Origin of the sequence: Bacillus sp. Leaf49, from assembly GCF_001426125.1 — a bacterium.
GTDB classification, from domain to species: Bacteria; Bacillota; Bacilli; order Bacillales; family Bacillaceae; genus Bacillus; species Bacillus altitudinis.
The window spans coordinates 1-55,592 of sequence record NZ_LMRK01000006.1; the positions used below are offsets into that span (position 1 = coordinate 1).

The 55,592-nt window shown below is 41.9% G+C and carries 71 protein-coding genes and 2 other annotated features (1 of these 73 running past the window's edge); of the genes, 68 read left to right on the forward strand and 3 right to left on the reverse strand.

Annotated elements, in window-relative coordinates:
* Nucleotides 1–241 precede the first annotated feature (241 nt).
* The 68 genes from ASG46_RS05040 to rpsI all read left to right on the forward strand — a co-directional run bounded on the left by ASG46_RS05040 (nucleotide 242) and on the right by rpsI (nucleotide 53,574).
* Complete coding sequence (locus ASG46_RS05040) at nucleotides 242–706, forward strand: CtsR family transcriptional regulator (RefSeq protein ID WP_003217184.1); 465 nt, start codon at nucleotides 242–244, stop codon at nucleotides 704–706.
* 14 nt (nucleotides 707–720) lie between these two features.
* Complete coding sequence (locus tag ASG46_RS05045) at nucleotides 721–1,278, forward strand: UvrB/UvrC motif-containing protein (protein ID WP_007496258.1); 558 nt, start codon at nucleotides 721–723, stop codon at nucleotides 1,276–1,278.
* Nucleotides 1,279–1,282: 4 nt separating this feature from the next.
* Nucleotides 1,283–2,374 carry a protein arginine kinase gene (locus tag ASG46_RS05050; protein ID WP_056703479.1) on the forward strand — a complete coding sequence of 364 codons (1,092 nt, stop codon included), beginning with the start codon at nucleotides 1,283–1,285 and terminating at the stop codon, nucleotides 2,372–2,374.
* Entirely contained in the window at nucleotides 2,371–4,806 is a 2,436-nt protein-coding gene (clpC, locus tag ASG46_RS05055) for an ATP-dependent protease ATP-binding subunit ClpC (RefSeq protein WP_007496263.1), read from the forward strand. Before ASG46_RS05050 ends, clpC begins: the two co-directional genes overlap by 4 nt.
* Before the next feature lie 93 nt (nucleotides 4,807–4,899).
* Nucleotides 4,900–6,279, forward strand: coding sequence for a DNA repair protein RadA (radA, locus tag ASG46_RS05060; protein ID WP_017359160.1), 1,380 nt, complete (start codon nucleotides 4,900–4,902; stop codon nucleotides 6,277–6,279).
* 2 nt (nucleotides 6,280–6,281) lie between these two features.
* Entirely contained in the window at nucleotides 6,282–7,361 is a 1,080-nt protein-coding gene (gene disA, locus ASG46_RS05065; RefSeq protein ID WP_007496267.1) for a DNA integrity scanning diadenylate cyclase DisA, read from the forward strand.
* 153 nt (nucleotides 7,362–7,514) lie between these two features.
* Entirely contained in the window at nucleotides 7,515–8,615 is a 1,101-nt protein-coding gene (locus ASG46_RS05070; RefSeq protein ID WP_003217214.1) for a PIN/TRAM domain-containing protein, read from the forward strand.
* A gap of 13 nt (nucleotides 8,616–8,628) precedes the next feature.
* Nucleotides 8,629–9,318, forward strand: coding sequence for a 2-C-methyl-D-erythritol 4-phosphate cytidylyltransferase (ispD, locus tag ASG46_RS05075; protein ID WP_025206612.1), 690 nt, complete (start codon nucleotides 8,629–8,631; stop codon nucleotides 9,316–9,318).
* A 3-nt stretch (nucleotides 9,319–9,321) separates the two neighbouring features.
* Nucleotides 9,322–9,798: a 2-C-methyl-D-erythritol 2,4-cyclodiphosphate synthase gene (gene ispF, locus ASG46_RS05080; RefSeq protein ID WP_007496273.1), complete on the forward strand. Its 477-nt coding sequence runs from the start codon at nucleotides 9,322–9,324 to the stop codon at nucleotides 9,796–9,798.
* A 94-nt stretch (nucleotides 9,799–9,892) separates the two neighbouring features.
* The gene (gltX, locus tag ASG46_RS05085; protein ID WP_056703482.1) at nucleotides 9,893–11,344 is read left to right on the forward strand and encodes a glutamate--tRNA ligase; all 1,452 of its coding nucleotides are present in this window, start codon (nucleotides 9,893–9,895) and stop codon (nucleotides 11,342–11,344) included.
* Nucleotides 11,345–11,574 (forward strand) — a binding site (T-box leader).
* An 81-nt stretch (nucleotides 11,575–11,655) separates the two neighbouring features.
* Entirely contained in the window at nucleotides 11,656–12,309 is a 654-nt protein-coding gene (cysE, locus tag ASG46_RS05090) for a serine O-acetyltransferase (protein ID WP_017366453.1), read from the forward strand.
* The gene (gene cysS / locus ASG46_RS05095) at nucleotides 12,306–13,706 is read left to right on the forward strand and encodes a cysteine--tRNA ligase (protein ID WP_056703484.1); all 1,401 of its coding nucleotides are present in this window, start codon (nucleotides 12,306–12,308) and stop codon (nucleotides 13,704–13,706) included. Before cysE ends, cysS begins: the two co-directional genes overlap by 4 nt.
* Before the next feature lie 3 nt (nucleotides 13,707–13,709).
* Nucleotides 13,710–14,141, forward strand: coding sequence for a Mini-ribonuclease 3 (locus tag ASG46_RS05100; protein ID WP_046342446.1), 432 nt, complete (start codon nucleotides 13,710–13,712; stop codon nucleotides 14,139–14,141).
* A complete protein-coding gene (rlmB, locus tag ASG46_RS05105) occupies nucleotides 14,125–14,874 on the forward strand; it encodes a 23S rRNA (guanosine(2251)-2'-O)-methyltransferase RlmB (protein WP_017359163.1) in 750 nt (249 codons plus the stop codon). Before ASG46_RS05100 ends, rlmB begins: the two co-directional genes overlap by 17 nt.
* Nucleotides 14,875–14,876: 2 nt before the next feature.
* The gene (rae1, locus tag ASG46_RS05110; protein WP_007496285.1) at nucleotides 14,877–15,389 is read left to right on the forward strand and encodes a ribosome-dependent mRNA decay endonuclease Rae1/YacP; all 513 of its coding nucleotides are present in this window, start codon (nucleotides 14,877–14,879) and stop codon (nucleotides 15,387–15,389) included.
* Between the two features lie 63 nt (nucleotides 15,390–15,452).
* Complete coding sequence (gene sigH / locus ASG46_RS05115; protein ID WP_008345424.1) at nucleotides 15,453–16,109, forward strand: RNA polymerase sporulation sigma factor SigH; 657 nt, start codon at nucleotides 15,453–15,455, stop codon at nucleotides 16,107–16,109.
* 76 nt (nucleotides 16,110–16,185) lie between these two features.
* Nucleotides 16,186–16,335, forward strand: coding sequence for a 50S ribosomal protein L33 (gene rpmG / locus ASG46_RS20425; protein ID WP_008356502.1), 150 nt, complete (start codon nucleotides 16,186–16,188; stop codon nucleotides 16,333–16,335).
* A gap of 34 nt (nucleotides 16,336–16,369) precedes the next feature.
* On the forward strand, nucleotides 16,370–16,546 hold the full coding sequence (gene secE, locus ASG46_RS05120) for a preprotein translocase subunit SecE (protein ID WP_008345422.1): 177 nt from the start codon (nucleotides 16,370–16,372) through the stop codon (nucleotides 16,544–16,546).
* Between the two features lie 171 nt (nucleotides 16,547–16,717).
* Nucleotides 16,718–17,251 (forward strand): transcription termination/antitermination protein NusG, encoded by a 534-nt coding sequence (gene nusG, locus ASG46_RS05125; protein ID WP_003217197.1) that lies wholly within the window; start codon nucleotides 16,718–16,720, stop codon nucleotides 17,249–17,251.
* A gap of 171 nt (nucleotides 17,252–17,422) precedes the next feature.
* The gene (gene rplK, locus ASG46_RS05130; protein ID WP_003216956.1) at nucleotides 17,423–17,848 is read left to right on the forward strand and encodes a 50S ribosomal protein L11; all 426 of its coding nucleotides are present in this window, start codon (nucleotides 17,423–17,425) and stop codon (nucleotides 17,846–17,848) included.
* A 99-nt stretch (nucleotides 17,849–17,947) separates the two neighbouring features.
* Complete coding sequence (gene rplA, locus ASG46_RS05135; protein ID WP_017359164.1) at nucleotides 17,948–18,646, forward strand: 50S ribosomal protein L1; 699 nt, start codon at nucleotides 17,948–17,950, stop codon at nucleotides 18,644–18,646.
* Between the two features lie 46 nt (nucleotides 18,647–18,692).
* Nucleotides 18,693–18,833: a sequence feature (ribosomal protein L10 leader region), on the forward strand.
* 69 nt (nucleotides 18,834–18,902) lie between these two features.
* Nucleotides 18,903–19,403: a 50S ribosomal protein L10 gene (rplJ, locus tag ASG46_RS05140; RefSeq protein WP_003217048.1), complete on the forward strand. Its 501-nt coding sequence runs from the start codon at nucleotides 18,903–18,905 to the stop codon at nucleotides 19,401–19,403.
* 42 nt (nucleotides 19,404–19,445) lie between these two features.
* Entirely contained in the window at nucleotides 19,446–19,811 is a 366-nt protein-coding gene (gene rplL / locus ASG46_RS05145) for a 50S ribosomal protein L7/L12 (RefSeq protein ID WP_008345418.1), read from the forward strand.
* A gap of 96 nt (nucleotides 19,812–19,907) precedes the next feature.
* Entirely contained in the window at nucleotides 19,908–20,513 is a 606-nt protein-coding gene (locus tag ASG46_RS05150; RefSeq protein ID WP_007496296.1) for a class I SAM-dependent methyltransferase, read from the forward strand.
* 255 nt (nucleotides 20,514–20,768) lie between these two features.
* Entirely contained in the window at nucleotides 20,769–24,350 is a 3,582-nt protein-coding gene (rpoB, locus tag ASG46_RS05155; protein WP_007496297.1) for a DNA-directed RNA polymerase subunit beta, read from the forward strand.
* A 61-nt stretch (nucleotides 24,351–24,411) separates the two neighbouring features.
* Nucleotides 24,412–28,011, forward strand: coding sequence for a DNA-directed RNA polymerase subunit beta' (gene rpoC, locus ASG46_RS05160; RefSeq protein WP_007496298.1), 3,600 nt, complete (start codon nucleotides 24,412–24,414; stop codon nucleotides 28,009–28,011).
* 146 nt (nucleotides 28,012–28,157) lie between these two features.
* On the forward strand, nucleotides 28,158–28,406 hold the full coding sequence (locus tag ASG46_RS05165; RefSeq protein WP_008345416.1) for a 50S ribosomal protein L7ae-like protein: 249 nt from the start codon (nucleotides 28,158–28,160) through the stop codon (nucleotides 28,404–28,406).
* A 113-nt stretch (nucleotides 28,407–28,519) separates the two neighbouring features.
* Nucleotides 28,520–28,939: a 30S ribosomal protein S12 gene (gene rpsL, locus ASG46_RS05170; RefSeq protein WP_003216962.1), complete on the forward strand. Its 420-nt coding sequence runs from the start codon at nucleotides 28,520–28,522 to the stop codon at nucleotides 28,937–28,939.
* Between the two features lie 121 nt (nucleotides 28,940–29,060).
* On the forward strand, nucleotides 29,061–29,531 hold the full coding sequence (rpsG, locus tag ASG46_RS05175) for a 30S ribosomal protein S7 (RefSeq protein WP_003216884.1): 471 nt from the start codon (nucleotides 29,061–29,063) through the stop codon (nucleotides 29,529–29,531).
* A gap of 54 nt (nucleotides 29,532–29,585) precedes the next feature.
* Nucleotides 29,586–31,664: an elongation factor G gene (gene fusA / locus ASG46_RS05180; RefSeq protein ID WP_007496301.1), complete on the forward strand. Its 2,079-nt coding sequence runs from the start codon at nucleotides 29,586–29,588 to the stop codon at nucleotides 31,662–31,664.
* Nucleotides 31,665–31,781: 117 nt separating this feature from the next.
* Nucleotides 31,782–32,972 (forward strand): elongation factor Tu, encoded by a 1,191-nt coding sequence (gene tuf / locus ASG46_RS05185; protein WP_007496302.1) that lies wholly within the window; start codon nucleotides 31,782–31,784, stop codon nucleotides 32,970–32,972.
* 108 nt (nucleotides 32,973–33,080) lie between these two features.
* The gene (locus ASG46_RS05190; RefSeq protein ID WP_056703487.1) at nucleotides 33,081–34,040 is read left to right on the forward strand and encodes an alpha/beta fold hydrolase; all 960 of its coding nucleotides are present in this window, start codon (nucleotides 33,081–33,083) and stop codon (nucleotides 34,038–34,040) included.
* Nucleotides 34,041–34,258: 218 nt separating this feature from the next.
* A complete protein-coding gene (rpsJ, locus tag ASG46_RS05195; protein WP_003156464.1) occupies nucleotides 34,259–34,567 on the forward strand; it encodes a 30S ribosomal protein S10 in 309 nt (102 codons plus the stop codon).
* Nucleotides 34,568–34,604: 37 nt separating this feature from the next.
* Entirely contained in the window at nucleotides 34,605–35,234 is a 630-nt protein-coding gene (rplC, locus tag ASG46_RS05200) for a 50S ribosomal protein L3 (RefSeq protein WP_007496311.1), read from the forward strand.
* A 27-nt stretch (nucleotides 35,235–35,261) separates the two neighbouring features.
* Complete coding sequence (gene rplD / locus ASG46_RS05205) at nucleotides 35,262–35,885, forward strand: 50S ribosomal protein L4 (protein ID WP_007496312.1); 624 nt, start codon at nucleotides 35,262–35,264, stop codon at nucleotides 35,883–35,885.
* Nucleotides 35,885–36,172 carry a 50S ribosomal protein L23 gene (gene rplW, locus ASG46_RS05210; protein ID WP_003217016.1) on the forward strand — a complete coding sequence of 96 codons (288 nt, stop codon included), beginning with the start codon at nucleotides 35,885–35,887 and terminating at the stop codon, nucleotides 36,170–36,172. Before rplD ends, rplW begins: the two co-directional genes overlap by 1 nt.
* Before the next feature lie 28 nt (nucleotides 36,173–36,200).
* Entirely contained in the window at nucleotides 36,201–37,034 is an 834-nt protein-coding gene (rplB, locus tag ASG46_RS05215; RefSeq protein WP_007496314.1) for a 50S ribosomal protein L2, read from the forward strand.
* Nucleotides 37,035–37,091: 57 nt separating this feature from the next.
* Nucleotides 37,092–37,370 carry a 30S ribosomal protein S19 gene (gene rpsS / locus ASG46_RS05220; RefSeq protein ID WP_003216920.1) on the forward strand — a complete coding sequence of 93 codons (279 nt, stop codon included), beginning with the start codon at nucleotides 37,092–37,094 and terminating at the stop codon, nucleotides 37,368–37,370.
* Nucleotides 37,371–37,387: 17 nt separating this feature from the next.
* Entirely contained in the window at nucleotides 37,388–37,729 is a 342-nt protein-coding gene (rplV, locus tag ASG46_RS05225) for a 50S ribosomal protein L22 (RefSeq protein ID WP_007496316.1), read from the forward strand.
* 3 nt (nucleotides 37,730–37,732) lie between these two features.
* On the forward strand, nucleotides 37,733–38,389 hold the full coding sequence (rpsC, locus tag ASG46_RS05230) for a 30S ribosomal protein S3 (RefSeq protein ID WP_003217241.1): 657 nt from the start codon (nucleotides 37,733–37,735) through the stop codon (nucleotides 38,387–38,389).
* Nucleotide 38,390: 1 nt separating this feature from the next.
* Nucleotides 38,391–38,825, forward strand: a complete 435-nt coding sequence (rplP, locus tag ASG46_RS05235) for a 50S ribosomal protein L16 (protein ID WP_003225801.1) — start codon at nucleotides 38,391–38,393, stop codon at nucleotides 38,823–38,825.
* Nucleotides 38,815–39,015 carry a 50S ribosomal protein L29 gene (gene rpmC / locus ASG46_RS05240; RefSeq protein WP_003217155.1) on the forward strand — a complete coding sequence of 67 codons (201 nt, stop codon included), beginning with the start codon at nucleotides 38,815–38,817 and terminating at the stop codon, nucleotides 39,013–39,015. Before rplP ends, rpmC begins: the two co-directional genes overlap by 11 nt.
* A gap of 25 nt (nucleotides 39,016–39,040) precedes the next feature.
* A complete protein-coding gene (gene rpsQ, locus ASG46_RS05245) occupies nucleotides 39,041–39,304 on the forward strand; it encodes a 30S ribosomal protein S17 (protein WP_003216906.1) in 264 nt (87 codons plus the stop codon).
* A 39-nt stretch (nucleotides 39,305–39,343) separates the two neighbouring features.
* The gene (gene rplN / locus ASG46_RS05250; protein ID WP_003216882.1) at nucleotides 39,344–39,712 is read left to right on the forward strand and encodes a 50S ribosomal protein L14; all 369 of its coding nucleotides are present in this window, start codon (nucleotides 39,344–39,346) and stop codon (nucleotides 39,710–39,712) included.
* A 35-nt stretch (nucleotides 39,713–39,747) separates the two neighbouring features.
* On the forward strand, nucleotides 39,748–40,059 hold the full coding sequence (gene rplX, locus ASG46_RS05255) for a 50S ribosomal protein L24 (protein ID WP_007496325.1): 312 nt from the start codon (nucleotides 39,748–39,750) through the stop codon (nucleotides 40,057–40,059).
* Between the two features lie 25 nt (nucleotides 40,060–40,084).
* Entirely contained in the window at nucleotides 40,085–40,624 is a 540-nt protein-coding gene (gene rplE / locus ASG46_RS05260) for a 50S ribosomal protein L5 (RefSeq protein ID WP_003217159.1), read from the forward strand.
* Between the two features lie 22 nt (nucleotides 40,625–40,646).
* Nucleotides 40,647–40,832, forward strand: coding sequence for a 30S ribosomal protein S14 (gene rpsN, locus ASG46_RS05265; protein WP_008356542.1), 186 nt, complete (start codon nucleotides 40,647–40,649; stop codon nucleotides 40,830–40,832).
* A 31-nt stretch (nucleotides 40,833–40,863) separates the two neighbouring features.
* Complete coding sequence (gene rpsH / locus ASG46_RS05270) at nucleotides 40,864–41,262, forward strand: 30S ribosomal protein S8 (protein ID WP_007496327.1); 399 nt, start codon at nucleotides 40,864–40,866, stop codon at nucleotides 41,260–41,262.
* A gap of 31 nt (nucleotides 41,263–41,293) precedes the next feature.
* On the forward strand, nucleotides 41,294–41,830 hold the full coding sequence (gene rplF / locus ASG46_RS05275; RefSeq protein WP_008345395.1) for a 50S ribosomal protein L6: 537 nt from the start codon (nucleotides 41,294–41,296) through the stop codon (nucleotides 41,828–41,830).
* A gap of 32 nt (nucleotides 41,831–41,862) precedes the next feature.
* A complete protein-coding gene (rplR, locus tag ASG46_RS05280; protein WP_003216951.1) occupies nucleotides 41,863–42,225 on the forward strand; it encodes a 50S ribosomal protein L18 in 363 nt (120 codons plus the stop codon).
* 24 nt (nucleotides 42,226–42,249) lie between these two features.
* Nucleotides 42,250–42,750: a 30S ribosomal protein S5 gene (gene rpsE, locus ASG46_RS05285; protein ID WP_007496332.1), complete on the forward strand. Its 501-nt coding sequence runs from the start codon at nucleotides 42,250–42,252 to the stop codon at nucleotides 42,748–42,750.
* A 13-nt stretch (nucleotides 42,751–42,763) separates the two neighbouring features.
* The gene (gene rpmD, locus ASG46_RS05290) at nucleotides 42,764–42,946 is read left to right on the forward strand and encodes a 50S ribosomal protein L30 (RefSeq protein ID WP_003217067.1); all 183 of its coding nucleotides are present in this window, start codon (nucleotides 42,764–42,766) and stop codon (nucleotides 42,944–42,946) included.
* Nucleotides 42,947–42,976: 30 nt separating this feature from the next.
* A complete protein-coding gene (gene rplO / locus ASG46_RS05295) occupies nucleotides 42,977–43,417 on the forward strand; it encodes a 50S ribosomal protein L15 (protein ID WP_003216888.1) in 441 nt (146 codons plus the stop codon).
* Between the two features lies 1 nt (nucleotide 43,418).
* On the forward strand, nucleotides 43,419–44,711 hold the full coding sequence (gene secY / locus ASG46_RS05300) for a preprotein translocase subunit SecY (protein WP_007496334.1): 1,293 nt from the start codon (nucleotides 43,419–43,421) through the stop codon (nucleotides 44,709–44,711).
* A 55-nt stretch (nucleotides 44,712–44,766) separates the two neighbouring features.
* Entirely contained in the window at nucleotides 44,767–45,420 is a 654-nt protein-coding gene (locus ASG46_RS05305) for an adenylate kinase (protein ID WP_056703490.1), read from the forward strand.
* Nucleotides 45,417–46,163, forward strand: a complete 747-nt coding sequence (map, locus tag ASG46_RS05310; RefSeq protein ID WP_007496338.1) for a type I methionyl aminopeptidase — start codon at nucleotides 45,417–45,419, stop codon at nucleotides 46,161–46,163. The genes ASG46_RS05305 and map overlap by 4 nt, the downstream gene beginning before the upstream one ends.
* Before the next feature lie 310 nt (nucleotides 46,164–46,473).
* The gene (gene infA, locus ASG46_RS05315) at nucleotides 46,474–46,692 is read left to right on the forward strand and encodes a translation initiation factor IF-1 (RefSeq protein WP_003217190.1); all 219 of its coding nucleotides are present in this window, start codon (nucleotides 46,474–46,476) and stop codon (nucleotides 46,690–46,692) included.
* 31 nt (nucleotides 46,693–46,723) lie between these two features.
* A complete protein-coding gene (gene rpmJ / locus ASG46_RS05320; protein WP_003156543.1) occupies nucleotides 46,724–46,837 on the forward strand; it encodes a 50S ribosomal protein L36 in 114 nt (37 codons plus the stop codon).
* A 21-nt stretch (nucleotides 46,838–46,858) separates the two neighbouring features.
* Nucleotides 46,859–47,224 carry a 30S ribosomal protein S13 gene (gene rpsM, locus ASG46_RS05325; RefSeq protein ID WP_003217023.1) on the forward strand — a complete coding sequence of 122 codons (366 nt, stop codon included), beginning with the start codon at nucleotides 46,859–46,861 and terminating at the stop codon, nucleotides 47,222–47,224.
* A gap of 20 nt (nucleotides 47,225–47,244) precedes the next feature.
* Nucleotides 47,245–47,640 (forward strand): 30S ribosomal protein S11, encoded by a 396-nt coding sequence (gene rpsK / locus ASG46_RS05330; RefSeq protein WP_003217231.1) that lies wholly within the window; start codon nucleotides 47,245–47,247, stop codon nucleotides 47,638–47,640.
* A gap of 175 nt (nucleotides 47,641–47,815) precedes the next feature.
* Entirely contained in the window at nucleotides 47,816–48,760 is a 945-nt protein-coding gene (locus tag ASG46_RS05335) for a DNA-directed RNA polymerase subunit alpha (RefSeq protein WP_003217009.1), read from the forward strand.
* Nucleotides 48,761–48,835: 75 nt separating this feature from the next.
* Nucleotides 48,836–49,198 carry a 50S ribosomal protein L17 gene (rplQ, locus tag ASG46_RS05340; RefSeq protein WP_003216944.1) on the forward strand — a complete coding sequence of 121 codons (363 nt, stop codon included), beginning with the start codon at nucleotides 48,836–48,838 and terminating at the stop codon, nucleotides 49,196–49,198.
* A gap of 124 nt (nucleotides 49,199–49,322) precedes the next feature.
* Nucleotides 49,323–50,165 carry an energy-coupling factor ABC transporter ATP-binding protein gene (locus ASG46_RS05345; protein ID WP_008345218.1) on the forward strand — a complete coding sequence of 281 codons (843 nt, stop codon included), beginning with the start codon at nucleotides 49,323–49,325 and terminating at the stop codon, nucleotides 50,163–50,165.
* Complete coding sequence (locus ASG46_RS05350) at nucleotides 50,141–51,010, forward strand: energy-coupling factor ABC transporter ATP-binding protein (RefSeq protein WP_024718300.1); 870 nt, start codon at nucleotides 50,141–50,143, stop codon at nucleotides 51,008–51,010. Before ASG46_RS05345 ends, ASG46_RS05350 begins: the two co-directional genes overlap by 25 nt.
* A complete protein-coding gene (locus ASG46_RS05355; RefSeq protein ID WP_008345215.1) occupies nucleotides 51,007–51,804 on the forward strand; it encodes an energy-coupling factor transporter transmembrane component T family protein in 798 nt (265 codons plus the stop codon). The genes ASG46_RS05350 and ASG46_RS05355 overlap by 4 nt, the downstream gene beginning before the upstream one ends.
* Before the next feature lie 11 nt (nucleotides 51,805–51,815).
* The gene (gene truA, locus ASG46_RS05360) at nucleotides 51,816–52,559 is read left to right on the forward strand and encodes a tRNA pseudouridine(38-40) synthase TruA (RefSeq protein ID WP_056703493.1); all 744 of its coding nucleotides are present in this window, start codon (nucleotides 51,816–51,818) and stop codon (nucleotides 52,557–52,559) included.
* Nucleotides 52,560–52,723: 164 nt separating this feature from the next.
* On the forward strand, nucleotides 52,724–53,161 hold the full coding sequence (gene rplM / locus ASG46_RS05365) for a 50S ribosomal protein L13 (protein WP_003217042.1): 438 nt from the start codon (nucleotides 52,724–52,726) through the stop codon (nucleotides 53,159–53,161).
* A 20-nt stretch (nucleotides 53,162–53,181) separates the two neighbouring features.
* Nucleotides 53,182–53,574, forward strand: a complete 393-nt coding sequence (gene rpsI, locus ASG46_RS05370; protein WP_007496354.1) for a 30S ribosomal protein S9 — start codon at nucleotides 53,182–53,184, stop codon at nucleotides 53,572–53,574.
* Between the two features lie 69 nt (nucleotides 53,575–53,643).
* On the opposite strand, the gene ASG46_RS05375 is transcribed toward rpsI, so the two are convergent.
* The 3 genes from ASG46_RS05375 to ASG46_RS05385 all read right to left on the reverse strand — a co-directional run.
* Nucleotides 53,644–54,684 carry a tyrosine-type recombinase/integrase gene (locus ASG46_RS05375; protein ID WP_056703498.1) on the reverse strand — a complete coding sequence of 347 codons (1,041 nt, stop codon included), beginning with the start codon at nucleotides 54,682–54,684 and terminating at the stop codon, nucleotides 53,644–53,646.
* A gap of 94 nt (nucleotides 54,685–54,778) precedes the next feature.
* Nucleotides 54,779–54,976, reverse strand: coding sequence for a helix-turn-helix domain-containing protein (locus tag ASG46_RS05380; RefSeq protein ID WP_056703523.1), 198 nt, complete (start codon nucleotides 54,974–54,976; stop codon nucleotides 54,779–54,781).
* 26 nt (nucleotides 54,977–55,002) lie between these two features.
* A protein-coding gene (locus tag ASG46_RS05385; protein WP_235562212.1) for a replication initiation factor domain-containing protein crosses the window boundary here: on the reverse strand, nucleotides 55,003–55,592 show its 3' portion. Its footprint extends 517 nt past the window's final position; only the last 590 of its 1,107 coding nucleotides appear in the window; its start codon lies beyond the right edge, outside the window — the gene reads right to left on this strand; its stop codon occupies nucleotides 55,003–55,005.

Consider the following 55,592-nt stretch of genomic DNA (forward strand, 5'->3'; position numbering starts at 1 on the left):
TTAAGCTCTTCAGCGCCGATGGTAGTTGGGGGTTTCCCCCTGTGAGAGTAGGACGCCGCCAAGCTTTTCAAAGGATCAGTTCCAGTCGGAACTGGTCTTTTTTGTGTTTTTGGGACGTTTGGCACCAGATAAATGTGGAAATAATATTGTTAGTTGAGCGATTATCTTGAAAAATCGATCGAAAAAATTTATAGTAAGATTAAAGTCAAATATAGTCAAAGTCAATGGAGGAGGAGGCGGAGTGGCACAAAATATTTCTGATATCATCGAGCAGTATTTGAAGGAAGTCTTGGATCAGAATGGTCGAGAAATATTAGAAATTAAACGCAATGAAATTGCAGATAAGTTTCAATGCGTACCTTCACAAATTAACTATGTTATCAATACACGCTTTACGAGCGAAAGAGGTTATATCGTCGAAAGTAAGCGTGGCGGCGGTGGCTATATCCGTATCATTAAAGTCAAAATGAATGATGAAGTCGATTTATTGAACAACATTATTTCCCAAATATATCATCGTTTATCACAGGCTGCATCTGATCATATCATCATGCGCCTTGTTGAGAACAACATTTTATCTGAAAGAGAAGCAAAGATGATGATTAGTGTCATGGACCGTTCTGTTTTACACATTGATTTACCTGAACGAGATGAACTGCGGGCTCGGATGATGAAAGCGATGTTAAATGCTTTGAAATTAAAGTAAAGCGGGTGAAAAGATTGATTTGTCAAGAATGCAATGAGAGACCAGCCACTTTTCACTTTACGAAAGTAATAAATGGAGAAAAACAAGAAATGCACATATGTGAACAATGTGCAAAAGAAAACAGTGATTCATATGCTATGAGTGGAAACCAAGGTTTCTCGATTCACAACTTATTATCAGGCTTATTGAATATTGATCCTAGCTTTACCACAAGTGCGAATAAAGGATCATCTATTTTTCAAGAGGCAAGAGAAGTGGATCAATGTCCTAAGTGTGGCTTAACTTTTCAGCAATTCAGGAAAACAGGCCGTTTTGGCTGTGCAGAATGTTATCGAACCTTTGATCAGTATTTAAATCCTGTTTTAAGGAAAGTCCATAGTGGAAATACAGTCCATAATGGAAAAGTCCCTAAACGGATTGCCGGCAGTCTGCATGTTCGCCGGAAACTTGAGTTAATGCAGCAAGAACTGAAGCAGCTGATTGAACAGGAAGAGTTTGAAAAAGCAGCGGAAGTTCGAGATCAAATTCGTGCATTAGAGCATGAGCAATCTCAGCAGAGGGAGGGAGATTAACGACATGTCGCTCCAGCATTTTATTCAAGACGCATTAAGTCAATGGATGAAACAGAAAGGACCAGAAAGTGACATTGTTCTAAGCAGTCGTATTCGGCTGGCACGCAATCTAGAGCATGTTCGTTTCCCAACTCAGTTTTCTCAAGAGGAGGCTGAAGCTGTTCTTCAGCAATTCGAGCAAAAGTTTGCGAGCCAGGAATTGAAGGACATTGGAAACTTTGTTCTGATTCGAATGAATGAAACGCAGTCTTTGGCTAAAAGGGTACTTGTTGAAAAGCATTTGATTAGCCCCAATTTAGCAGAATCAAGATTTGGAGGCTGTTTGCTTTCAGAAAATGAAGAAATCAGTGTCATGCTGAATGAGGAAGACCATATTCGTATTCAATGCTTGTTCCCAGGATTTCAGCTGGCCAATGCACTAAAAGCAGCTAACCAAATAGATGACTGGATTGAAGAGCAAGTGGATTATGCGTTTTCTGAAAAGCGAGGATACTTAACGAGCTGTCCGACCAATGTAGGTACAGGTATTAGGGCTTCAGTCATGATGCACTTACCAGCATTAGCCCTGACAAGACAAATGAATCGCATTATTCCTGCAATTAATCAATTAGGTCTTGTGGTCAGAGGAATTTATGGTGAGGGTAGCGAAGCAATAGGGAACATCTTTCAAATTTCAAATCAAATGACACTGGGTCAATCAGAAGAAGATATTGTAGATGATTTGAATAGTGTGACGGCACAGCTCATTGAACAAGAGCGATCTGCACGTAAGGCATTATATCAGACGTCTAAAATTGAACTTGAAGACAGAGTGTACCGTTCCTTGGGGATTTTGGCTAATTGCCGCATGATTGAATCTAAGGAAACGGCTAAGTGTTTGTCAGATGTGCGACTTGGAATTGATTTAGGTATCATTAAGGGGCTTTCAAGTAATATACTGAATGAACTCATGATTTTGACACAGCCTGGCTTCCTTCAGCAATATTCAGGAGGAGCCTTGGAACCAAATGAAAGAGATATAAAACGAGCAGCAATTATCAGAGAAAGGCTGCGCTTAGAAATGCATAGGAATGGACAGGAGGATGAAACGATATGATGTTTGGAAGATTCACTGAAAGAGCTCAAAAGGTATTAGCACTTGCACAAGAAGAAGCCATTCGCCTAGGCCATAAGAACATCGGAACAGAGCATATTTTACTTGGTCTTGTACGTGAAGGTGAGGGCATCGCCGCAAAAGCATTAGAAGCACTGGGCCTTGTTTCAGATAAAATCCAAAAAGAAGTCGAGAGCTTGATTGGAAGAGGGCAAGAGGTGTCTCAAGCTATTCCTCATTACACACCTAGAGCGAAGAAGGTTACGGAGCTTTCTATGGATGAAGCGAGAAAGCTGGGTCATTCCTATGTAGGAACAGAACATATTCTTTTAGGTCTTATTCGTGAGGGAGAGGGTGTAGCTGCCCGTGTTTTAAATAACCTCGGAGTGAGCTTAAATAAAGCACGCCAGCAAGTATTGCAGCTTCTAGGCAGCAATGAAACGGGTGCATCTGCGGCAGGATCTAATAGCAATGCCAATACACCAACTTTAGATAGCCTGGCAAGAGACTTAACGGCTATTGCGAAAGAGGACAGCTTGGACCCTGTGATTGGCCGTAGCAAAGAAATCCAGCGTGTCATTGAGGTATTAAGTAGAAGAACAAAGAATAACCCTGTGCTGATTGGAGAGCCTGGTGTTGGTAAAACAGCGATCGCAGAAGGCCTCGCACAGCAAATTATTCACAACGAAGTGCCTGAAATTCTGCGTGATAAACGAGTCATGACACTTGATATGGGAACCGTTGTAGCGGGAACGAAATATCGTGGTGAATTCGAGGATCGTTTGAAAAAAGTCATGGACGAAATCCGTCAGGCTGGAAATATCATTCTCTTCATTGATGAGCTTCATACACTGATTGGTGCAGGAGGAGCAGAGGGTGCGATTGATGCCTCTAATATTCTAAAACCATCTTTAGCACGTGGTGAGCTTCAATGTATCGGGGCAACAACGTTAGATGAGTACCGTAAATATATTGAAAAAGATGCTGCACTTGAACGTCGATTCCAGCCAATTCAAGTGGACCAGCCATCTGTTGATGAAAGTATTCAAATTTTAAGAGGGCTTAGAGACCGTTATGAAGCACATCACCGTGTGTCTATTACAGATGAAGCCATTGAGGCGGCGGTAAAGCTTTCTGATCGTTATATCTCTGATCGTTTCCTTCCAGATAAGGCGATTGACTTAATTGATGAGGCGGGTTCAAAAGTTCGCTTACGTTCTTTCACAACACCGCCTAATCTAAAGGAACTTGAGCAAAAGCTGGATGAAGTACGCAAGGAAAAGGATGCAGCTGTTCAAAGTCAGGAATTTGAAAAAGCCGCTTCTCTTCGTGATACGGAGCAACGTTTGCGTGAAAAGGTAGAAGTGACGAAGAAATCTTGGAAAGAAAAGCAGGGGCAAGAGAATTCAGAGGTTTCTGTTGATGATATCGCAATGGTTGTTTCTAGCTGGACGGGAGTACCTGTTTCAAAAATTGCTCAAACAGAAACAGATAAGCTTCTAAACATGGAACAATTGCTCCACTCTCGCGTCATTGGACAGGATGAAGCAGTTGTTGCTGTTGCAAAAGCTGTAAGACGTGCCCGTGCTGGACTAAAAGATCCGAAACGTCCGATAGGCTCCTTTATTTTCTTAGGGCCAACAGGTGTTGGTAAGACTGAGCTTGCAAGAGCACTCGCTGAGTCTATCTTCGGTGATGAAGAAGCGATGATTCGTATTGATATGTCTGAGTACATGGAAAAACACTCGACTTCAAGACTTGTTGGATCACCTCCAGGCTATGTGGGCTATGATGAGGGCGGTCAGCTGACTGAAAAAGTGAGAAGAAAGCCGTATTCTGTCGTGCTTCTAGATGAGATTGAAAAGGCGCACCCTGATGTGTTTAACATCTTACTTCAAGTGTTAGAAGATGGTCGTCTCACTGATTCTAAAGGTCGTACTGTTGACTTTAGAAATACGATTTTGATTATGACTTCAAACGTTGGAGCTAGTGAGCTGAAGCGCAATAAATATGTTGGCTTTAACGTGCAGGATGAAAGTCAAAATTACAAAGATATGAAAGGCAAAGTAATGGGTGAGCTGAAACGTGCGTTTAGACCGGAGTTCATCAACCGTATTGATGAAATCATTGTCTTCCACTCACTCGAAAAGAAACATCTAAAAGAGATTGTGTCTCTCATGTCTGATCAATTGACAAAACGACTAAAAGAGCAGGACCTTTCAATTGAATTGACGGAAGCAGCAAAAGCCAAGATTGCCGACGAAGGCGTAGATCTTGAGTATGGTGCTCGTCCGTTAAGAAGAGCGATTCAAAAGCACGTCGAGGATCGACTTTCTGAGGAATTGCTGAAAGGCAATATTGAAAAGGGCCAACATATCGTATTAGATGTAGAAGATGGAGAAATTGTCGTAAAAGCAACGGCTGCTACGAACTAATATAGTAAGAAAAAAGTGTGAGGCATACCAGTAAGTTGGATGCCTCCCTTTACTTATTTTCTGACCAGTATAAGGAGTTGTATTCTTCAATCTATGGCTAAGTCAAAATCAAAATTTATATGCCAATCGTGCGGTTATGAGTCAGCCAAATGGATGGGGAAATGTCCCGGCTGCGGCACTTGGAACAGTATGACAGAAGAGGTCGTTCGTAAAGAGCCGGCAAATCGTCGAAGTGCGTTTAATCATTCTGTTCAAACCATTCAAAAACCTTCACCTATATCTGCAATTGAAACATCCGAAGAACCCCGAATTAAAACGAATTTAGAAGAATTTAACCGAGTATTAGGAAGTGGAATTGTCAAAGGTTCACTCGTTCTTATTGGCGGTGATCCTGGGATTGGGAAGTCCACACTATTATTACAAGTTTCAGCACAGCTATCAGATCAGAATCAGAATGTGTTATACATATCTGGTGAGGAATCAATCAAACAAACGAAGCTTAGGGCGGACCGTCTCGGTATTGAAAGTGCCTCTTTACATGTTTTGGCTGAAACCGATATGGAGTATATAACGTCTGCTATACAAGAGATGAAACCCGCTTTTGTTGTGGTCGATTCAATTCAAACCGTTTATCAAAGCGATATCACGTCAGCTCCTGGATCTGTTTCTCAGGTGAGGGAATGTACTGCTCAGCTGATGAAAATTGCCAAGACGAATGGTATTCCTATTTTTATCGTTGGTCACGTGACGAAGGAAGGCTCGATTGCTGGGCCGCGCCTTTTAGAGCATATGGTAGATACAGTTCTTTATTTTGAAGGGGAGCGCCATCATACGTTTCGTATTTTACGGGCAGTGAAAAACCGTTTTGGTTCAACGAATGAATTAGGAATTTTTGAAATGAGAGAGGAAGGGCTCACAGAGGTATTAAACCCATCAGAAATCTTCTTAGAAGAGCGGTCAGCAGGTGTATCTGGATCGTGTGTTGTTGCCTCAATGGAAGGAACAAGACCTGTTCTAGTGGAGATACAAGCACTTATTTCACCGACGAGCTTTGGGAATCCACGGAGAATGGCTACTGGCCTTGATCATAACCGAGTGTCATTGCTTATGGCCGTTTTAGAAAAACGGGTAGGGCTGCTGCTGCAAAACCAAGATGCCTATTTAAAGGTCGCAGGTGGTGTGAAACTTGATGAACCAGCGATTGACTTGGCTATTGCCGTTAGTATTGCATCAAGCTTTAAAGATGCAGCGCCGCATCAAGCAGATTGCTTTATAGGAGAAGTGGGTCTAACGGGAGAAGTCAGAAGAGTATCAAGAATTGAACAGCGTGTGCAGGAAGCTGCTAAACTAGGATTTAAGAGAATGTTTATTCCTCAGGCGAATATAGATGGATGGAAAAAACCGAGAGGGATTGAGTTAGTCGGTGTAGAAAATGTAGCAGAGGCACTTCGTATTTCACTAGGGGGATCATAGAAATGGAAAAAGAGAAAAAAGGAGCGAGAGAAGTCGATCTCTTAGATATTGTCCAGTTTGTGGCACCGGGGACACCCCTGCGGGCAGGGATTGAAAACGTCCTAAGAGCCAATACTGGAGGGCTCATTGTTGTTGGTTATAACGATAAAGTGAAAAGTGTGGTAGATGGAGGATTTCATATTAATTCTGCATTCTCCCCAGCACATTTATATGAATTGGCGAAGATGGATGGGGCGATTATTTTAAGTGACTCTGGTCAAAAAATCTTGTATGCGAATACACAGCTCATGCCGGATGCAACCATTCATTCATCAGAAACAGGCATGAGACACCGAACGGCTGAACGTGTAGCAAAGCAGACAGGCTGCTTAATCATTGCCATTTCTGAACGTCGGAACGTGATTACCTTATACCAAGGGAATCGACGATATACGTTGAAAGATATTGGTTTTATTTTGACGAAGGCCAACCAAGCGATACAAACACTGGAGAAATATAAAACCATTTTAGATCATGCCATTTCTGCGTTAAGCGCCTTAGAATTTGAAGAGCTTGTGACCTTTGGTGATGTATTATCCGTGCTACATCGTTATGAAATGGTACTTAGAATCAAAAATGAAATCAATATGTATATCAAAGAGCTTGGGACAGAAGGACACTTGATCCGTCTGCAAGTCAATGAGCTGATTACAGATATGGAGCAGGAAGCGGCTTTATTTATTAAAGATTACGTGAAAGAAAAGATCAAAGATCCATATGTGCTGCTGAAACAGCTCCAAGATATGTCGAGCTTTGAACTTTTAGATGACTCTATTTTGTACAAGTTACTCGGCTATCCAGCATCTACAAATATTGACGAATATGTGTACACAAGAGGGTACAGATTACTTCATAAAATCCCTAGATTGCCTATGCCGATCGTTGAAAACGTGGTCGAAGCATTTGGTGTGCTAGATCGAATTATGGAAGCGGATGTACAAGATTTGGATGAAGTAGAAGGAATTGGAGAAGTAAGAGCGAAAAAGATAAAAAAAGGATTAAAAAGACTGCAAGAAAAACATTATATCGACCGTCAGCTATAAAAAGAGAAATTTTTCTTAAATACGGTTAAAAATGGATGAATATGGGTATATTAATGATGGTTTTGTTTTCTGTTCATGATGATAGGAAACTTAAGCATATATCAATGTCAGATGAAGGTGGATTGACAGATGAAAAATAAAGGAGGTGAAGGTATGTTAAAAAGAATCGTTCAGGCGTTTTTTATCATTTTCGGTGCAGTTGTAGGGATTTTTATCATTCCAGAGTTATTTCTGCTGTTAAATGTGAAGGACATACCTTTCATAACAAATGCTTACTCTTCAGCACTAATAGGAGCCGCTGTGTTCTTTATCATTGGTAAATGGTGCACAGGCTATGTGGTTAATTGGGTGAAATGGATCGAGGATTCTCTATTGAAGGCGCCTCTTCCTGATCTTATATCTGGAAGTTTCGGTTTAGTATTTGGACTTATTCTAGCATATCTTATTGTAAACGTGATCCCGCTAAACAATATCCCATATCATATTTTTGGTACCATTATTCCGATTTTCCTGGCTTTCTTTTTAGGATACCTTGGATTTCAGGTAGGGTTTAAGAAGAAGGATGAAATGATGGGGCTGTTCTCCCGATCTGCAAAGGTCACAAAGAAAAAAGGAGCAGCTGATGATGAACCTGAAATAGAAGATAAAAAGCTGAAAATTTTAGACACAAGTGTTATCATTGATGGAAGAATCGCAGATATTTGTCAAACTGGATTCCTAGAAGGTGTGATGGTCATTCCTCAATTTGTACTCGAGGAATTACAACATATTGCAGACTCTTCTGATGTATTAAAGAGAAATAGAGGCCGAAGAGGTCTTGATATTTTAAATCGTATTCAAAAAGAACTGGATATTAAAGTTGAAATTTACGAAGGTGACTTTGAGGATATTCAAGAGGTTGACAGCAAGCTTGTGAAACTCGCTAAGTTAACTTCAGGTGTTGTTGTGACAAATGATTTTAATTTAAATAAAGTATGCGAACTTCAAAAAGTAGCAGTGTTAAACATCAATGATCTAGCCAATGCAGTCAAACCGGTTGTACTGCCTGGGGAAGAAATGAAGGTACAGGTCATCAAAGATGGGAAAGAGCATAACCAAGGTGTTGCTTACTTAGATGACGGTACGATGATTGTGGTCGAAGAAGGACGCAATTATATTGGAAAAGACATTGATGTGCTCGTCACGAGTGTGCTGCAAACTGCTGCTGGAAGAATGATTTTTGCGAAGCCAAAACTTCTGGAGAAGGCGCTCTAAAGGGAGAACGAACATGTATTATGAAGTAGTTATTCCGGCTGCGGGGCAGGGGAAGCGAATGAAGGCCGGCCGCAATAAACTTTTTATTGAATTGAAAAGAATGCCGGTCATCATCCACACACTGAAGGTGTTTGACGCTCATTCACAATGTAGACACATGATCTTAGCGATCAATGAGGAAGAGCGTCGTGACTTTGAAAGGCTACTGAAGGTACACGCTTTTCAAACGCCTGTTTCACTTGTCACTGGCGGTGAAGAACGGCAGCAAAGTGTATACGAAGGATTGAAGGCTGTGCAAGATGCGGACATCGTGCTTGTTCATGATGGCGCAAGGCCTTTTATTAAGCATACACAGATTGACTTGCTCGTTAAAGCAGCGATTGAAAAAGGCTCCGCAGTCGTAGCGGTACCAGTGAAAGACACAATCAAACGCGTTCAAGAAGGCAAAGTGGAACAAACCATTGAACGTCAGAGCTTGTGGGCAGTCCAGACCCCACAAGCTTTTCGTCATTCTATTTTAAAAGAAGCGCATGAACATGCGGAGCGGACAGGCTTTCTTGGAACAGATGACGCCAGTCTTGTGGAACAATTACACGGTGAGAGTGTGTATATTGTCCAAGGAGACTATACCAATATTAAACTGACAACACCAGATGATTTATTGGTTGCCAAGGCAATTATGGATGCGGAAAGAGGGTACTAGAACATGTTTAGAATAGGACAAGGTTTTGATGTACATCAATTAACAGAGGGAAGACCTCTTATTATTGGCGGTGTGACGATCCCTTATGAAAAGGGTCTACTTGGGCATTCAGATGCGGATGTACTGCTTCATACTGTGGCGGATGCCTGCCTAGGTGCGATTGCAGAAGGAGATATCGGCAGACATTTCCCAGACACGGATCCGGAGTTTAAAGATGCAGACTCTTTTAAATTACTTCAGCACGTGTGGGCGCTTGTAAAAGAAAAAGGCTATACACTGGTGAATATCGATTGCACGATCATGGCGCAAAAACCAAAGATGGCACCATACATTCAGCCAATGTGTGAGAAAATCGCAGAAGCCCTTGAGGCAGATGTCACACAGGTGAATGTCAAAGCAACAACGACAGAGAAACTTGGATTTACAGGAAGAGGCGAAGGAATTGCCTCTCAGGCGACAGTGCTTCTTCAGAAAAAGTAAAATCCGTTTTGATGAGAATGGGTTTTGATGATAAAATACGTTTATAAAAAATTGGTGTCAGACAACATGATGCAGATGAAAGGAAGTTAAACTCATGGGAAATGAAGTGCGTGTTCGTTATGCACCGAGTCCAACTGGTCATTTACATATTGGGAATGCTAGAACGGCTCTTTTCAACTATTTGTTCGCACGCAGCCAAGGCGGCAAATTTATTATTCGAATCGAGGATACGGATCAAAAGCGTAATGTAGAAGGTGGAGAAGAAAGCCAGCTTCGTCATTTGCAGTGGCTCGGGATTGATTGGGACGAGAGCATTGATAAAGATGGCGGCTACGGTCCTTACAGACAATCAGAGCGTAATGATATTTACAAAAAATATTATGACGAGCTGCTAGAGAAAGACTTGGCGTATAAGTGCTATTGTACGGCTGAAGAACTAGAAGAAGAGCGTGAAGCACAAATTGCCCGCAGTGAAATGCCTCGATACTCTGGTAAATGCAGTCATTTATCAAAAGAAGAAGAGGACAAGCTGATTGCTGAAGGAAGAGAGCCAAGCATCCGCTTCCGAGTGCCTAAAGGAGAAATCATCAAATTTGACGATATGGTCAAAGGCGAGATTTCATTTGAAACAGACGGCATCGGTGACTTTGTCATTGTGAAGAAAGATGGTACGCCAACGTATAACTTCGCTGTAGCAGTAGATGATCATTTGATGGAAATGACTCACATTCTTCGTGGTGAGGATCACATCTCGAATACACCTAAACAAATTATGGTCTTCAATGCATTTGGCTGGGATGTTCCGCTGTTCGGACATATGACGCTGATTGTAAACGAGAACCGCAAGAAATTAAGCAAACGTGATGAATCAATTATCCAGTTCATCGAACAGTATAAGAACTTGGGCTATTTACCAGAAGCTTTGTTTAACTTCATTGCACTACTTGGGTGGTCTCCAGTTGGCGAAGAGGAACTATTTACAAAAGAGCAGTTCATCGATATTTTCGATGTCAATCGACTTTCTAAGTCACCAGCTCTATTTGATATGCATAAACTAAAATGGGTCAATAACCAATACGTGAAAGCACTTGATCTTGATCAAGTTGTGGCACTTACACTTCCACATCTTCAAAAGGCAGGCAAGGTAAGCGAGCAGCTGACAGACGAAGAAAACACGTGGGTGCGCAAACTCATTTCTCTATACCACGAGCAATTGAGCTACGGAGCAGAAATTGTTGAGTTAACAGAGTTGTTCTTTAAGGAACAAATTGAGTATAATCAAGAGGCAAAGGAAGTTCTTGCAGAAGAGCAAGTACCAGAAGTGATGGCTTCGTTTGCAGGTCAGCTTGAACGTCTTGAGTCTTTCACACCTGATGAAATCAAGGCTGCCATTAAAGCGGTACAAAAAGAAACAGGGCATAAAGGCAAGAAACTATTCATGCCAATTCGTGTGGCTGTCACAGGACAAACGCATGGCCCAGAGCTTCCGCAAAGTATTGAACTACTAGGTAAAGAGACGGTATTAAACCGCATTAAACAAATATAAGGAAAATCGTTGCGAGGGAGAAGTACAATGTTTTCGCCTATCACAGAAAGAGTCTTCACCGGCTGAAAGAGACTTATGGGCAGACGTTGGAAATGCACCCTCAAGACCCTTGAGGAACACGTATGTTAGTATGCAAGGGCGGTACCCTCCGTTATGGGATGAAGTTGAGAAGGCTGCGAAATGAGGGCTTTCTAAACAGAGTGGAACCGCGTTTTCAAAACGTCTCTGTCATATGGCAGAGGCGTTTTTTATTTGTCCAAAAAAGAGAGCAAGTCCTAAGAGAGATTGATGGGGAAGAACGGGGGGAGCATGTGTTTTTCAAAATGCTGAAAGAAGATATTGATACTGTGTTTGATCAAGATCCTGCTGCTAGAAGCTATCTTGAAGTAGTGCTAACCTATTCAGGGCTTCATGCGATTTGGGCTCATCGTGTTGCGCATGCATTTTACAAGCGTAAGCTGTATTTTCTTGCGCGGATCATTTCTCAGGTCAGCCGGTTTTTCACAGGGGTTGAGATTCACCCAGCAGCAACCATCGGCCGGCGGTTCTTTATTGATCACGGCATGGGCGTCGTGATTGGGGAAACATGTGAAATTGGCGATAACGTCACTGTTTTCCAAGGCGTGACATTAGGGGGAACAGGGAAAGAAAAGGGAAAGCGGCATCCAACTATTTTGGACGATGCGCTGATTGCGACTGGTGCTAAGGTGCTCGGTTCCATTACCGTAGGAAAAGGGTCCAAGATTGGTGCGGGGTCTGTTGTGTTAAAAGACGTACCAGACCATTCTACTGTTGTAGGTATACCTGGGCGAGTGGTCGTTCAAAATGGAAAGAAAATCAATCGTGATCTCAATCATCAAGATTTGCCAGATCCCGTTTCTGATCGTTTCAAAGAATTGGAGCGAGAAATGGAAAAGCTAAAACGTGAGCTGGCTTCATTGAGCAGAAAGGAAGAACAATCATGACAATCAATATTTATAATACATTGACACGTAAGAAGGAAGAGTTTGTCCCGCTTGAACCAGGAAAGGTCAAAATGTATGTATGCGGACCAACCGTGTATAACTACATTCATATCGGGAATGCAAGACCGGCCATTGTATATGATACGGTACGTAAGTATTTAGAATATAGCGGCTATGATGTGAATTTCGTATCCAACTTTACTGATGTGGATGATAAACTCATCAAAGCAGCAAATGAATTAGGCGAGGATGTCCCAACGATTGCTGATCGATTTATCCAAGCATACTTTGAGGACGTCAGTGCATTAGGCTGCAAAAAAGCAGACCTTCACCCGCGAGTGACAGAAAATATGGATGATATCATTGCGTTTATCGCCACATTGATTGAAAAAGGCTACGCCTATGAAGCAGATGGTGACGTGTATTACAGCACACGCTCATTTGAAGGCTACGGAAAACTGTCTCACCAATCGATTGATGAATTAAAGACAGGTGCCCGTATTCGTGTAGGTGAAAAGAAAAGGGATGCACTCGACTTTGCATTATGGAAGGCCGCAAAGGATCAGGAGATTTCTTGGGATAGCCCGTGGGGCGAAGGGCGGCCAGGCTGGCACATCGAGTGCTCTGCGATGGTCAAAAAATATTTAGGCGATACGATTGACATTCATGCTGGCGGACAGGATTTAACGTTCCCTCATCACGAGAATGAGATTGCTCAATCTGAGGCTTTGACAGGAAAACCTTTTGCGAAGTATTGGATGCATAACGGGTATATTAATATTGAGAATGAAAAAATGTCAAAATCACTTGGGAACTTTGTGCTCGTACATGACATTATTAAAGAACAAGATCCAGATGTGCTTCGTTTCTTTATGCTGTCGGTTCACTATCGTCATCCAATCAATTACTCCATTGACTTATTGGAAAGTACAAAGAGTGCATTTAACAGACTCAAAACATCTTATTCAAATCTACATCATCGCCTTGAGAGCAGTACCAATTTAACAGAGGATAACACTGAATGGCTGACAAAGATTGAAGAGCAGCGAGCGACATTTATTTCTGAAATGAATGATGACTTCAATACGGCAAATGCCATCTCTGTTTTATTTGAACTAGCGAAACAAGCGAATTACTATATGGAAACTGATCATACTTCCGAGGAAGTGATCAAGGCATTTATTGGCTTGTTCCAAGAAATCACATCCGTCCTCGGCTTCTCACTAGAAGAAAAGCACACGCTTGACGAAGAGGTAGAAGCATTAATTGAGAAGCGGAATGAAGCTAGAAGGAATCGTGACTTCGCATTGTCTGATCAAATTCGTGACCAGCTAAAGAGCATGAATATTGTATTGGAGGACACTCCTCAAGGTACGCGCTGGAAAAGAGGAGAATAGGTCATGTTGAATTTTGAAAAGCTGAAAGACGGAAAACAGTTGAACGGACTTGCACTTGCTTATATGGGTGATGCCATTTTTGAAGTATATGTGAGGCATCACCTCCTTCAAATGGGGGCGACCAAACCAAATGAGCTTCATAAACGTGCAAGTAAGATCGTTTCAGCTAAATCTCAGGCCGCTATTTTATTTGAGCTTCAGCAGAAGGGCTTTTTCACAGAAGCGGAAGAAGCGGTGCTGAAAAGAGGAAGAAATGCAAAATCAGGCACAGTGCCTAAAAACACAGACGTTCAAACGTATCGTTATAGTACAGCGTTTGAAGCGCTCATGGGTTATTTATTTATCGAGAAGCAGGACGAACGCTTAGAAGAGTTAATTAGTCAGGCGATTGAAATCGGAACGTCAGGGAGGAAGACAAATGAGTCAGCAACATGATTATGTGATTGGGAAAAATGCAGTGATTGAAACGCTGAAGTCAGATCGGGAGTTATACAAGCTCTGGATGGCAGAAAACACTGTAAAAGGACAAGCCCAGCAGGTCATTGAACTCGCGAAAAAGCAAAATATCACCATTCAGTATGTTCCGAGGAAAAAGCTTGATCAGATGGTAACAGGTCAGCACCAGGGAATCGTTGCACAAGTAGCAGCATATGAATATGCAGAATTGGACGATCTGTATCAAATTGCTGAAAAGCGGAATGAACAACCATTTTTCATCATCTTAGATGAAATTGAAGATCCGCACAATTTAGGGTCGATCATGCGTACGGCCGATGCTGTTGGTGCACATGGAATCGTCATTCCAAAACGACGAGCGGTAGGCTTGACGACAACTGTTGCGAAAGCATCTACTGGAGCCATTGAACATATCCCGGTCGCAAAAGTAACCAATCTTTCCAGAGCTCTTGATGAAATGAAAGAAAGAGGAATTTGGGTCGCAGGAACAGATGCATCTGCGAAGCAGGACTACAGACAATTTGATGGCACGATGCCTCTCGCTCTTGTCATTGGCAGTGAAGGAAAAGGAATTGGCCGATTGATTAAGGAAAAATGTGATTTCTTGATTAAATTGCCAATGGCCGGGAAGGTCACTTCATTAAATGCATCAGTTGCCGCTAGTCTATTGATGTATGAAGTGTATCGAAAACGTTATCCGTTAGGAGAATAGAGATGGACATCCTCTTAGTCGATGGATACAACATGATAGGTGCATGGCCTCGTTTGCAGCACTTAAAAGAAAACAGCTTTGAAGAAGCCAGAGACGTGCTGATTCAACATTTAGCAGAATATCAAGCATATACAGGGTATCGAGTCATTGTCGTATTCGATGCCCATATGGTCAAAGGAATCGAAAAGAAGCGGACAAACCACCGAGTAGAGGTCATCTTTACAAGAGAAAATGAAACGGCTGATGAGCGGATTGAAAAACTGGCACAAGACTTAAATAACATTCGGACGCAAATTCATGTGGCGACCTCTGATTATACAGAACAATGGGCGATTTTTGGACAGGGTGCACTTCGTAAGTCAGCACGAGAGCTTTTAAGAGAGATAGAAGTGATTGAACGAAAGATTGAAACACGTGTCAAAAAGATTACTTCTGATAAACCAGCATCCAAAATTGAATTGTCAGAAGATGTATTGAAAACGTTTGAAAAATGGCGGCGGGGAAACTTGGAATAGCTTGACGATATTTCAACCATTATTGTATAATATTTCTATCTAGGTGCGGTCGGGGGGATCGAAGTGAATCTAAACAACAGCAAGGGTAAGTCCATCAGAGAGCAATTTTGCCAGTTGGAAGATGAACAAGTCATTGAAAGGGTTCATGTCGGAGATAGTGATGCGCTAGATTATTTAATAACGAAATACCGCAATTTTGTACGTGCGAAAGCAAGATCTTATTTCTTGATTGGAGCGGATCGAGAGGACATTGTCCAAGAGGGGATGATCGGACTTTATAAGTCTATCCGCGATTTCAGAGAGGACAAGCTTACTTCATTTAAGGCTTTTGCAGAATTATGTATTACCCGCCAAATTATCACCGCAATTAAAACAGCTACTCGCCAAAAACATATCCCGTTAAATTCCTATGTATCATTAGACAAGCCGATATACGATGAAGAATCGGACAGAACATTATTGGACGTCATTTCCGGTGCTAAAGCGCTTAACCCAGAAGATTTAATCATTAGCAAAGAAGAATTTGATGATATTGAAATGAAAATGGGTGAATTACTAAGCGAGCTGGAAAGAAAGGTACTTGTGCTTTATCTTGATGGCAGGTCCTATCAGGAGATTTCTGAAGATTTAAACCGTCATGTGAAATCAATTGATAACGCACTCCAAAGAGTAAAGAGAAAATTAGAGAAATATTTAGAGCTGCGCGAGATCAGTCTCTAATCAAACCTATATTGACAGCTTTTTCGACACTGTGATAAGGTACTAAGGAAATGATGTCGAGAAAATAGGTGTAAATATGAGGAAAAAGATTACTCTAGCCTGTAAAGACTGCGGAAGCCGCAATTATACGACAATGAAAAGTGTTGCTTCAGCAGCTGAAAGATTAGAAGTTAAGAAATATTGCAAGACTTGTAATTCACATAAAACACATTTAGAAACGAAGTAGGATTTGCGTTCTTTAATCTGTGGAGGTCTTTTACATGCGTATTATCAGTTTCTTAAAAAGTGTCGGGAAAGAAATGAAAAAGGTCAGCTGGCCAAAGAAAAACGAAATGGTCCGCTACACGATCACTGTTATTTTAACAGTCGTATTTTTTGCCATCTTTTTCTCTTTTCTTGATATAGGAATCTCACAATTAATCGAATTAATTCATTAATACTTGAATAATGGTCTGCTGAACGTGCTATAATAGATCATAATATGACTTGCCAAAAAACCCGTTTTACGGGTTTTTTCAATTGCTTGAAAATATTTACCGGTACTCGAGATTCGTCAAATAGACATTACGAAATGTGGGGAGGGAAGGACTAAATAGTCCTGAACGAAAATGGAAAAGAATTGGTATGTTGTGCATACGTACTCTGGCTATGAGAACAAAGTGAAAGCGAACTTGGAAAAGCGTGTTGAATCAATGGGCATGCAGGATAAAATTTTCCGCGTTGTTGTACCAGAAGAAGAAGAAACGGACATTAAAAATGGTAAGAAAAAAGTAGTGAAAAAGAAAGTATTCCCTGGATATGTGCTAGTAGAAATCGTCATGACTGACGATTCTTGGTATGTCGTTCGTAATACACCAGGTGTGACAGGATTCGTTGGATCAGCTGGATCAGGCTCTAAGCCGACAGCGTTATTACCTGGCGAAGCGGAAACCATTCTGAAGAGAATGGGACTTGAAGAGCGCAAGACAGAAATCGATTTTGAACTAAAAGAAACAGTCAAGGTCATCGATGGACCATTTGCTAACTTCACAGGCTCTATCGAAGAGATTGATTATGATAAAAGCAAAGTCAAAGTATTCGTTAATATGTTTGGTAGAGAAACTCCTGTGGAACTTGAGTTCACACAGATCGATAAATTGTAATTTAAAAGAGCTTGAAATGAGTGTATAGAAGTGGTAATATAGCAAAGGTACGTCTTGAGTTCGCTCAAGATCGCTAGCTAGTTATTTCGTCATTCATATAAAGAATGAAGTTGTTGAGTGGGAGGGGGATTCCCCTATTACCACATCACGGACTTTAAGGAGGTGTGTCTCGTGGCTAAAAAAGTAGTAAAAGTTGTTAAATTGCAAATTCCTGCTGGAAAAGCTAACCCAGCTCCACCAGTTGGACCTGCACTAGGTCAAGCCGGTGTTAATATCATGGGATTCTGTAAGGAGTTTAACGCTCGTACAGCTGACCAAGCTGGTCTTATCATTCCTGTTGAAATTTCGGTTTTTGAAGACCGTTCATTTACATTTATTACTAAAACTCCACCTGCTGCAGTATTACTTAAAAAAGCAGCTGGTATTGAGTCTGGTTCTGGTGAACCTAACCGTAATAAAGTGGCAACTGTTAAGCGTGATAAAGTACGCGAAATCGCGGAAACAAAAATGCCTGACTTAAACGCTGCTAGCGTTGAATCAGCTATGCGCATGGTTGAAGGTACTGCACGCAGTATGGGTATTGTCATCGAAGATTAATTTTTTGTCTTGTTGGGTTGCGAGTTTGGTTTTGACAAGTTCGCAACCCTTATTCGTGGGAGGTTATTCCGCTAAAACCACATAAGGAGGATTTTTATAATGGCTAAAAAAGGTAAAAAGTATGTAGAAGCTGCTAAGCTGATCGATCGTACAAAAGCGTATGATGTTGCTGAAGCTGTTTCTCTTACAAAAAAAGCAAATACAGCGAAATTTGATGCGACTGTAGAAGTTGCTTTTCGTTTGGGCGTAGACCCTCGTAAAAACGATCAACAAATCCGCGGTGCAGTTGTACTTCCTAATGGAACTGGTAAAACTCAACGCGTTCTTGTGTTCGCTAAAGGCGAAAAAGCAAAAGAAGCAGAAGCTGCTGGAGCAGACTACGTTGGAGATTCTGATTACATCACTAAAATCCAACAAGGCTGGTTCGAATTCGATGTAATCGTTGCGACACCTGACATGATGGGTGAAGTTGGTAAGATCGGTCGTGTACTTGGACCAAAAGGTCTTATGCCAAACCCTAAAACAGGAACTGTAACTTTCGAAGTAGAAAAAGCAATCAATGAAATCAAAGCTGGTAAAGTAGAATACCGCGTTGATAAAGCTGGTAACATCCACGCGCCAATCGGAAAGGTTTCTTTCGAGGACGAAAAGCTTGTTGAGAACTTTGCAACAATCTATGACACAATCCTTAAAGCAAAACCTGCAGCGGCTAAAGGTGTATACGTGAAAAACGTTTCTGTTACATCTACTATGGGCCCTGGCGTGAAAGTGGATCCATCTTCTTTCTCTGCAAAATAATTCTTGACTTATCACAACCGTTTTGATAATATCAAAATGTTGTAAAATAGAATAATCATTTATACCGTAGACAGCAGGGGCCTTATGGCTTAATTAACCCGCCGAGGTGTATATGTCACAGTCTTACGTTAACGTATGCTTGTATATACAGCCTCCATGTCTTAATGGAGGCTTTTTATATGGAGAACCGTTCGTTAGGAACGTGATGGCCTGATCGGTATAAGTGTTACACAAAGAATGTACAGGAGGTGTAACCATGAGCAATGCAATCGATACTAAAAAAGTTGTCGTTGATGAAATTACTTCTAAGTTTAAAGACAGTATGTCTACTGTAATCGTAGATTACCGCGGTCTTTCAGTTTCTGAAGTGACTGAACTTCGTAAACAGCTTCGTGATGCTGGCGTAGAATTCAAAGTTTACAAAAATACTTTGACTCGCCGTGCAGTTGAACAAGTTGAACTAACGGGTTTAAACGATTTCTTAACAGGTCCAAACGCTATCGCATTCAGTAACGAAGATGTTATCGCACCTGCGAAAATCATCAACGAATTTGCGAAAAGCCACGAAGCTTTAGAAATCAAAGCTGGTGTTATCGAAGGAAACGTAGCGACTGTAGAAGAAGTGAAGGCTCTTGCGGAACTTCCGTCTCGCGAAGGCTTACTTTCTATGTTGCTTAGCGTTCTTCAAGCTCCAGTTCGTAACCTTGCTCTTGCTACTAAAGCAGTTGCAGATCAAAAAGAAGAACAAGGCGCTTAATGCGTACTTGACGTAAAAAAACTTAAAATGGAGGAATTACAAATGGCTTTAAATATCGAAGAAATCATTGCTTCAGTTAAAGAAGCAACTGTACTTGAGTTAAACGACTTAGTAAAAGCAATCGAAGAAGAATTTGGCGTAACTGCTGCTGCTCCTGTAGCTGTAGCTGCTGGTGGCGGTGCTGCTGCTGAAGAAAAAACTGATTTTGATCTAGTACTTGCTGGTGCTGGAGACCAAAAAATCAAAGTTATCAAAGTGGTTCGTGAAATCACTGGTCTTGGCTTGAAAGAAGCTAAAGAACTTGTTGACAACACTCCAAAACCACTTAAAGAAGGTATTGCTAAAGAAGAAGCTGAAGAACTTAAAGCTAAGCTTGAAGAAGTTGGCGCTTCTGTAGAAGTTAAGTAATCTTCGCCTAATCTTTTGGGAAAGCTCGCTTTTACTGGCGGGCTTTTTCTTTTCTTATCTCCTGAAACGATTGAATCCAGAGGAGGTCCATTCACCATGAGTGACCACTATTATACGGAAAAGCCATCAGTGAAAAGCAATAAACAGACATGGGACTTCACCTTGAGAAACCGTAGCTTTACTTTTACAAGTGACAGTGGAGTGTTTTCTAAGAAAGAAGTCGACTATGGTTCGAGGCTTTTAATTGAAGCTTTTGAAGAACCTGACTTGGATGGCGACGTCTTAGATGTCGGTTGCGGTTATGGACCGATCGGCTTATCGTTAGCAAACGAAATGACAGGCCGCACCATTCATATGATTGATGTGAACGAAAGAGCAGTCGAACTTTCAAAGGAAAACGCTAAGCATAATCGCATTGATAATGTCCGCATCTATCAAAGTGATTTGTTCTCGAATGTTCATTCATCAGCTGCTTTTGCCTCTATACTGACCAATCCCCCAATACGGGCAGGGAAGAAAGTAGTACATGCGATCTTTGAAAAAAGTGCTGATCATTTATTGCCGGAAGGTGAGTTGTGGGTGGTTATTCAGAAAAAACAAGGTGGACCATCTGCGATTGAGAAATTAGAGCAACTTTTTGGAGAAGTGACGGTCGTTATGAAAAAAAAGGGCTACTATATTATCAAAGCTAAAAAAGTTTGACGCAGTTTCCTAGCTGTGTTAACATTATAAAATGCCAATGTGTATATTTTGCTTGATAGGCTTAAAAAACAACTATTTTGTATAAATTATGCATACTTGGGAAAACTAATAAAATCGGTATTTGTTTTTGGATGTGGTTTTCTTATTTTAGAAACCCTTTTTTCTTTTGTCTTGTAAAAGTATTTCTTTACTGACATTTGAAAGACAGAAATACTTTTTACACATATAATACGCATGATTTGAGGGGTGAATCAGTTGACAGGTCAACTAGTTCAGTATGGACGACACCGCCAGCGCAGAAGCTACGCACGCATAAGCGAAGTGTTAGAATTACCAAATCTCATTGAAATTCAAACCTCTTCTTATCAGTGGTTTCTTGATGAGGGTCTTAGAGAGATGTTTCAAGATATATCCCCAATTGAGGATTTTACTGGTAACCTTTCTCTTGAATTCATTGATTACAGCCTAGGGGATCCTAAGTATCCTGTAGCAGAATCAAAAGAACGTGATGTAACTTACTCTGCTCCACTAAGAGTAAAAGTTCGTTTAATTAACAAAGAAACTGGAGAAGTAAAAGACCAAGATGTGTTTATGGGTGATTTCCCAATCATGACAGACACAGGTACTTTTATCATTAATGGTGCGGAACGTGTAATCGTTTCTCAGTTAGTACGTTCTCCAAGTGTATATTTCAGTGGTAAAGTAGACAAAAACGGTAAAAAAGGTTTTACTGCGACTGTCATTCCAAACCGTGGCGCATGGTTAGAATACGAAACTGATGCGAAGGATGTAGTCTATGTACGCATCGATCGCACACGTAAGTTGCCGGTTACGGTTCTTTTGCGTGCTCTCGGCTTCAGCTCTGATCAAGAGATTCTTGACCTCATTGGCGAGAATGAATACTTACGCAACACGTTGGAAAAAGACAATACAGAGAATGCCGATAAAGCACTTCTCGAAATCTACGAGCGTCTTCGTCCCGGAGAGCCACCAACTGTTGAAAATGCGAAAAGCTTGCTAGACTCTCGCTTCTTTGATCCGAAGAGATATGACTTAGCAAATGTTGGACGCTACAAGATTAATAAGAAGCTTCATATTAAAAATAGACTATTCAATCAAAAATTGGCTGAAACGCTAGTTGATCCTGAAACAGGTGAAATCCTAGCAGAAAAAGGTCAAATTTTAGATAGAAGAGTGCTTGATAAAGTTCTTCCATACTTAGAAAACGGCATCGGATTTAGAAAGCTTTATCCAAACGGTGGCGTAGTAGAAGATGAAGTAGAACTTCAATCTATCAAGATTTATGCACCAACTGATCAAGAAGGCGAGCAAGTGATCAACGTGATTGGTAATGCATATGTAGAGGAAGCTGTGAAGAACATCACGCCTTCTGACATCATTGCTTCAATCAGTTACTTCTTTAACCTGCTTCATGGAGTAGGTGACACAGATGATATCGATCACCTTGGTAACCGTCGTCTGCGTTCTGTAGGTGAACTTCTGCAAAACCAATTCCGTATTGGTTTAAGCAGAATGGAGCGTGTTGTTCGTGAAAGAATGTCGATTCAAGACACGAACACGATCACACCTCAGCAGCTGATCAACATCCGTCCTGTGATCGCTTCTATCAAAGAGTTCTTTGGTAGCTCTCAGCTTTCTCAGTTCATGGATCAAACAAACCCGCTTGCTGAATTGACGCACAAACGTCGTCTGTCAGCGCTTGGACCGGGTGGTTTGACACGTGAGCGTGCAGGAATGGAAGTTCGTGACGTTCACTACTCTCACTATGGGCGTATGTGTCCGATTGAAACACCAGAGGGTCCAAACATTGGTTTGATCAACTCTCTATCTTCATTTGCAAAAGTGAATCGCTTCGGCTTTATTGAAACACCTTACCGCCGGGTTGACCCTGAAACAGGTAAAGTGACGCCGAGAATCGATTACTTAACGGCTGATGAAGAGGATAACTACGTTGTAGCACAAGCGAACGCTATATTAGGTGAAGATGGTTCGTTTATCGATGATAATATCATTGCTCGTTTTAGAGGGGAAAACACCGTTGTTCCTCGAAACCGCGTTGACTACATGGATGTTTCGCCAAAGCAGGTTGTTTCTGCGGCGACAGCATGTATCCCATTCTTAGAAAACGATGACTCTAACCGTGCTCTAATGGGAGCAAACATGCAACGTCAGGCTGTGCCTTTGATGCAGCCGGAATCACCGATTGTTGGTACAGGTATGGAGTATGTATCAGGTAAAGATTCTGGTGCTGCTGTGATCTGCCGTTACCCAGGTGTTGTAGAACGTGTTGAAGCGAAGAATATTTGGGTTCGCCGTTATGAAGACGTTGACGGGCAACAAGTCAAAGGAAACCTAGACAAATACAGCTTGCTGAAATTTGTCCGCTCTAACCAAGGGACTTGCTACAACCAGCGCCCAATTGTAAGTGTTGGAGATGAAGTCGTCAAAGGAGAAATCCTTGCAGACGGTCCTTCTATGGAAAAAGGTGAATTGGCTCTAGGACGTAACGTCATGGTCGGCTTCATGACTTGGGACGGTTACAACTATGAGGATGCGATCATTATGAGTGAGCGCCTTGTAAAAGATGACGTCTACACTTCTATTCATATTGAAGAATATGAATCAGAAGCTCGTGATACAAAGCTTGGACCAGAAGAAATTACGCGTGATATTCCAAACGTTGGGGAGGATGCTTTACGCAACCTTGACGAGCGCGGAATCATCCGTATTGGTGCAGAAGTAAAAGACGGAGACCTTCTTGTCGGGAAAGTAACGCCTAAAGGTGTAACAGAACTAACAGCTGAAGAACGTCTATTACATGCAATCTTCGGTGAAAAGGCTCGTGAAGTACGTGATACGTCTCTACGTGTACCACACGGCGGCGGCGGAATCATCCATGATGTCAAAGTCTTTAACCGTGAAGATGGAGATGAATTACCACCAGGTGTTAACCAGTTAGTCCGTGTATACATCGTTCAGAAGCGTAAAATTTCTGAAGGTGACAAAATGGCCGGACGACATGGTAACAAAGGTGTTATCTCTAAGATTCTTCCAGAAGAAGATATGCCGTATCTTCCAGATGGAACACCGATTGATATCATGTTAAACCCACTAGGGGTACCATCTCGTATGAATATCGGTCAGGTACTTGAGCTTCATATGGGTATGGCTGCACGTTACCTAGGCATCCACATTGCGTCACCAGTATTTGATGGTGCTCGTGAGGAAGATGTTTGGGAAACGCTTGAAGAAGCAGGTATGTCCCGTGATGCGAAAACAGTCCTTTATGACGGTCGAACTGGTGAACCATTCGACAACCGTGTATCTGTTGGAATCATGTATATGATCAAACTGGCTCACATGGTTGACGATAAACTTCACGCACGTTCAACTGGACCATACTCACTTGTTACGCAGCAGCCACTGGGCGGTAAAGCACAGTTTGGTGGACAGCGTTTCGGAGAGATGGAAGTATGGGCACTTGAAGCTTACGGTGCAGCATATACACTTCAAGAAATCTTAACTGTAAAATCGGATGACGTTGTGGGTCGTGTGAAAACATACGAAGCGATCGTCAAAGGGGATAACGTACCTGAACCAGGTGTCCCTGAATCATTCAAAGTATTAATTAAAGAACTTCAAAGTTTAGGTATGGATGTGAAAATCCTATCTGGCGATGAAGAAGAGATAGAAATGAGAGATTTAGAAGACGATGAGGAAACGAAGAAAGCAGACGGATTAGCGTTATCTAATGACGAAGATGCTGCAGACCTCGCACCTGTCGATCTTGAACGTGACGCAGTCACAAAAGAATAGCAGAAACGATTAGAGCAAGTGACTAGGGTATAACCCGAAGATTAAAAGGGAGGTAGGCCCCTTGCTAGATGTGAACAATTTTGAGTATATGAACATCGGTCTCGCATCACCTGATAAAATCCGTTCTTGGTCTTTTGGTGAAGTGAAAAAGCCTGAAACGATTAACTATCGTACACTGAAACCGGAAAAAGATGGTCTCTTTTGTGAACGTATCTTCGGACCGCAAAAAGACTGGGAATGTCATTGTGGAAAGTATAAACGCGTTCGTTATAAGGGTGTTGTATGTGACCGTTGTGGTGTAGAAGTAACACGGGCAAAAGTCCGTCGTGAGAGAATGGGGCATATCGAACTGGCTGCCCCAGTTTCCCACATTTGGTATTTCAAAGGTATCCCAAGCCGTATGGGTCTTGTTCTAGATATGTCACCACGTGCGTTAGAAGAAGTGATTTACTTCGCTTCTTACGTCGTGACTGATCCGGGCAACACACCGCTTGAGAAGAAACAACTTCTTTCTGAGAAAGAATTCCGTGCTTATTTAGATAAATATGGTAACACCTTCCAAGCAGCTATGGGTGCAGAAGCAATTAACAAACTTCTTCAAGATATCGATCTTGTGAAAGAAGTAGATACACTCAAAGAAGAGCTGAAAACAGCTCAAGGACAGCGTCGTACACGTGCGATCAAACGCCTTGAAGTGTTGGAAGCTTTCCGTAACTCAGGAAACAAACCGTCTTGGATGATCCTTGATGTACTTCCGGTTATTCCACCAGAATTACGTCCAATGGTTCAGCTTGATGGCGGACGTTTTGCTACTTCTGACTTGAACGACCTTTATCGTCGTGTCATCAACCGTAACAATCGTCTGAAACGTTTATTAGATCTTGGCGCGCCAAGCATCATCGTTCAGAACGAGAAGCGTATGCTTCAAGAAGCTGTCGATGCCTTGATTGATAATGGACGTAGAGGCCGACCAGTAACAGGACCAGGAAATAGACCATTGAAATCTCTTTCTCACATGCTGAAAGGGAAACAAGGGCGTTTCCGTCAAAACTTGCTTGGTAAACGTGTTGACTATTCTGGACGTTCCGTTATCGTCGTTGGACCACATTTGAAAATGTATCAGTGTGGACTTCCGAAAGAAATGGCTCTTGAACTATTCAAACCATTCGTGATGAAGGAGCTTGTTGAAAAAGGATTAGCTCACAACATTAAGAGCGCGAAACGTAAGATTGAGCGCGTGCAGCCGGAAGTTTGGGATGTTTTAGAATCAGTGATTCGTGAGCATCCAGTCTTACTAAACCGTGCACCAACTCTTCACAGACTTGGTATTCAAGCGTTTGAACCTACACTTGTGGAAGGACGCGCAATTCGTCTGCATCCACTTGTATGTACTGCCTACAACGCTGACTTTGATGGTGACCAAATGGCGGTTCACGTACCATTATCTGCTGAAGCTCAAGCTGAAGCTCGTATCTTAATGCTTGCTGCTCAAAACATTTTGAACCCGAAAGATGGAAAACCTGTTGTTACGCCATCTCAGGATATGGTGCTAGGTAACTACTACCTTACACTTGAGCGTAAAGGTGCTATCGGAGAAGGTATGGTCTTCAAAGATACGAACGAAGCCCTTCTAGCTTATCAAAATGGGTATGTGCATCTTCATACACGTGTAGCTGTTGCAGCTAACTCGTTGAAGAATGTGACATTCACTGATGAACAGCGTTCTAAATTGTTGATTACAACAGTTGGAAAACTAATCTTTAACGAAATCTTACCGGAATCATTCCCTTACATGAATGAGCCGACAAAGAGCAATATTGAAGAAAAAACGCCTGACCGCTTCTTCCTTGAAAAAGGAGAAGATGTCAAAGCTGCGATCGAGAAACAAGAAATCAATGCGCCGTTCAAAAAAGGTATTTTAGGTAAAATCATTGCGGAAATCTTTAAGAGATTCCATATCACTGAGACATCTAAAATGCTTGACCGCATGAAAAATCTTGGTTTCAAATACTCTACTAAAGCGGGTATTACGGTTGGGGTGTCTGATATCGTCGTATTAGATGATAAACAGAAGATCCTCGAAGAAGCGCAAGCAAAAGTAGATAACGTCATGAAGCAATTCAGACGTGGTTTGATTACTGAAGAAGAGCGTTACGAGAGAGTCATTTCGATCTGGAGTTCTTCTAAAGATGTCATCCAAGGTAAACTGATGAAGTCCCTTGATGAAGTCAACCCTATCTACATGATGAGTGACTCTGGAGCGCGTGGTAACGCATCTAACTTCACTCAGTTGGCTGGTATGCGTGGTCTGATGGCCAACCCGGCTGGACGTATCATTGAACTTCCGATTAAATCTAGTTTCCGTGAAGGTTTAACCGTATTGGAATACTTTATTTCCACTCACGGAGCGCGTAAAGGTCTTGCCGATACAGCTCTTAAAACAGCTGACTCTGGTTACCTCACGCGTCGTCTCGTTGACGTTGCGCAGGATGTTATCATCCGTGAAACAGATTGCGGTACAGACCGTGGAATCTTGGCGAAGTCCATTAAAGAAGGAAATGAAATTATTGAGAAACTTGAAGAACGTCTTATCGGACGTTTTGCAAGAAAACCAATTGTTCATCCTGAAACGGGCGAAGTCATTGTTGGCGAAAACGAACTAATTGATGAAGATAAAGCACTTGAAGTAGTTGAAGCAGGAATCGAGGAAGTATGGATCCGTTCTGCATTTACATGTAACACGCCTCATGGTGTATGTAAACGATGCTACGGCCGTAACCTTGCAACTGGTACTGACGTTGAAGTCGGTGAAGCAGTTGGAATCATCGCTGCACAATCGATCGGTGAGCCAGGAACACAGCTTACAATGCGTACGTTCCACACCGGTGGGGTAGCAGGAGACGATATCACTCAAGGTTTACCTCGTATCCAAGAGTTATTTGAAGCGCGTAATCCGAAAGGGCAGGCAACCATTTCTGAAATTGATGGTGTCGTTGCTGAAATTAACGATGTTCGTGACAAGCAACAGGAAATTGTGGTTCAAGGCGAAGTTGAAACTCGCTCTTACACAGCTCCTTACAATGCACGTCTGAAAGTTGTTGAAGGTGACAAAGTCACTCGTGGTCAAGTACTGACAGAAGGTTCAATCGATCCGAAAGAACTTCTTAAAGTGACTGACATGACAGCTGTTCAAGAATATCTGCTTCATGAAGTACAAAAAGTATACCGTATGCAAGGGGTAGAAATCGGAGATAAGCACGTAGAAGTAATGGTTCGCCAAATGCTTCGTAAAGTGCGTGTCGCTGATGCAGGGGATACAGATGTATTACCAGGCACACTTCTTGATGTACACCAATTCACAGAAGCGAACAAAAAAGTACTATTCGAAGGCAAACGTCCTGCAACAGGCCGTCCAGTTCTTCTTGGTATTACAAAAGCATCGCTTGAAACAGACTCATTCTTGTCTGCAGCATCCTTCCAAGAAACGACTCGTGTCCTAACAGATGCGGCGATCAAAGGAAAACGTGATGAACTGCTTGGCTTGAAAGAGAATGTCATCATCGGTAAACTTGTTCCTGCTGGAACTGGAATGCCAAACTACCGTAAAGTTAAGCCGGTTTCACAAGTGCAGCCGTCTGATGATATGGTTCCTGTAGAGTAATCTTTCTCTTAAGATTTCTATAAAAATCATCAAAAAATGGTGAAGGATGTCAAGATTATCTGTCAAACGATATTGACATCCTTCTGCCATGATGATAATATAACCAAGGTGCTCAAAATAAAACCTGTTACTTTGGAGGATATTCGATGTCTTATGATAAAGTATCACAGGCTCAATCCATTATTATTGGTACGAAGCAAACAGTAAAAGCTCTGAAACGAGATTCAGTGAAGGAAATCGTCGTAGCGAAAGATGCTGATCCTGCTTTAACCGCTAGTGTAATGAAACTAGCGCAAGAGAAGGGTGTAGACATTTTAGTGGTAGATTCCATGAAAAAGCTCGGCAAGGCCTGCGGAATTGAAGTTGGGGCAGCAGCTGTTGCCATTATGTTATAGCGTACTTGTTTTGTTTTTGCATGCTTAAAATGCAAAAGCATTGTTTTTTGCCTTTTGATGAACCACCTGGGTATGTGGGTTATAAAAAAAGTAATGAAGGGAGGAATAACAACATGCCTACAATTAATCAGCTAATACGCAAAGGACGCGTGAGTAAAGTTGAAAACTCAAAGTCTCCTGCACTTAACAAAGGATACAACAGTTTCAAAAAAGAGCACACTAACGTAACATCTCCACAGAAGCGCGGGGTTTGTACTCGTGTCGGTACAATGACACCGAAAAAACCAAACTCAGCACTACGTAAATATGCTCGTGTACGTTTGTCTAACCTGATTGAGGTAACAGCTTACATTCCTGGTATCGGACATAACCTACAAGAGCACAGTGTAGTACTTATCCGTGGCGGACGTGTAAAAGACTTACCGGGTGTACGTTACCACATCGTTCGTGGTGCGCTTGATACTGCCGGAGTTGACGGTCGTATGCAAGGACGTTCTAAATACGGAACAAAACGCCCTAAACAAAGCAAATAATATAAACAAACATAAGGGTTTTTAGAAGTTGAGTTCAGATCAGTGGAGTCAGGCAGCTGGCAATGAAATTGAGATGAAAGACAGATAGAAATCCTTTTAAAAGAGAAGGGAGGCTATTCAGATGCCACGTAAAGGTCCTGTAGCAAAAAGAGACGTTTTGCCAGATCCAATTTACAATTCTAAACTTGTATCTCGTTTGATCAACAAAATGATGATCGACGGTAAAAGAGGAAAGTCACAAACTATTCTCTACAAGTCATTTGATATCATCAAAGAACGTACTGGTAATGAAGCGATGGAGGTTTTCGAACAAGCCTTGAAAAACATCATGCCAGTTCTTGAAGTTAAAGCACGTCGTGTAGGTGGAGCTAACTACCAAGTTCCTGTAGAAGTTCGCCCAGACCGTCGTACGACTTTAGGTCTTCGCTGGTTAGTAAACTACGCTCGTCTTCGTGGAGAAAAAACGATGGAAGAGCGTCTTGCTAACGAAATCCTTGACGCAGCTAACAACACTGGTGCTGCTGTTAAGAAACGTGAAGATACACACAAAATGGCAGAAGCGAACAAAGCATTCGCTCACTACCGCTGGTAGGATTTATACCAAACTAAAAAAACTATTCCCTAATAAGGAAGGAGAAATTACCCAATGGCAAGAGAGTTCTCCTTAGACAAAACTCGTAATATTGGTATCATGGCTCACATCGATGCCGGTAAAACGACAACGACTGAGCGTATCTTGTACTACACTGGTCGTATCCATAAAATTGGTGAAACTCACGAAGGAGCTTCACAAATGGACTGGATGGAGCAGGAGCAAGAACGTGGTATTACAATCACTTCTGCTGCTACTACAGCACAATGGAAAGGTTACCGTGTAAACATCATTGATACACCAGGACACGTAGACTTCACTGTTGAAGTTGAACGTTCTTTACGTGTACTTGATGGTGCGGTTGCTGTTCTTGATGCACAATCAGGTGTAGAGCCTCAAACTGAAACAGTTTGGCGCCAAGCAACAACTTACGGAGTACCTCGTATCGTATTCGTTAACAAAATGGATAAAACCGGTGCGGACTTCCTTTACTCTGTAAGCACATTAAGAGATCGTCTTCAAGCGAACGCTCATGCAATTCAATTGCCGATCGGCGCTGAAGATCAATTCGAAGGAATCATCGACCTTGTAGAAAACGTAGCATACTTCTACGAAGATGACCTTGGAACTCGCTCTGATGCACAAGAAATCCCTGCTGAGTATAAAGACAAAGCTGAAGAGCTTCGAAGCAGCTTAATTGAAGCTGTCGCTGAGCTTGATGAAGAGCTTATGGAAAAATACCTTGAGGGTGAAGAAATCACAATTCCTGAATTGAAAGCTGCAATCCGTAAAGGAACTTTGAATGTTGAATTCTACCCAGTTCTTGTTGGATCTGCTTTCAAAAACAAAGGTGTTCAGCTTGTACTTGACGCTGTGCTTGACTACCTTCCTGCACCAACTGATGTTGCTGCAATCAAAGGTACATTGCCAGATACAAATGAAGAGGTTGTACGTGAGTCTACTGATGACGCACCATTCGCAGCTCTTGCATTTAAAGTTATGACTGACCCTTATGTTGGGAAACTAACTTTCTTCCGCGTATACTCTGGAACACTTGATTCTGGTTCTTACGTGAAGAACTCTTCTAAGAACAAGCGTGAGCGTGTTGGACGTATCCTTCAAATGCACGCAAACAGCCGTGAAGAAATCTCTACTGTATATGCAGGGGATATCGCAGCAGCTGTTGGTCTTAAAGATACATCTACTGGTGATACTCTTTGTGACGAGAAAAATCTTGTTATCCTTGAGTCTATGGAATTCCCAGAGCCAGTTATCGATGTAGCTATCGAGCCTAAATCTAAGGCTGACCAAGATAAAATGGGTATCGCTTTAGCTAAACTAGCTGAAGAGGATCCAACATTCCGTACACAAACAAACACTGAAACTGGTCAAACGATCATCTCTGGTATGGGTGAGCTTCACCTTGATATCATTGTTGACCGTATGAAGCGTGAGTTCAAGGTTGAAGCTAACGTAGGAGCTCCTCAAGTTGCGTACCGTGAAACATTCCGTTCTAGTGCAAAAGTTGAAGGTAAATTCGTACGTCAGTCTGGTGGACGCGGTCAGTTCGGACACGTTTGGATCGAATTCGAACCAAACGAAGAAGGCGCAGGCTTCGAATTCACAAATGCAATCGTCGGTGGGGTTGTTCCACGTGAATACATTCCAGCAATTCAAGCAGGTCTTGAAGATTCACTAGAAAATGGTGTATTAGCTGGATTCCCATTAATCGACATCAAAGCAAAATTATTCGATGGATCTTACCACGATGTTGACTCTAACGAAATGGCGTTTAAAATTGCTGCATCTATGGCATTGAAAAATGCTGTCAGCAAATGTAACCCAGTTCTACTTGAGCCAATGATGAAAGTAGAAGTCGTTATCCCAGAAGAATACATGGGAGACATCATGGGTGATATCACATCTCGTCGTGGACGTGTAGAAGGTATGGAAGCTCGCGGTAACGCTCAAGTTGTTCGCGCTATGGTTCCACTTTCTGAAATGTTCGGATATGCAACTGCACTCCGTTCTAACACACAAGGACGCGGTACTTTCACTATGCACATGGATCACTACGAAGAAGTGCCTAAGAGCATCAGTGAAGAAATCATCAAAAAAAATAAAGGTGAATAATTGATTTTGCCTTTAAACTAAAGTATAACTACTATTGAAGATCAGAAAGTGGGAGGTAACTCTTCACTTTCTATCACTCATACCAAATACAATGAACCTTTAAGGAGGATTTTTAGAATGGCTAAAGAAAAATTCGACCGTTCCAAATCGCATGCTAACATTGGTACAATTGGACACGTTGACCATGGTAAAACAACTCTAACTGCTGCTATCTCAACAGTTCTTCATAAGAAATCTGGTAAAGGTACAGCTATGGCTTATGACCAAATCGATGGTGCTCCAGAAGAGCGCGAGCGTGGAATCACAATCTCAACTGCACACGTTGAGTATGAAACTGAAACTCGTCACTATGCACACGTAGACTGCCCAGGACACGCTGACTATGTTAAAAACATGATCACTGGTGCTGCTCAAATGGACGGCGCGATCTTAGTAGTATCTGCTGCTGATGGTCCAATGCCACAAACACGTGAGCACATCCTACTTTCTCGTAACGTAGGTGTTCCTTACATCGTAGTATTCCTTAACAAATGTGACATGGTTGACGATGAAGAGTTACTTGAACTTGTTGAAATGGAAGTTCGTGACCTTCTTTCTGACTATGACTTCCCTGGTGACGATGTACCAGTTATCAAAGGTTCTGCTCTTAAAGCTCTTGAAGGTGATGCTGATTACGAAGCAAAAATCTTCGAACTTATGGATGCGGTTGATGAGTACATCCCAACTCCAGAGCGTGACACTGAGAAGCCATTCATGATGCCAGTTGAGGACGTATTCTCAATCACTGGTCGTGGAACAGTTGCTACTGGTCGTGTTGAGCGTGGACAAGTTAAAGTCGGTGACGAAGTTGAAATCATCGGTCTTCAAGAAGAAAACGGTAAAACAACTGTTACAGGTGTTGAAATGTTCCGTAAACTTCTTGACTATGCTGAAGCTGGTGACAACATCGGTGCACTACTTCGTGGTGTATCTCGTGAAGATATCCAACGTGGTCAAGTACTTGCTAAACCAGGTACAATCACTCCACATAGCCGTTTCAAAGCTGAAGTTTATGTACTTTCTAAAGAAGAGGGTGGACGTCACACTCCATTCTTCACTAACTACCGTCCGCAGTTCTACTTCCGTACAACTGACGTAACTGGTATCGTACATCTTCCAGAAGGTACTGAAATGGTAATGCCTGGCGATAACACTGAGATGGAAGTTGAACTTATCTCTACTATCGCTATCGAAGAAGGAACTCGTTTCTCTATCCGTGAGGGTGGACGTACTGTAGGTTCTGGCGTCGTTTCTACTATCATTAAGTAATAACAGTAAAAAGAGACTCCTTGCAAAAGGGTCTCTTTTTTTGCTTTTCCAGTGCATAACGGCTACTATAAGCTATAGAATCTAAATGGAACCGAGAGGATCACTGGAATGGCGAAGACAATGTTGAAAAAGTGGCCGATTGGCGGGCTTGATCAATGGATTATGATAAAAGAAGATCAAGCAGAAAAAACAAAACCCGTTTTATTATTTTTACACGGTGGCCCAGGGTCAGCTCAAATGAGTTATATCGATTCCTTTCATAAGGAACTTGATCAAGACTTCACTGTTGTTCATTGGGACCAGCGCGGTGCAGGATTGTCTTATCAAAAAAACATTCCTGAGTCTTCTATGACCATTGGGCAATTCGTAGAGGATACGATTGAGCTTACAGAAAAACTGCTTTCTTATAATGATCAAACGAAAATATACATTGCAGGTTATTCATGGGGATCATTAATAGCGATACAAGCTGTACATAAACGACCAGATTTGTATCATGCCTATTATGGAATTAGTCAGGTGGTTGATGTATTAAAAGAGGATATTGTATCGTACGAACTTCTTCTAAAAAAATATCAAGGAAAGCATTTCATTACTAGATGTCTAAAATTGCTGACACCACCCCCTTGGAAACGCACCTTTGCTCATGCTTTGTTCTCTCTATACAAAGAGTTCGCAAAAGTAGGGCTCACGCATAGGTGGAAGCCACTTTTTCAAATGCTGTATGCATTTCTCGTTAGTAAGCATTATCAGCTAAAAGATAAGTGGAAATTCCTTATGGGACAGAAGTATAGCCAGGATTTGCTGTGGGACGAGCTGATGAACGAAAGCATTCAATACCGAGTTTCTTCTATATTAATACCCTGCTACTTTATCATCGGGGAACATGACATGATTACTCCAGCTGCTGTATCAAAACCATATGTTGATCAACTTACAGCACCAATAAAAGAGTGGTTTACTTTTAAAGAATCTGCGCATTCTCCGCATATTGAAGAGCCAGAAGAATTTATTCGTATCGTCAGGAAGACAGCTACACATCATCTTCAGGGAAAGCTTGATTTATAGGCTGAACCCCTGTATAATATGAAAAGTGTGCAAATCATAAATTTATCCGATTTATTATTGCAACACGCAGGCCAATTTGGTACAATAGTGCATGTTGGTCTTTGACTGCGATGAAGTGAGAGGTTGCTGACACACCCGGCCGCTTTGCCATGGCAAGGTGATCAGGTTTTTCTCACGGAGAACTGTCTAACGTAAGTAGGCGAAAAGGAGGGAAAATAATGGCAAAACAAAAAATTCGTATTCGTTTAAAAGCATATGATCATAGAATTCTTGATCAATCTGCTGAGAAGATTGTTGAAACGGCTAAGCGTTCTGGTGCTAGTGTATCTGGTCCAATCCCGCTTCCAACTGAAAAATCAGTTTACACAATCCTTCGTGCGGTGCATAAGTACAAAGATTCTCGTGAGCAATTTGAGATGCGTACTCACAAACGTCTAATCGACATCGTGAATCCAACTCCGCAAACAGTTGATGCACTTATGCGTTTAGATTTACCATCCGGTGTAGATATCGAAATCAAACTTTAATTCAAATAGAAAACACATATTATAGGAGGTGTGACGAATGACCAAAGGAATCTTAGGTAGAAAAATTGGTATGACGCAAGTATTCGCAGAAAACGGTGATCTTATCCCTGTAACTGTTGTTGAGGCTGCTGCTAACGTTGTTCTTCAGAAGAAGACTACTGACACGGATGGCTATGAAGCAATCCAAATCGGTTTTGACGACAAACGTGAGAAGCTTTCTAACAAACCAGAGAAAGGCCACGTTGCTAAAGCGGAAACTGCTCCTAAGCGCTTCGTAAAAGAATTACGCGGTGTGGAGTTAGATGCGTATGAAGTTGGTCAGGAAGTCAAAGTTGATATTTTCGCAAATGGAGATATCGTAGATGTAACAGGAACATCAAAAGGTAAAGGATTCCAAGGGGCTATCAAACGCCACGGACAATCACGCGGACCAATGACTCACGGTTCACGTTATCACCGTCGTCCTGGTTCAATGGGACCTGTTGATCCAAACCGAGTATTCAAAGGTAAACTTCTTCCAGGACGTATGGGCGGAGAGCAAATCACTGTCCAAAATCTTGAGATCGTTAAAGTTGATGCAGAACGCAATCTTCTATTGATCAAAGGAAACGTACCAGGAGCTAAAAAATCTCTAGTAACTGTAAAGAGTGCAGTTAAAACTAAATAACTCTCTTAGGAAAGGAGGAAACAAGTCATGCCAAAAGTAGCATTATTTAACCAAAACGGTTCTACTAACGGTGAAATCGAATTAAACGCTTCTGTGTTTGGAATTGAGCCAAACGAAAGCGTAGTATTCGATGCTATTCTTATGCAAAGAGCTTCCTTACGTCAAGGAACTCACAAAGTAAAAACTCGTTCTGAAGTACGTGGCGGAGGTCGTAAACCTTGGAGACAGAAGGGTACAGGTCGTGCTCGTCAAGGTTCTATCCGTTCACCACAATGGCGCGGAGGCGGTATCGTATTCGGTCCAACACCACGCAGCTATTCTTATAAATTACCTAAAAAAGTTCGCCGCTTGGCTATCAAGTCAGTATTGTCTTCTAAAGTAATCGACAACAACATCATCGTTCTTGAAGATCTTACTCTTGATGCAGTGAAAACGAAAGAATTCGCAGGCATCCTTAAAGGGTTATCTGTTGAGAAGAAAGCGTTGATCGTCACTGCGGATGCAAACGAAACAGTTGCTTTATCTGCTCGTAACATCCCTGGAGTAACAGTTGTTGAAGCTAACGGTATCAACGTTCTTGACGTTGTCAACCACGACAAACTTCTGATCACTAAAGCAGCGGTTGAAAAAGTAGAGGAGGGACTTGCATAATGAAAGATCCTCGTGATGTTCTAAAGCGCCCTATCATTACTGAACGTTCTGCTGATCTAATGACAGAGAAGAAGTACACGTTCGAAGTTGATGTCAGAGCTAACAAGACAGAAGTGAAAGACGCTGTTGAAGAGATCTTTGGAGTGAAAGTTGAGAAAGTCAACGTTCAAAACTACAAAGGTAAATCAAAACGCGTTGGACGCTACACTGGTATGACTAGCCGTCGCAGAAAAGCGATCGTGAAATTAACTGCTGACAGCAAAGAAATCGAAATTTTTGAAGCGTAAATCTTAAAAAGAAGGAGGGAAATTCAAAATGGCGATTAAAAAGTATAAACCAACCAGTAATGGTCGTCGTGGCATGACTACTTCAGATTTTGCTGAAATCACGACTGACAAACCAGAAAAATCGTTGCTTGCACCGCTTCACAGAAAAGGCGGACGTAACAACCAAGGTAGATTGACTGTTCGTCATCAAGGTGGCGGTCACAAACGTCAATACCGTATCATCGACTTTAAGCGTGATAAAGACGGTATACCTGGACGCGTTGCTACAATCGAGTATGATCCAAACCGTTCAGCGAACATCGCTCTTGTAAACTATGCAGATGGTGAGAAACGTTACATTCTTGCTCCGAAAGGAATCCAAGTTGGTACTGAAGTTACTTCTGGACCAGAAGCTGACATCAAACCAGGTAATGCTCTTCCACTTATCAACATCCCAGTTGGTACAGTTGTGCATAACATTGAATTAAAACCAGGTAAAGGTGGACAATTAGTTCGTTCTGCTGGTACTTCTGCTCAAGTTCTAGGTAAAGAAGGTAAATACGTTCTTGTACGTTTGAACTCTGGTGAAGTACGCATGATCCTTTCTGCTTGCCGTGCGACTATCGGTCAAGTTGGAAACGAACAACACGAACTAATCAACATCGGTAAAGCTGGACGTTCTCGCTGGAAAGGCGTACGCCCAACAGTTCGTGGTTCTGTAATGAACCCTAACGATCACCCACACGGCGGTGGTGAAGGACGCGCTCCAATCGGACGTAAATCACCAATGTCTCCATGGGGTAAACCGACTCTTGGATTCAAGACTCGTAAGAAAACCAACAAGTCTGATAAATTCATTGTACGTCGTCGTAAAAACAAGTAACGGGGTTGTCTACGGTTCATTTAGGACCGTAGTTCAATCACGAAGGGAGGTTCCACAATGGCTCGCAGCTTAAAAAAAGGACCATTTGTTGATGATCATTTGATGGCTAAAGTCGAGAAATTGAATGAAACTGACAAAAAGCAAGTCGTAAAAACTTGGTCTCGTCGTTCTACAATTTTCCCACAATTCATCGGTCACACAATCGCTGTCTATGACGGACGCAAACATGTACCTGTTTTCATTTCTGAAGATATGGTAGGTCACAAATTGGGCGAATTCGCACCAAGCCGTACTTACAAAGGTCATGCTAGTGACGATAAAAAAACAAGACGCTAATGAGAGGAGGCTTTTAAATGCAAGCTAAAGCTGTCGCAAGAACAGTCCGTATTGCTCCTCGTAAAGCACGTCTAGTAATGGACCTGATCCGAGGTAAGCAAGTAGGAGAAGCAGTTTCTATCTTAAACCTTACACCTAAGGCTGCTTCACCAATTATTGAAAAAGTATTAAAATCTGCTATCGCAAATGCTGAGCACAACTACGAGTTGGACGCTAACAGCCTAGTGATTACTCAAGCATTCGTTGACGAAGGTCCAACACTTAAGAGATTCCGTCCACGTGCTATGGGTCGTGCGAGCGCAATTAACAAACGTACTAGCCACATTACAATCGTTGTATCAGAAAAGAAGGAGGGATAATCCGTGGGTCAAAAGGTAAATCCAGTAGGTCTTCGTATTGGCGTCATTCGTGATTGGGAATCTAAATGGTTCGCAGGAAAAGATTACGCTGACTTCTTACATGAAGACTTGAAAATCCGTGAATTCATCAGCAAGCGTTTGTCTGACGCGTCTGTTTCTAAAGTAGAAATCGAACGTGCTGCAAACCGCGTAAATATCACAATCCACACGGCTAAACCAGGTATGGTAATTGGTAAAGGCGGATCTGAAGTTGAAGCACTTCGTAAAGCTCTTAACAGCCTAACTGGCAAACGTGTACACATCAACATTCTTGAAATCAAGAGAGCAGATCTTGATGCTCAGCTAGTTGCTGAAAACATCGCTCGTCAACTTGAAAATCGTATTTCATTCCGTCGTGCACAAAAACAAACAATCCAACGCACAATGCGTGCTGGAGCACAAGGAATCAAAACAATGGTTTCTGGTCGTCTTGGCGGTGCAGATATTGCTCGTTCTGAATATTACAGTGAAGGTACTGTTCCATTGCACACACTTCGTGCTGACATCGACTATGCTACTGCTGAAGCTGATACTACTTATGGTAAGCTTGGCGTAAAAGTATGGATCTATCGTGGAGAAGTCCTTCCAACTAAGAAGAATACTGCGGAAGGAGGAAAATAATATGTTATTGCCAAAACGCGTGAAGTATCGCAGAGAACATCGTGGAAAAATGCGTGGTCGTGCAAAAGGCGGCACTGAAGTACATTTCGGTGAGTTCGGTATCCAAGCTCTTGAAGCTTCTTGGATCACTAACCGTCAAATCGAAGCTGCTCGTATTGCTATGACTCGTTACATGAAACGTGGCGGTAAAGTTTGGATTAAAATTTTCCCTTCTAAGCCATACACAGCTAAACCTCTAGAGGTCCGCATGGGTTCCGGTAAAGGTGCTCCAGAAGGCTGGGTAGCTGTAGTAAAACCGGGCAAAGTTTTATTTGAAATTTCTGGTGTGTCTGAAGAAGTTGCTCGTGAAGCTCTTCGTCTTGCATCTCACAAATTGCCAATTAAAACGAAGTTCGTAAAACGTGAAGAAATTGGTGGTGAATCAAATGAAAGCTAATGAAATTCGTGACCTTACCACTGCTGAAATTGAACAAAAAGTAAAGTCTCTTAAAGAAGAACTTTTCAATCTTCGTTTCCAATTAGCGACTGGGCAGCTTGAAAACACTGCTCGCATTCGTGAAGTGCGTAAATCAATCGCACGCATGAAAACTGTGATTCGTCAAAGAGAAATCGCTGCTAATAAATAATAATTAGAGGGGAGGCCCCGCAAACATGAGCGAACGTAACCAACGTAAAGTGTATCAAGGTCGTGTTGTTTCTGACAAAATGGATAAAACCATCACTGTTGTAGTTGAAACATACAAAAAGCATTCACTTTATGGCAAACGTGTAAGATACTCTAAAAAGTTCAAAGCACATGATGAAAACAACCAAGCAAAAATCGGAGACATCGTAAAGGTCATGGAAACTCGTCCATTATCTGCGACTAAACGCTTTCGTCTAGTTGAAGTTGTCGAAGAAGCTGTTATTATCTAATAAAGTTCGGATTTCTTTTTCCGAAGGGAGGTAACATTAATGATTCAACAGGAGACTCGTTTAAAAGTAGCTGACAACTCTGGCGCACGCGAAGTACTAACGATTAAAGTTCTTGGTGGCTCTGGACGTAAAACGGCTAACATCGGTGATGTCATTGTTTGTACGGTTAAACAAGCAACACCAGGAGGCGTTGTCAAAAAAGGTGAAGTTGTGAAAGCAGTTATCGTTCGTACTAAGAGCGGAGCTCGCAGAAACGATGGATCTTACATCAGTTTTGATGAAAATGCTTGTGTCATCATCCGTGACGACAAGAGCCCACGTGGAACTCGTATCTTCGGACCAGTAGCACGTGAACTTCGTGAAAACAACTATATGAAAATTGTTTCTTTAGCACCAGAAGTACTTTAATGAATACAATCCGCGACTCAAGGAGGTGCGATTAAATGCATGTTAAAAAGGGCGATAAAGTAGTGGTTATCTCTGGTAAAGATAAAGGTAAACAAGGTGTCATCCTTGCTGCTTTCCCTAAAAAGGACCGTGTTTTAGTAGAAGGTATTAACCTTGTGAAAAAACACTCTAAACCAACCCAAGCTAACCCTCAAGGCGGAATTTCTGAACAAGAAGCGCCGATCCACGTATCAAACGTAATGCCGCTTGATCCTAAAACGGGTGAAGTGACACGTATTGGATATAAAGTTGAGGACGGAAAGAAAGTCCGTGTAGCGAAAAAATCTGGGCAAGTTCTAGATAAATAGTAAATAAGGAAGGGAGGTCTTTCTCATGAACCGCCTTAAAGAAAAGTATGTAAAAGAAATTACACCTGCATTAGTTTCTAAGTTTGAATACAAATCAGTAATGCAAGTGCCAAAAATCGAAAAAATCGTGATCAACATGGGTGTTGGTGACGCCGTTCAAAACGCTAAAGCAATCGATACTGCTGTTGAAGAATTAACGTTTATCGCTGGTCAAAAACCTGTCGTTACTCGTGCGAAGAAGTCTATTGCTGGATTCCGTCTACGTGAAGGAATGCCAATCGGTGCGAAAGTAACACTTCGCGGAGAGCGCATGTACGATTTCCTTGATAAACTTATTTCTGTATCTTTACCACGTGTACGTGACTTCCGCGGGATTTCTAAGAAATCTTTCGACGGTCGTGGAAACTACACGCTTGGTATTAAAGAACAGTTAATCTTCCCAGAAATTGATTACGATAAAGTAACAAAAGTCCGCGGTATGGATATCGTTATCGTTACGACTGCCAACACGGATGAAGAAGCACGTGAGTTATTAACTCAAGTAGGTATGCCGTTCCAGAAATAATCAATGAAAGGGAGGCGAAATCGTGGCTAAAAAGTCTATGATTGCGAAACAACAACGCAAACAAAAGTTTAAAGTTCAAGAGTATACGCGCTGCGAACGTTGTGGACGTCCACATTCAGTAATTCGCAAGTTTAAACTTTGCCGTATTTGTTTCCGCGAACTTGCATATAAAGGACAAATTCCTGGCGTTAAAAAAGCCAGCTGGTAATCCCCATAAATGGGAAGGAGGTTATTAAATAATGGTTATGACAGATCCGATTGCAGATTTGCTGACTCGTATTCGCAATGCGAACATGGTACGTCATGAGAAGCTAGAAGTACCGGCTTCAAAAATCAAAAGAGAAATTGCTGAAATCTTAAAGCGTGAAGGTTTTATCCGTGACGTTGAGTACGTCGAAGACAGCAAACAAGGAATTATCCGTTTGTTCCTTAAATACGGCCAAAACAACGAACGTGTTATCACTGGTCTTAAAAGAATCAGTAAACCTGGTTTACGCGTATATGCGAAATCAAATGAAGTACCACGTGTACTTAACGGACTTGGAATCGCAATTATTTCTACATCACAAGGTGTTTTATCGGACAAAGAAGCCCGTGCTAAACAAGCTGGTGGAGAAGTACTTGCTTACGTATGGTAAAAAAAGTTTAAGATGAATGGAGGTGCTTGGTATGTCTCGTATAGGTAAAAAGCTAATCGAGATCCCTTCAGGAGTAACTGTGACAAACAACGATAACACAGTGACAGTAAAGGGACCAAAAGGTGAACTAACTCGTGCATTTCACCCTGATATGGAAATTAAAATTGAGGACAACGTCTTAACTGTAAGCCGTCCGTCTGAAAATAAAGAACACCGTGCATTACATGGTACAACACGTAGCTTAATTGCAAACATGGTTGAAGGTGTATCTAAAGGTTTCGAAAGAGGTTTAGAACTAATCGGTGTCGGTTACCGTGCAGCTAAATCTGGAAACAAACTTGTTCTTAACGTTGGATACTCTCACCCAGTTGAAATCGTTCCTGAGGCTGGAGTAGAAGTAGAAGTTCCATCTCAAACGAAAGTAATCGTTAAAGGTATCGATAAAGAGCGTGTAGGAGCTCTAGCTTCTAACATCCGCGCTGTCCGTGCTCCAGAGCCTTACAAAGGTAAAGGAATTCGTTACGAAGGTGAATTCGTTCGCCGTAAAGAAGGAAAAACTGGTAAGTAAGATCGCTTAATGTGAAGAAAGGAGTGACTCGGATGATTACGAAAACTAGCAAAAACGCTACTCGTCTTAAAAGACACGCTCGTGTTCGTGCGAAACTTTCAGGTACTGCTGAAAGACCTCGCCTTAACGTTTTCCGTTCTAACAAGAACATCTACGCTCAAGTAATTGATGATGTTAACGGTGTAACACTTGTAAGTGCTTCTACTCTTGATAAAGAGTTAAAGATCGAGAATAGTTCTGACGCTGCAGCTGCTACTAAAGTTGGCGAACTTGTTGCAAAACGTGCTGTTGAAAAAGGCATCTCTAACGTGGTATTTGACCGCGGAGGATACTTATATCATGGACGTGTAAAAGCTCTAGCTGAAGCTGCTCGTGAGGCTGGACTTAAATTTTAATAAAAGAAGGAGGGACACATCCGAATGAGTCGTATTGACCCAAGCAAATTAGAGTTAGAAGAACGCTTAGTTACGGTTAACCGGGTAGCGAAAGTTGTTAAAGGTGGACGTCGTTTCCGTTTTGCAGCTTTAGTTGTTGTCGGTGACAAAAACGGTCATGTAGGATTCGGTACTGGTAAAGCACAAGAAGTACCAGAAGCGATCCGCAAAGCTGTTGAAGACGCGAAAAAGAATTTAATTGAAGTACCAATGGTTGGAACTACAATTCCACATGAAATCATCGGTCGATTCGGTGCAGGAAACGTTCTATTGAAGCCTGCTTCAGAAGGTACAGGAGTTATCGCTGGAGGCCCAGTGCGTGCGGTACTTGAGCTTGCTGGTCTAGCTGATATCCTTTCTAAATCTCTAGGTTCTAATACACCGATCAACATGATCCGCGCAACACTTCAAGGTTTAAGTGAACTTAAACGTGCTGAAGATGTAGCGAAGCTTCGTGGAAAATCTGTAGAAGACCTGTTAGGATAAGGAGGGAACAATAATGGCAAATAAATTAGAAATTACCCTCAAACGCAGTGTAATCGGTCGCCCGGAAGATCAGCGTGTCACTGTTCGTACTCTTGGTCTAAAGAAAACAAACCAAACAGTCGTACATGAAGACAATGCAGCGATCCGCGGCATGATTAACAAGGTGTCTCATTTAGTTTCTGTTAAAGAACAATAAAACATTTTTAATCGATAAGGAGGTGCCCAAATGAAACTTCATGAATTGAAGCCTTCAGAAGGTTCACGTAAAGTACGCAACCGTGTTGGTCGTGGTATTGGATCAGGTAACGGTAAAACTTCTGGTAAAGGTCATAAAGGTCAAAACGCTCGTTCTGGCGGCGGTGTACGCCCTGGATTCGAAGGTGGTCAAATGCCTTTATTCCAACGCCTTCCAAAACGTGGTTTTACAAACATCAACCGTAAAGATTACGCGGTAATCAACTTAGACAGATTAAACAGTTTTGACGAAGGAACGGAAGTCACTCCTGAACTTCTTCTAGAGACTGGTGCAATAAGCAAGTTAAAAGCAGGAGTAAAAATTCTTGGCAACGGTAAATTAGAAAAAAAATTAACTGTAAAAGCCAATAAATTCTCTGCTTCTGCTAAAGAAGCGATTGAAGCTGCTGGCGGTACAGCCGAGGTGATCTAACTTGTTTAAGACAATCTCCAATTTTATGCGCGTGAAAGATATACGGAATAAGATTATATTTACACTTTTAATGTTAGTCGTCTTTCGTATAGGTGCTTTCATCCCTGTGCCTAATGTGAACGCCGAAGTTCTCCAGGCACAGGATCAAATGAGTGTTTTCGGAATCCTCAACACGTTTGGGGGCGGGGCACTTTTCCAATTCTCCATTCTTGCAATGGGGATTATGCCGTATATCACTGCTTCGATCATCATCCAGCTCTTGCAGATGGATGTTGTACCGAAGTTTACTGAGTGGTCAAAGCAAGGAGAGGTTGGCCGCCGAAAATTAGCACAATTCACAAGGTATTTTACAATTGTTCTAGGATTTATCCAGGCGTTAGGAATGTCATATGGATTTAACAATATGGCAGGAGGCATGCTGATTGAAAACCCAGGTGTTTCAACGTATCTCTTAATTGCGGTCGTACTCACTGCGGGAACAGCATTTTTAATGTGGCTGGGAGAGCAGATTACTGCTCACGGTGTTGGTAACGGTATTTCGATTATTATCTTTGCCGGTATCATCGCAGGTATCCCTCAAACATTAAAGCAAGTGTACGCTCAGCAATTTGTAGGTGGAGATGGACAGCTGTTCATGCAAATCCTGAAAATTGCCCTTATTGTGATTGCTATTCTTGTCATTGTTATCGGTGTTATTTACATTCAAATGGCAGTGAGAAAGATTGCGATTCAGTATTCAAAGGGAACTGGCCGTGCACAAATGTCTGCTAGTCAAGCAACGCACCTTCCATTGAAAGTGAATCCAGCAGGGGTGATTCCAGTCATCTTTGCCGTTTCGTTCATTATTACTCCGCAGACGATCGCATCGTTCTTCGGAACAAATAATGTGACAACCTGGATAACTAACAACTTTGACTATACTAAGCCAATCGGTATGACGATTTATGTAGCACTGATTGTTGCTTTCACATATTTTTATGCCTTTGTCCAAGTAAACCCTGAACAAATGGCTGAAAATCTGCAAAAGCAGGGTGGCTATATCCCGGGAGTTCGTCCAGGGAAAATGACTCAAGATAGAATTACGAGCATTTTGTACCGACTCACGTTTGTGGGCGCCATTTTCTTAGCCGTGATTTCAATACTTCCTATCTTTTTCATTCAATTCGCTGGATTACCTTCCGCTGCACAAATTGGCGGCACAAGTCTTCTCATTGTTGTAGGTGTTGCACTTGAAACAATGAAACAGCTTGAAAGCCAATTAGTGAAACGAAACTACCGTGGATTTATGAAATAAAACAGAGGGCTGGGCTCCTGCCCAACCTCTCTAAGTAAGGAAGGGGAAATCCGAAATGAACTTAGTCTTAATGGGGCTTCCGGGTGCTGGTAAAGGCACTCAGGCAGAACGAATTGTTGATGATTATGGGATCCCTCATATCTCAACAGGAGATATGTTCCGTGCTGCTATGAAAGAGGAGACACAACTTGGACTCGAAGCAAAATCCTTTATCGATAAAGGAGAGCTTGTTCCTGATGAGGTCACAATCGGTATTGTTAGAGAAAGACTTGGCAAGAATGATTGTGAACAAGGTTTTCTTCTGGACGGATTTCCGCGAACAGTCGCTCAGGCTGAAGCTTTAGAAGACATTCTAAAGGACCTTGGCAGAACGATTGATTATGTCATTAATATTAAAGTCGATAAAGATGCTTTGATGGAGCGTCTGACTGGCCGAAGAATTTGCAAAGATTGCGGAGCAACATATCATTTAGTATTCAATCCACCTGCGAAAGAAAATGTTTGTGACAAGTGTGGAGGCGAGCTTTATCAACGTGCAGATGATAATGCAGAAACCGTTTCGACAAGACTTGAAGTGAACTTAAGGCAGACTGAACCTTTACTGAACTTCTATTCAGAAAAAGGATATCTTGCAAACATTGATGGTGCGAAGCACATTAACGATGTTTACGCTGATATCAAGGACCTGCTTGGGGGATTAAATAAATGATTATCTGTAAAACTCCTCGCGAGCTTGAGATTATGAGAGAAGCTGGACGCATTGTCGCACTGACTCATGAAGAGCTGAAGAAACATATAAAACCAGGTATTTCGACAAAAGAATTGGATCAAATTGCCGAACGTTTTATTACAAAGCAGGGTGCAATCCCATCTTTTAAAGGGTATAATGGTTTTCGCGGGAGCATTTGCGTTTCGGTGAATGAAGAACTCGTTCACGGTATTCCTGGTAAACGGGTTTTACGTGATGGAGACATCATTAGTATCGATATCGGCGCAAAGTTAAATGGCTATCATGGTGACTCTGCTTGGACTTATCCAGTTGGGGTAATCAGTGATGAGGACCGCAAACTACTGGAAGTCACAGAGGAATCTCTATATAAGGGCTTACAGGAAGCAAAGCCAGGTGAACGTCTGTCAAACATTTCCCATGCCATACAAACGTATGTTGAAGGTGAGAATTTCTCAGTTGTTAGAGAATATGTTGGACATGGGGTCGGACAGGATCTTCATGAGGACCCTCAAATTCCTCATTATGGTCCACCGAACAAAGGCCCACGGCTCAAACCTGGAATGGTGTTGGCCATCGAACCGATGGTGAACGCAGGCAGCCGATATGTGAAAACATTGGCTGATAACTGGACGGTTGTAACGGTTGATGGGAAAAAGTGTGCTCACTTTGAGCATACGATTGCGATTACAGATACAGGTTTTGATATACTGACTAAGATTTAGGTCTTCACTGAAGCCTTTCAGGCCCAAATCGGGCAGGTTGTCTGTATAGTCCAAGGAAAGAACAAGATCAGTATACAGTTGTCATCGGCGTGTTCGATGGCTGCCATGTACTAATCGCAGACGGAGAAAAGCGTAAATTCATTCTCCTAAGAAAAAATATCAATCATTTAACCTTTTATGATTGCGTATCTCCGGAAGTTCAGAACAGTATATTCAAAACAGGTCGGGTGATAGATGGACAATTGAGAACATTTCATTTGAACATTTATCAGAGAGCAAGTTACTGATTTGAAGAAGGGAGAACACTTGAATGGCGAAAGACGATGTAATTGAAGTGGAAGGTACTGTAGCAGAAACTTTGCCAAATGCAATGTTCAAAGTTGAACTAGAGAATGGTCATACAGTTTTGGCTCATGTATCAGGAAAAATCCGTATGCACTTCATTCGCATTTTACCTGGAGACAAAGTTACGGTAGAATTATCTCCATATGACTTAACTCGTGGTAGAATTACGTACCGTTACAAATAAAGCAACTCCGGAAGAAGGAGGTTGGAAACACATGAAAGTGAGACCATCTGTTAAACCTATCTGTGAAAAATGTAAAGTGATTCGCAGAAAAGGAAAAGTAATGGTGATCTGTGAAAACCCAAAACATAAACAAAAACAAGGCTAATAACAAGGAGGTGCCCAAATCATGGCTCGTATTGCTGGTGTAGATATTCCACGTGATAAGCGTGTTGTCATTTCTTTAACATATGTTTTTGGAATTGGTCGTACGACGGCTCAACAAGTCCTTAAAGAAGCAGGTGTTTCTGAAGACACTCGCGTTCGCGATCTAACTGAAGACGAACTAGGTAAAATCCGTGATATCATTGACAAACTTAAAGTAGAAGGTGACCTTCGTCGTGAAGTTTCACTTAACATTAAGCGTCTAATTGAAATCGGAAGCTACCGCGGAATCCGTCATCGTAGAGGACTTCCTGTTCGTGGACAAAACACAAAAAACAACGCGCGCACTCGTAAAGGTCCGCGTCGTACTGTAGCTAACAAGAAAAAATAAGTAAAGGAGGTAGTTAAAGAATGGCTGCTGCTCGTAAACAAAATACGCGTAAACGTCGCGTGAAAAAGAATATTGAAGCTGGAATCGCTCATATCCGTTCCACTTTCAACAACACGATTGTAACGATTACTGATGTTCATGGAAACGCAATTTCTTGGTCAAGTGCTGGTGCATTAGGATTCAGAGGTTCTCGTAAATCTACTCCTTTCGCTGCACAAATGGCTGCTGAAACTGCTGCTAAAGGTTCTATCGAACATGGTCTTAAAACACTTGAAGTAACTGTTAAAGGTCCTGGTTCTGGTCGTGAAGCTGCAATTCGTGCGCTTCAAGCTGCAGGTCTTGAAGTTACTGCAATCAGAGACGTAACTCCAGTTCCTCATAACGGATGCCGTCCACCAAAACGTCGCCGCGTGTAATTTGTTTGTATAGATTTTGTGTCCCTGTCAATAATGGGTTATGATACAGTTATTTATGAGACGAATACACGACTCGTTGCCTGAGCACATACGGGACTAAACAATGAGGAATTTCGGATGGAATCTCATATGATTCTATTCGAGGTTTCGACGTTTTGAAGGAGGGTTTTATTAGATGATCGAAATTGAAAAACCAAAAATCGAAACGGTTGAAATCAGCGACGATGCCAAGTATGGCAAGTTTGTCGTAGAGCCACTTGAGCGTGGATATGGTACCACTTTAGGGAACTCCCTTCGTCGTATCCTTTTATCCTCACTTCCTGGTGCAGCTGTAACATCGATCCAGATAGATGGTGTCTTACACGAATTCTCAACGATCGAAGGCGTGGTTGAAGATGTTACAACGATTATCTTAAACATTAAAAAGCTTGCACTCAAAATCTACTCTGAAGAAGAGAAGACGCTTGAAATTGATGTACAAGATGAAGGAACTGTAACAGCTGCTGATATTACACACGACAGCGATATTGAAATCTTAAATCCAGATCTTCACATCGCAACTCTTGGCAAAAATGCGAGCTTCCGTGTTCGTTTGACTGCACAAAGAGGTCGCGGGTATAATCCTGCTGATGCAAACAAAAGAGACGATCAGCCTATCGGCGTGATTCCGATCGACTCAATCTATACACCTGTATCTCGTGTAACTTATCAAGTGGAGAACACCCGTGTTGGGCAAATCACAAACTATGATAAATTAACACTAGATGTATGGACTGATGGAAGCACAGGACCGAAAGAAGCGATCGCTCTAGGTTCTAAGATTTTAACTGAACACCTAAATATTTTCGTTGGGTTAACTGACGAAGCTCAGCATGCAGAAATCATGGTTGAAAAAGAAGAAGACCAAAAAGAAAAAGTGCTTGAAATGACAATTGAAGAGCTTGATCTTTCTGTTCGTTCTTACAACTGTTTGAAGCGTGCGGGTATTAACACTGTTCAAGAGCTTGCTAACAAGACAGAAGAGGATATGATGAAAGTTCGTAACCTTGGACGTAAATCTCTTGAAGAAGTGAAAGCGAAACTAGAAGAACTTGGACTGGGTCTTCGTAAAGACGATTGACTAGTTTCATTGTGAACTAGGATTTTCGTGTGTTTTTTATTCATACAGCATCTCTAATTAAGGAGGGGACATCACATGGCATACAGAAAGCTAGGACGCACTAGTGCACAACGTAAAGCAATGCTTCGTGACCTAACGACTGATTTGATCATCAACGAACGCATCGAAACAACTGAAACACGTGCGAAAGAACTTCGCTCTGTAGTTGAAAAAATGATCACTCTTGGCAAACGCGGAGATCTTCATGCTCGCCGTCAAGCTGCAGCTTACATTCGTAACGAAGTAGCTAACGCTGAAACAAACCAAGATGCACTTCAAAAATTATTCGCTGACGTTGCAACTCGCTACGAAGATCGCCAAGGTGGATACACTCGTATCATGAAGCTTGGACCTCGTCGCGGCGATGGCGCACCAATGGCTGTCATTGAATTAGTTTAATCACATATCGTGTATCTAAGAAAGGGCGGGACAGTTCATAACTGGATCTATGCCCTTTTTTAGATACTACGGCTTTTTAGCAATAGGCAAAGTAGAGGTTGAGCTGAGAGGAGGTCCGGTAGAGATGGAGAAGACATTAATTGACGTAAAAGACATTGTATTTCGTTATCACAAAGATGCGGACAAGCCCGCTTTAGACCAAGTGTCATTGCATGTGAATCAAAATGAATGGCTTGCCATTGTTGGCCACAACGGTTCAGGTAAATCCACACTTGCCCGTGTACTGAATGGGCTCATTTTACCGGATGCAGGAACGGTCAAGGTTGGTGAGATTGAGCTGAAAGAAGAAAGTGTTTGGGATATTCGCAAAAAGGTCGGCATGGTCTTTCAAAACCCAGACAACCAATTCGTTGGCTCAACGGTTCGTGATGATGTGGCTTTTGGTTTAGAAAATAACGGGGTTGAGCGGGAATTGATGATAGAGCGTGTAGATTGGGCTGTCAAACAGGTCAATATGCAGGAGTTTCTTGATCAAGAGCCGCACCATCTATCAGGCGGGCAAAAGCAGAGAGTAGCAATCGCAGGTGTACTTGCCGCAAGCCCTGACATCATGATCTTGGATGAAGCAACATCAATGCTTGATCCGATTGGCCGTGAAGAAGTGTTAGAAACCGTCAGACTGCTGAAGGAACAAGGAACGGTCACGGTCATTTCCATCACACATGATTTAGACGAGGCTGCGAAGGCAGACCGCGTTATTGTGATGAATGGTGGGAAGAAATTTGCCGAGGGAACACCAGAGGAAGTATTTGAACTAGATGAACAGCTGGTTCAGATTGGACTTGATCTGCCATTTTCCTACCGTTTGAGTAAGCAATTGAAGCAGCAAGGTGTGCCGCTTGCAAATGCCCATTTGACACAAGAAGGATTGGTGAAAGAGCTATGGACATTACGATCAAAGAATTAGAGCATCGTTATCAAATGAAAACGCCGTTTGAGCGTCTCGCTTTGTATGATGTCAATGCTTCCATCAAAGAAGGCAGCTATGTGGCTGTCATCGGTCATACGGGTTCTGGCAAGTCGACGTTGCTGCAGCACTTAAATGGACTGCTCAAGCCAACAAAAGGGAGCATTGCGCTTGGAGATACGGTCTTACAAGCCAATAAAAAACAGAAGGATATGAAACCCCTTCGAAAAAAGGTCGGCATCGTGTTTCAGTTTCCTGAACATCAGCTCTTTGAGGAGACGATTCTAAAGGATATCTGCTTTGGTCCGATGAATTTCGGTGTTCCAAAAGAAAAGGCAGAAGCCAAGGCTAAAGAAATGCTGAAGCTTGTAGGCCTTCCTGAATCCTTGTTATCTCGATCACCCTTTGAATTAAGCGGTGGTCAAATGAGACGTGTGGCGATTGCAGGTGTTCTAGCGATGGAGCCAGAAGTGCTTGTGCTTGATGAGCCGACTGCGGGATTAGATCCACGCGGACGTAAAGAAATCATGGACATGTTCTATGAGCTTCATCAAAAAGCCAACCTGACGACGATCCTTGTGACACACAGTATGGAAGATGCCGCTCATTATGCGGATCAAATGATTGTGATGCACAAAGGAACAGTAAAGGCGACAGGTACGCCGAGGGAGCTATTTGCCAATCGTACTGACATGTCTTCCTTCGGACTGGACCTCCCGGAAACGATCAAATTCCAGCAGGCTGTCGAAGAAAAGCTGGGGATGACGTTTCCAAGACCGCTTCTGACCATGGATGAAATGGCAGAAGCCTTAACAGCTTTATATCAGGAGGACACGACATCATGATGGATAGTATGATTATCGGCAAATATGTGCCAGGTACATCCTTTGTCCATCGTCTTGATCCAAGGACAAAGCTGTTATCAATTTTCTTTTTTGTCTTTATTGTCTTTTTTGCGAATAACTACATCACTTACGGGCTTCTAGGGGTCTTTACGATCCTTGTGGTGATGGTGTCTCAGGTGCCGCTGTACTTTATTCTCAAAGGAATGAAACCCATCCTTTGGATTGTTCTGTTTACCTTTATTCTGCATATCTTCATGACAAAGGATGGCGCTTTGCTCTTTCACTTTGGTTTTCTGAATATTTATGAAGAAGGTCTAAAACAGGGGATTTTCATTTCACTCCGTTTTGTCTATCTCATCATGATGACAACACTTCTGACGTTGACCACAACGCCTATTGAAGTGACAGACGGTATGGAGAAGCTGCTGCATCCTTTCCGTAAAATCAAGCTACCTGTTCATGAGCTTGCTCTTATGATGTCAATTTCTCTTCGATTTATTCCTACTTTACTCGAAGAAACAGACAAAATCATGAAAGCCCAAATGGCAAGAGGTGTTGATTTTACAAGCGGACCCGTGAAAGATCGTTTAAAAGCGATTGTTCCGTTGCTTGTCCCGCTTTTCGTCAGTGCGTTTAAGCGTGCGGAGGAATTGGCGACCGCTATGGAAGCGAGAGGCTACCGCGGGGGAGAAGGGCGTACGAAATACCGTCAGCTTGTCTGGGGCATGAAAGACACGTTCACGCTGCTTCTATTCATCCTGTTAACAGCACTCCTTGTGCTGCTTAGAAATTAGGTGATGTCTAGATGAAAGTAAAATGTACCGTATCATACGATGGGACACATTTTAAAGGGTATCAAGTGCAACCAGGACAGCGTACTGTACAAACGGAGATTGAATCTGCTCTTGCTAGAATGCATAAACAAGATGAACTGATTCCGATTGTGGCTTCTGGCCGGACAGACAGTGGCGTTCACGCAAAGGGGCAGGTCATCCATTTTGACACCCCGCTTGCCATCCCGATGGAAAGATGGCCTTTTGCTCTCAATAGTCTCCTGCCTGATGACATCAGGGTTCTAAAGGCTGAGGAAGTGGATGAATCGTTTCATGCACGTTTTAGTGTCGTTTCGAAGGAGTACCGTTATAAGGTCTCAACGGAAACGCACCAAAATGTGTTCACGAGACAGTATGCATGCCACTATCCTTACCCGTTGGATGTCGACAAAATGAGAGAAGCCGCAGGGCACCTCATTGGCACACACGATTTCACAAGCTTTTGTGCGGCCAATACAGAGGTTCAAGACAAGGTGAGGGAGATTTACGCCCTTGAGTGGAAAAACGTCTCAGACGGGCTTGAAATGCGTGTGAGAGGGAATGGCTTTTTATACAACATGGTGCGAATTATCGCTGGAACGTTACTTGAAATTGGTTCTGGTAAATTTCACCCTGAGGAGATAAAAGCCATGCTTGCCGCCCGAAATCGCGAAGCGGCAGGCAAGACTGCGCCCAGTCACGGACTGTATTTATGGGAAGTTTTCTATGACAACTAAACCAGGTGTAACATGTTCTTGACACAGGAAGCAGAAAGTTATAAGATATCATATGGTATGTATTTCAACCCCACAAATAAGCCCCGGAAGACTTATCTGTGTTTTGAAATAGAACGTAGCATTTGATTCAGGAAAATTCATTGATTTATTTAGGAGGGAAACTCATGCGTACAACACCAATGGCGAACGCAAGCACAATTGAGCGCAAATGGCTAGTGGTTGATGCGGCAGGCAAGACTCTAGGTCGTCTTTCTACTGAAGTAGCATCACTTTTGCGCGGTAAGCACAAACCAACTTATACACCACACGTTGATACAGGTGATCACGTGATCATCATCAATGCTGAGAAAATCGAATTAACTGGTAAGAAATTGACGGACAAAATTTACTACCGTCATACGATGCACCCAGGTGGTTTGAAACAAAGAACTGCTCTTGAGATGCGTACAAACTACCCTGAAAAAATGTTGGAGCTTGCTATCAAAGGTATGCTTCCAAAGGGTCCACTAGGTCGTCAAATGTTCAAAAAATTAAATGTGTACCGTGGTTCTGAGCATCCACATCAAGCACAACAACCTGAAGTTTACGAACTTCGCGGTTAATTATAAGGGAGGTTAACAATTTGGCACAGGTTCAATATTACGGTACAGGTCGTCGTAAAAGTTCTGTAGCGCGCGTTCGCTTAGTTCCAGGTGAAGGCCGTATCGTCGTTAATAATCGTGAAATTACTGAATACATTCCATTCGCTGCTTTAATCGAAGACGTGAAACAGCCTTTGAACATCACAGAAACAGCTAACAGCTACGATGTTCTTGTAAATGTTCACGGTGGTGGATTCTCTGGTCAAGCTGGAGCAATTCGTCACGGTATCTCTCGTGCTCTTCTAGAAGTAGATCCTGAGTACCGTACACCACTTAAACGTGCTGGACTTCTTACTCGTGACTCTCGTATGAAAGAGCGTAAGAAATACGGTCTTAAAGGCGCACGTCGCGCACCTCAGTTCTCAAAACGTTAATCAATTTTATATTGTATGGACGTTTTACAAGGGTTTTTTGGTTCAAGTTGGCGCAAATCAGCTTAAACCTTATAAAGAACTTAACAGATTTAAGGCATCAGCATCTTGCTGGTGCTTTTTTTCTGGCATTAATTCCAGATAATAATTCTGTGTGGTTTGAATATTGATGTGTCCTAATCGTTTGGAAACATAAGCAATATCTATATCTTGGGCAAATAAGAATGATGCATGGGTATCTCTTAGACCGTGAAAAGTCGTTTTTTTAATGTTTAATTCCGTTAATAGCTCAGCCAATTGTTCGGATTGTTTAAAGCCACCAAAGCCGAAAATATAACCATTCTCCTTAACAGGAATTTTACGAATAAGCTCATATACTTCTTTGTTGATGGAAACATCACGTTTTGCATTTTGTGTTTTTAATGAAGTATCGTCAGAAGTAGGACTGATTGAATGTCTAACTTCTATTCCGTATTCAAACAGGCTTTCTGGACGTATTGCTAATAGCTCTCCACGCCGCATACCCGTTTCTAATGCAAGTAATACAAGTAAGTTAAACTCATCGTATGGATGTCTTAGAACATAATTACGAAGCTTTTTAAAATCTGTAATAGATAAAGCTCTGTTCCGTTTTGGTGCATTTTCCCCACGTGTTTTTACTAAACGAGCAAAATCATTTGCGATATAGCCCCGAGCATATGCATCACGTAATGATGTTTTTATTTTGAGAAGCACTTCATGTGTTGTTTTTCGAGAGTGTGTTTTCGCATATTCATCAATTTTCTTTTGAAGGACAATATCATTTAAATCTTTTAATTGAATATCCTGAAACAAGTTTCGAATGACCCCTAAAGTACGAACATAATTTTGAAAAGTAGTTTCTTTAACATCATTGACTTTTACAAGATAAATCCAGTTTTCAAAGAAGTCTGCAAACGTTGTTGTTCTATAAGCGAGTTCTTTACCTTCTCCTTTCGCCAATTCCATTTCTAACGCCCAAAGCTCTGCTTCTCTCTTTGTCGAAAAAGTTTTAGAAAGTTTCTTATGTTCTCCTCGTTTGTATAAAGAAACTTGCGCCCGATATGATTTTCCCCTTTTAATAATACTAGCCATTCTATCAATTCCCTTCATAAAAATAGTTGATAGATGCTAGTTGAATACAACTGTATTGTATTCTGAACCTAGCATCTTATCAACTGCCAATAAATTAAACCGAGTGTTTTTCAATAAATTGAACTAAAGATTTCATTGTGTATCGTTCATGCCGACCAATCATGAAACGTCCAAGTCCTTCATGCGGTCGTATATATTTATCAAATGATTTTGGATCTACACCTAGAAAACGAGCTGCTTGTTCTCTGGTTAATAGATATGGGAAGTCTTGTGAAGTCATATCAATGCTCATGAAGACATCATCTCCTTGTAAATTTCTCATTTAAACGGATAACCTTGTTTTGTATATAATGGCGAATACTTTTTTAACCAAGCTATGACATCATCATTAGGTTCATAGTTTTCAAATTCCTCGTAAAGAAATGCCAAACACTTCTTTAGCCCTTCATCTCCCCAAATGCGCCAAACTTTAAATAAGTAGGGAAATAATCCAGACCCATTTAAAATATGCTTCTGTGACTGTTCTAACAAGTTCATTCGTGGCGAAGGGGAACTAAACATAAAATTTCTCTGATTAAGCAAATTAAGCATTTTTCTAGTGTAAGTCGTTAATCTTTTAGATTTGTCATAATAAAATTGGTAACGATCAGTTAGAGCTGAAACTAGCAAATCTTTTAACTCTGTATCATTACTTATGTCTTCTAGCTTGTCTGATAGGTCATGGGCATAAGCACCCTTATAAACTGCTTCAAAGCGTACCCAATCAATATACTGAATAGCTTCTTCATATCGCACGCCCATCGTTTCAACCTGTTCTTTCTTCTTATCATAGACCCTTAATAAAGCCTTAATATTTTTTCCTTTCGAACCCAGATAAAAAGTTGAAGTAATATTATTCTGTGTTATAG

Bases quoted from the DNA above. Each gene is read 5' to 3' on its own strand.
- ASG46_RS05050 (WP_056703479.1), top strand. From the start codon at position 1,283: ATGTCGCTCCAGCATTTTATTCAAGACGCATTAAGTCAATGGATGAAA.
- clpC (WP_007496263.1), top strand. From the start codon at position 2,371: ATGATGTTTGGAAGATTCACTGAAAGAGCTCAAAAGGTATTAGCACTT.
- radA (WP_017359160.1), top strand. From the start codon at position 4,900: ATGGCTAAGTCAAAATCAAAATTTATATGCCAATCGTGCGGTTATGAG.
- disA (WP_007496267.1), top strand. From the start codon at position 6,282: ATGGAAAAAGAGAAAAAAGGAGCGAGAGAAGTCGATCTCTTAGATATT.
- ASG46_RS05070 (WP_003217214.1), top strand. From the start codon at position 7,515: ATGTTAAAAAGAATCGTTCAGGCGTTTTTTATCATTTTCGGTGCAGTT.
- ispD (WP_025206612.1), top strand. From the start codon at position 8,629: ATGTATTATGAAGTAGTTATTCCGGCTGCGGGGCAGGGGAAGCGAATG.
- ispF (WP_007496273.1), top strand. From the start codon at position 9,322: ATGTTTAGAATAGGACAAGGTTTTGATGTACATCAATTAACAGAGGGA.
- gltX (WP_056703482.1), top strand. From the start codon at position 9,893: ATGGGAAATGAAGTGCGTGTTCGTTATGCACCGAGTCCAACTGGTCAT.
- cysS (WP_056703484.1), top strand. From the start codon at position 12,306: ATGACAATCAATATTTATAATACATTGACACGTAAGAAGGAAGAGTTT.
- ASG46_RS05100 (WP_046342446.1), top strand. From the start codon at position 13,710: ATGTTGAATTTTGAAAAGCTGAAAGACGGAAAACAGTTGAACGGACTT.
- rlmB (WP_017359163.1), top strand. From the start codon at position 14,125: ATGAGTCAGCAACATGATTATGTGATTGGGAAAAATGCAGTGATTGAA.
- rae1 (WP_007496285.1), top strand. From the start codon at position 14,877: ATGGACATCCTCTTAGTCGATGGATACAACATGATAGGTGCATGGCCT.
- rpmG (WP_008356502.1), top strand. From the start codon at position 16,186: ATGAGGAAAAAGATTACTCTAGCCTGTAAAGACTGCGGAAGCCGCAAT.
- secE (WP_008345422.1), top strand. From the start codon at position 16,370: ATGCGTATTATCAGTTTCTTAAAAAGTGTCGGGAAAGAAATGAAAAAG.
- nusG (WP_003217197.1), top strand. From the start codon at position 16,718: ATGGAAAAGAATTGGTATGTTGTGCATACGTACTCTGGCTATGAGAAC.
- rplA (WP_017359164.1), top strand. From the start codon at position 17,948: ATGGCTAAAAAAGGTAAAAAGTATGTAGAAGCTGCTAAGCTGATCGAT.
- rplJ (WP_003217048.1), top strand. From the start codon at position 18,903: ATGAGCAATGCAATCGATACTAAAAAAGTTGTCGTTGATGAAATTACT.
- rplL (WP_008345418.1), top strand. From the start codon at position 19,446: ATGGCTTTAAATATCGAAGAAATCATTGCTTCAGTTAAAGAAGCAACT.
- ASG46_RS05150 (WP_007496296.1), top strand. From the start codon at position 19,908: ATGAGTGACCACTATTATACGGAAAAGCCATCAGTGAAAAGCAATAAA.
- ASG46_RS05165 (WP_008345416.1), top strand. From the start codon at position 28,158: ATGTCTTATGATAAAGTATCACAGGCTCAATCCATTATTATTGGTACG.
- rpsL (WP_003216962.1), top strand. From the start codon at position 28,520: ATGCCTACAATTAATCAGCTAATACGCAAAGGACGCGTGAGTAAAGTT.
- rpsG (WP_003216884.1), top strand. From the start codon at position 29,061: ATGCCACGTAAAGGTCCTGTAGCAAAAAGAGACGTTTTGCCAGATCCA.
- fusA (WP_007496301.1), top strand. From the start codon at position 29,586: ATGGCAAGAGAGTTCTCCTTAGACAAAACTCGTAATATTGGTATCATG.
- tuf (WP_007496302.1), top strand. From the start codon at position 31,782: ATGGCTAAAGAAAAATTCGACCGTTCCAAATCGCATGCTAACATTGGT.
- ASG46_RS05190 (WP_056703487.1), top strand. From the start codon at position 33,081: ATGGCGAAGACAATGTTGAAAAAGTGGCCGATTGGCGGGCTTGATCAA.
- rpsJ (WP_003156464.1), top strand. From the start codon at position 34,259: ATGGCAAAACAAAAAATTCGTATTCGTTTAAAAGCATATGATCATAGA.
- rplC (WP_007496311.1), top strand. From the start codon at position 34,605: ATGACCAAAGGAATCTTAGGTAGAAAAATTGGTATGACGCAAGTATTC.
- rplD (WP_007496312.1), top strand. From the start codon at position 35,262: ATGCCAAAAGTAGCATTATTTAACCAAAACGGTTCTACTAACGGTGAA.
- rplW (WP_003217016.1), top strand. From the start codon at position 35,885: ATGAAAGATCCTCGTGATGTTCTAAAGCGCCCTATCATTACTGAACGT.
- rplB (WP_007496314.1), top strand. From the start codon at position 36,201: ATGGCGATTAAAAAGTATAAACCAACCAGTAATGGTCGTCGTGGCATG.
- rpsS (WP_003216920.1), top strand. From the start codon at position 37,092: ATGGCTCGCAGCTTAAAAAAAGGACCATTTGTTGATGATCATTTGATG.
- rplV (WP_007496316.1), top strand. From the start codon at position 37,388: ATGCAAGCTAAAGCTGTCGCAAGAACAGTCCGTATTGCTCCTCGTAAA.
- rplP (WP_003225801.1), top strand. From the start codon at position 38,391: ATGTTATTGCCAAAACGCGTGAAGTATCGCAGAGAACATCGTGGAAAA.
- rpmC (WP_003217155.1), top strand. From the start codon at position 38,815: ATGAAAGCTAATGAAATTCGTGACCTTACCACTGCTGAAATTGAACAA.
- rpsQ (WP_003216906.1), top strand. From the start codon at position 39,041: ATGAGCGAACGTAACCAACGTAAAGTGTATCAAGGTCGTGTTGTTTCT.
- rplN (WP_003216882.1), top strand. From the start codon at position 39,344: ATGATTCAACAGGAGACTCGTTTAAAAGTAGCTGACAACTCTGGCGCA.
- rplX (WP_007496325.1), top strand. From the start codon at position 39,748: ATGCATGTTAAAAAGGGCGATAAAGTAGTGGTTATCTCTGGTAAAGAT.
- rplE (WP_003217159.1), top strand. From the start codon at position 40,085: ATGAACCGCCTTAAAGAAAAGTATGTAAAAGAAATTACACCTGCATTA.
- rpsH (WP_007496327.1), top strand. From the start codon at position 40,864: ATGGTTATGACAGATCCGATTGCAGATTTGCTGACTCGTATTCGCAAT.
- rplF (WP_008345395.1), top strand. From the start codon at position 41,294: ATGTCTCGTATAGGTAAAAAGCTAATCGAGATCCCTTCAGGAGTAACT.
- rplR (WP_003216951.1), top strand. From the start codon at position 41,863: ATGATTACGAAAACTAGCAAAAACGCTACTCGTCTTAAAAGACACGCT.
- rpsE (WP_007496332.1), top strand. From the start codon at position 42,250: ATGAGTCGTATTGACCCAAGCAAATTAGAGTTAGAAGAACGCTTAGTT.
- rpmD (WP_003217067.1), top strand. From the start codon at position 42,764: ATGGCAAATAAATTAGAAATTACCCTCAAACGCAGTGTAATCGGTCGC.
- rplO (WP_003216888.1), top strand. From the start codon at position 42,977: ATGAAACTTCATGAATTGAAGCCTTCAGAAGGTTCACGTAAAGTACGC.
- ASG46_RS05305 (WP_056703490.1), top strand. From the start codon at position 44,767: ATGAACTTAGTCTTAATGGGGCTTCCGGGTGCTGGTAAAGGCACTCAG.
- map (WP_007496338.1), top strand. From the start codon at position 45,417: ATGATTATCTGTAAAACTCCTCGCGAGCTTGAGATTATGAGAGAAGCT.
- infA (WP_003217190.1), top strand. From the start codon at position 46,474: ATGGCGAAAGACGATGTAATTGAAGTGGAAGGTACTGTAGCAGAAACT.
- rpmJ (WP_003156543.1), top strand. From the start codon at position 46,724: ATGAAAGTGAGACCATCTGTTAAACCTATCTGTGAAAAATGTAAAGTG.
- rpsM (WP_003217023.1), top strand. From the start codon at position 46,859: ATGGCTCGTATTGCTGGTGTAGATATTCCACGTGATAAGCGTGTTGTC.
- rpsK (WP_003217231.1), top strand. From the start codon at position 47,245: ATGGCTGCTGCTCGTAAACAAAATACGCGTAAACGTCGCGTGAAAAAG.
- ASG46_RS05335 (WP_003217009.1), top strand. From the start codon at position 47,816: ATGATCGAAATTGAAAAACCAAAAATCGAAACGGTTGAAATCAGCGAC.
- rplQ (WP_003216944.1), top strand. From the start codon at position 48,836: ATGGCATACAGAAAGCTAGGACGCACTAGTGCACAACGTAAAGCAATG.
- ASG46_RS05345 (WP_008345218.1), top strand. From the start codon at position 49,323: ATGGAGAAGACATTAATTGACGTAAAAGACATTGTATTTCGTTATCAC.
- ASG46_RS05350 (WP_024718300.1), top strand. From the start codon at position 50,141: ATGGACATTACGATCAAAGAATTAGAGCATCGTTATCAAATGAAAACG.
- ASG46_RS05355 (WP_008345215.1), top strand. From the start codon at position 51,007: ATGATGGATAGTATGATTATCGGCAAATATGTGCCAGGTACATCCTTT.
- truA (WP_056703493.1), top strand. From the start codon at position 51,816: ATGAAAGTAAAATGTACCGTATCATACGATGGGACACATTTTAAAGGG.
- rplM (WP_003217042.1), top strand. From the start codon at position 52,724: ATGCGTACAACACCAATGGCGAACGCAAGCACAATTGAGCGCAAATGG.
- ASG46_RS05375 (WP_056703498.1), bottom strand. From the start codon at position 54,684: ATGGCTAGTATTATTAAAAGGGGAAAATCATATCGGGCGCAAGTTTCT.
- ASG46_RS05380 (WP_056703523.1), bottom strand. From the start codon at position 54,976: ATGAGCATTGATATGACTTCACAAGACTTCCCATATCTATTAACCAGA.